Raw genomic sequence first — 57671 nt, forward strand, 5'->3', positions numbered from 1 at the left:
AGTTATGATAGGTACAAGAAGTACAGTCAATGCAAAAGAAACTGAATCAACTTCTAAGCAAACAAAATAAAGTAAAACTTTAATACCTTGCCAATTCGGCAAGGTATTATTTACACACAAAAAAGAGCTGCTTTCGCACAGCTCTTTTTCTTTATTTTAATGATCTAATTCAATGAGTAAATCTCCCGTTTGAATTGCATCCCCATCATTTACATATACTTTTTTCACTTTACCACTAAATGGCGCTTGAACCATCGTTTCCATTTTCATAGCTTCTGTAATTGCCATGGAATCACCTTTTTTCACTTCATCGCCTTCTTTTACAACTACTTTAATAACAGTTCCCGGCATCGTTGCGCTAATATGATTTGGATTTTCACGATTCCCCTTCACACGCTGTGCAACAGTTGATTTCACGTTTTCATCTTTCACTACGATTTCACGCGGTTGTCCATTAAACTCCAGGTAAAGCACACGATTTCCATCTGGCTGTGGCTCCCCAATGGAAACTAGTTTAACCATCAATGTTTTACCTTGCTCGATTTCCACATCAATTTCTTCACCAAGTCTCATACCATAGAAGAATGTCGGTGTATCAAGCACAGATACATTTCCATAAATCCCAGCAACTTTTTCGTAGTCCATAAATACTTTTGGATACAATGCATATGCGACTACATCAAAAATTGTTACTTCGCGTCCAAGTTTGTGGAATAACTCTTCTTTTAAAGCATCGAAATCTACTGGTTCTAATAATTCACCCGGTCTTACTGTTAATGGCTCTTTCCCTTTTAAAATAATTTTTTGTAATTCTTTCGGGAAACCACCATATGGTTGTCCTAAATCTCCAGAGAACATTTCAACAACAGATCCTGGGAAGTCCATAGCATGTCCACGTTCTAAAATATCTTGTTCTGTTAGGTGATTTTGAACCATAAATAATGCCATATCACCGACAACTTTAGATGATGGTGTTACTTTTACAATATCGCCAAACATATCATTAACACGGCGATACATCACTTTAACTTCATCAAAGCGATCTCCTAAACCAACCGCTTTTGCTTGTTGTTGAAGATTACTATACTGTCCACCCGGCATTTCATGCATATATACCTCTGTGTGAGGAGCATTCATACCACTTTCAAATGGAGCATAGTATTTTCGTACATCTTCCCAATAATGAGATAGTTTTTCTAATGAGTCTATATTAACATCTGGTTGTCTTTCGTTTCCACCTAACGCATAGTATAGTGTATTCGCACTTGGTTGTGACGTTTGACCAGCCATTGAACTCACCGCTACATCGACAATATCAACACCTGCTTCAATTGCCTTCGTATACGTTAAAACACCATTTCCGCTCGTATCGTGTGTGTGCAGGTGAATTGGAATCGACACCGTCTCTTTTAGTGCTGAAACTAAATCATATGCTGCGTTTGGCTTTAATAAGCCCGCCATATCTTTAATTCCTAAAATATGAGCTCCTGATGCTTCCAACTCTTTTGCTAAGTTTTTATAATAATTTAAATCGTATTTACTACGTAACGGGTCATGAATATCTCCTGTGTAACACATTGTCGCTTCTGCAATCTTACCAGTATCTCGTACAGCATCAATTGCAACTCTCATGCCTTCTACCCAGTTTAAGCTATCAAAAATACGGAACACATCAATTCCAGCTTGCGCGGAACATTCCACAAATTTTTGAATTAAATTATCTGGATAGTTTTTGTAACCTACTGCGTTTGAAGAGCGAAGTAACATTTGGAATAAAACGTTTGGCATTTTTTCACGAAGATCTAGTAATCGTTCCCATGGATCTTCTTTCAAGAAACGATACGCAACATCAAACGTTGCACCGCCCCACATTTCTGCTGAGAATAAGTTTGGTAACATTCTCGCTGTCGGCTCTGCAATGTGATGTAAATCTTTTGTACGAACACGAGTTGCAAGTAATGACTGATGTGCATCACGGAATGTTGTATCCGTTAAAAGTACACGCTTTTGATCTTGTACCCACTTTACTAATCCATCCGCTCCACGCTCATCCAAAATTTGTTTCGTTCCATTTTGCATTGGCTCTGAGTGTATCACATTTGGTATACGAGCATCTGGGAAAATTGGTTTCTCTTTTTTCCCTACTCCAGGGAAGCCATTTACTGTTACTGTACCAATATAATTTAACATTTTTGTTCCGCGGTCTTTACGTTTCGGGAACAAGAATAATTCAGGTGACGCGTCAATAAATGAAGTGTCATATTCTCCTGATAAGAAGTTTTTATGTTTTACTACATTCTCTAGGAATGGAATATTTGTTTTAATACCACGAATACGGAATTCTTTTAAGTTACGTTCCATTTTTGCAGCGGCTTGTTCAAAAGTAAGTGCCCAAGTAGTAACTTTTACAAGTAAAGAATCGTAGTACGGTGTAATAACTGCACCTTGGAAACTATTACCTGTATCAAGACGAACACCAAAACCACCGCCTGATCGGTACGCCATAATCTTCCCTGTATCAGGCATAAAGTTATTAAGTGGGTCTTCTGTCGTTACACGAGATTGGATTGCAAATCCATGCACAACCACTTCCTCTTGCTTAGGAACACCTACCATTTTGCTATGTAATGCATGTCCATCAGCTATTAAAATTTGCGATTGAACGATATCCACTCCTGTAATCATCTCTGTAATCGTATGTTCAACTTGAACACGTGGGTTTACTTCAATGAAGTAAAACTCATCACCTTTTACAAGGAATTCTACCGTTCCAGCATTTAAATATTTTACATTTTTCGTTAACTTTACTGCAGCATCACAAATACGCTGACGCAAATCATCTGAAAGCGACACGCTCGGTGCAATTTCAACTACTTTTTGATGGCGTCGTTGTACAGAGCAATCACGCTCATACAAATGAACAACATTACCTTCTTCATCTGCTAAAATTTGTACTTCTATATGTTTAGGTTTTTCAACGAATTTTTCAACGTACACTTCATCATTACCAAAGGCTGCTTTTGCTTCTGATTTCGCGCGATTATACGATTCTCTTAACTCTTCACTAGCACGTACAATACGCATACCGCGACCGCCGCCACCAAGGGATGCTTTAATAATAATCGGGTAATCATACTTTTCAGCAAATTCTTCAACTTCTTCTATTGAATTTACTGGACCATCACTACCAGGAATAATTGGAATTTGTGCTAGCTGCGCTTGTGTTCTTGCTTTAACTTTATCTCCAAACATGTCTAAATGCTTACTTTTTGGACCGATAAAGTTAATCCCTTCTTCTTCACAACGTTTTGCAAATTGAATATTTTCTGACAAGAAACCATATCCAGGGTGGATTGCATCTACATGATTACTTTTCGCAATCTCAATAATGCCTTCAATATCTAGATAAGCATCAATTGGCTTTTTCCCTTCCCCAACTAAATAGGACTCATCGGCTTTATAGCGATGATAAGAACCGCTATCCTCTTTAGAATAGATCGCAACTGTGTTTAATCCAAGTTCTGAACATGCTCGGAACACACGAATTGCTATCTCTCCACGGTTAGCTACCAATACTTTTTGAATACGTTGCAGCTTTGTCATGATTTTCCCCCTCTATTTTCCTACCACTCTAGAGATAAAATACATACACACTCTAAAGAGCGTGAAGTTCTTCACTTTCTACATTATATTATACTTAGAAAGCTTCACTTTATTTTTATCCATCATACCTTATTTTTCAACAAATGATAAGTTTTCTGATCGATTTGTTTCACAAAAATAGTATAGCATACCTCTTCCTTTTCTAACAACAATATTGTATATCACATTTACTTAAATGTAATATACTTTTCGTTTTAAAACAATCAATATTGTATCACATTTAAAATCTAACAAAATAAAAAACACATTGAACTCTAGAGCTCAATGTGTTTTTTATTTTACAACAACAAGATGCGGTCCACCTTGTTCTATTTCGTTAGTCAATTTGTTTTGTTGTTTCTCTTGTCGTTTTACATAACTGGCAATATTTAACAGTATACCCATTGCAAGCAGATTAGCTAACAAAGAACTCCCACCATAACTAACAAATGGTAATGGTACCCCTGTAAGCGGTATTAACCCAGACATACCACCGACATTAACAAAAGTTTGAACTCCAAACAAACTTGCAATTCCAATTGCTATTAAACTTCCAAATGGATCTTTACACTTTTGTGCAATTCTAAATGCCCGAATAATAATAAGTAATAAACAGATTAAAATGACAGCTACACCTATAAAACCAAGCTCTTCAGATATAATTGCCATAATAAAATCTGTTTGCGGTTCTGGTAAGTATCCATATTTTTGCACACTGTTCCCTAACCCTCGACCATTTAGCCCTCCTGAAGCAATTCCAATAAAAGAATTTATTAATTGGAATCCATCATTCTGAGGATCATTAAATGGATCAAGAAAAACGGAAAAACGTGCCTTTTGATACTTGCTTAATGCATAATTCCCGAGAAAATATAGTGCCGGAATCCACACTATGGCAGTTAAAACGATTCGTTTTATCCATAAATTAATCCGTACCCCCGAGCAAAGAAACATAATTCCAACCGTTCCCGCAATTAATAAATCGGTACCTAAGTCATTTTGCTTTAAAATTAAAAACATTGCCAATCCAACAAAACCAAGCGTAAGTCCCGATCCTTTAAAAACAGGAGTATCTGTCTCTTGTCTTCTCGCAAAAAAACGAGCTAATATAATAATAATCGCTATTTTAACAAATTCAGCGGGCTGTATACCTAATATCCACCCTTTTGCACCGTTTACTTCCTTACCGAAAAACAAGGCTGCTGCTAATAAACCAATACTACCTATTCCCATTGCTATTAAAACTATTCGCTTCCTCCAAAGTTTATAAGGAATAGCAATGATAATCGCTAACATTATCGCTCCAACAGCTAGAATTAATACTTGCCTATTAAAAAAGAAATCCGCTGGTTTCCCATGCTTCGAAATCGCAACAATGGAACTAGAACTATATACCATTATTACTCCCAGCACACATAAGATAACAAGAGGAAGTAATAAGGAATAATCCATCGATTTCCATACTTTTTTCATTTCATTTCCTCTTTCTGTTTCAATTTAATTATTGTTGTATTCCATATGTATATAGGTTCTTCCTTCTTTATTATACAAATAAAAAGCCCAAACTATTTCAGTTTGAGCCCCCTTATTTGAACCCGTTATTGTTGTTTGTTTGTAAATGCTTCATGAAGTGCAGACAACTCACGTTCGAGCTCTCCTAACATTGCTTTCCCTTGTTCTTCTGCAATAAGACCAAGGCGAACCGCAAAATCGACCTCGCGGGATAGTCCAAACATTTGTGTGTCTAAAACTTCTTCATATAATGGACATTGCGGCATTGTAAGATTGTCCATTTGTACCTTAATAAGTCTTAAAATCTTCTCTGCATCCGCTTGTAGAAGGGCTAGTGCCTTTTCCTGATGATTTGATACTGTCTCAGACGCCAAATTGATTCCCTCCGTTTCCGTCCTACTCTCTCATATCTATTAATATTAGCGATAGTTTTAATAAATTGCAATAGAAACATTTTTTGTGACAACAGTGTCTAATACTATTATACTGAAAAGTGGGAGTATAACACAAATGGGGGAACAACAATGAGCGAAATTTTATTTATTAATGGAAAAGTTCGTTTTCCAATCACTATCGATCCAACTGTATGGATTTTCGATGATCGAAAAATAGATTTGACAACCTACTTTGATGAAACTAGAGAAGAATCATCCGAATTAGAAACATACTTAAAACATACTTCAGAGCATTGGGATCGCGAAATCCGTGATGGTGCTGCCTTCCCGCCAATACAACAAAGTGTAAAGAAATATAAAAAAGAACAGCTTATTAACGGGACATTTGGCATACCACTTCATCCATTTCTAAAAAATGCTGAAATTTTAGAAGATGCTACTCATGTCGAAATTGAAACCACAGACAATACAATTACACTTCCGTTAGAAACAGCCCATAAAGCTATTCTCGGTTTTTCAAAAGAAGGTAAACCATTACGAGAAGACGGGCCTGTTCATCTATATTTCCATGATGGATCTAATAGACAAAATCCGATTCGTAACATCCGTAAATTTACAATCATTTAAATTGTATAATTAAAAGGCAAAAAAGGAGTGAGCTTAAGCTCACTCCTTTTTATAATAAATCCGCTGCTAGTTGTGCTAAATTAGAACGCTCTCCTTTAACAAACTTTACATGACCACTAATACGTTGTTCTTTAAACTTCTCTACAACATATGTTAAGCCGTTATTATATTCATCTAAATACGGGTGATCAATTTGCTGAGGATCCCCCATTAATACAATCTTACTTTTTTCGCCTACCCTTGTTAGTATCGTCTTTACTTCATGCTTCGTTAAATTTTGTGCCTCGTCAATTATAATGAACTGGTCTGGAATACTTCTCCCGCGTATATAGGTAAGCGCTTCTACTTCAATCGAACCCATTCCAGCTAAAATAGCATCTAGCTCCCCAGGCTTTTTCGTATTGAATAAATACTCTAGATTATCAAAAATCGGCTGCATCCACGGTCTTAATTTTTCCTCTTTCTCTCCTGGTAAATAGCCTATATCTTTCCCTACCGGTACAATTGGTCTCGCGACAAGTAGTTTTTTATATAACCCTAAATCTTCCGTTTGCATTAGTCCCGAAGCTAATGCAAGTAACGTTTTTCCTGTACCGGCTTTCCCTGTTAACGTTACAAGTGGAATATCTTCCCGAAGTAGCAATTCTAATCCCATAATTTGCTGCACGTTTCGTGGGCGTATCCCCCACACTTGTTCATTGTGAAAAATAAGTTTTTTTACCTTCTTACCTAAATGATCCACAATCCCAAGTGCAGAACTAGAACCCCCTAGTGCATCTTTCATTACAACAAACTGATTTGGATAAAAAGGATGATTTGCGATTTCAGATAAAGGTAGTTCACCTTTTTCATAAAAATAATCTAACTGTTCTTTTGATATATACCCTTCTAAAAATCCTGAATATATATTTTCCACTTCGATTACTCGGTCACTTAAATAATCTTCGGCCTGCAATCCGATTGCATCAGCTTTTACCCTTACGAGTACATCTTTACTTACTAAAATAACTGATTTCCCGTCCTCTTTTTCTTGTTCTTCTAAAGAGAGGTTTTTCGCTACCGCTAAAATTCGATTATCATTTGTTTTTTCTACAAAAATATCTTGCAGTTGAACAAATGAGCGATGATTTAATTCAATACGAAATGTACCGCCGTTTTCTAACGGAATACTTTCATGCAGCTTTCCTATTTCACGAAATTTGTCGATTAACTTAGATACATAGCGAGCATTTCGTCCTACTTCATCCATATAACGTTTTTTCGAATCAACCTCTTCTAATACAACTGCTGGAATCACTACTTCATTTGTTGCAAATGAAAAAATAGATAAAGGATCCTGCAAAAGTACATTCGTATCTAACACATAAATTTTATCCAACCTGTTACCCCCTGACTCCACTTTTAAATTTGTAGAACAAGGGTTTCATCCATAAAATATGGACGAACCATTGTTATAATTATATGTACCGTAAAAACGAGGTAGAATCGAAATTCATAGAAATTAAACCTTTTCTTTATTTTTTATTCATTTCTATTCAATATATTACTTTTTATTATAATTTTTCACATTAAATCACAATACTCACTTGTAAAAGTTTATGAACGATGTTCCTATTCATCTTCTTTATAATTCTTTCATTCCTACTAATACTTGGTTATCAAGCTTTTTAGCTGCTCGAAGATCATATGTTTTTTCATATGTTGGTTCAGTAGCAAGTTTCGCACCATAAAACATAACATCACGAACTTCTTGTACATTCACTTCTACTACCGTTAATTTTAGAGGAATCCCTTCCATTCTATCTGTTAAAATTTCACTTTCACCACTTATGGAAAATACGGATTCATTCGCCATTATAGTCAATACAACCCCTGCACTATGCCGTATATTCCCCACAATACGTGAGCGTTGATCTACCGCAAATCGAATACTAGTTTCACTCACTGCATATACCCAAGAAATAGCACTTACGTTAGGAATTTGTTTTTCGAAATCTGTTGTTGCTATCATAACGATACACTCTTTACGCAAAGATTGTACTAAATCACCTGTCAATGTAGGCTCAACTACATTCGCCATATTTCCACCTCCAAATATTATTTATATGTCCTTATCATAACCTATTTTTCGAATTGCGAAAATATTATTTTTTCCCGCTATTATTCAAAAACATTATGCTTCCATGATATACTTATACTGATAGAATTCGTATTGAGGTGACGAAATGAGAGTCAGATGTATGATTTGTGATAAAAAAGATATGTTAGATGACGAAAATCCTATGGCAAAAAAACTGCGTAATCGCCCTATTCATACATATATGTGCATGGAATGTACGGAACGCATTGCAGAGCGTACTATGGAACGCCATGCAAGTGGTAATTTCCGATTATATCGTGATAAAAAAGTAGAAGACGATTGGTAAACCGTAAATAAGTCCTTAATCATATAGATAAGGACTTATTTGTATTTTTCTGGTTCACGATTCATCTGATCCAAAAAACAATCAATTGCTTCTACTGGAAATCTTGCACACCTTATTTCTCCATCAATTTCATATGTAATTAAATACATTTCCTCGTTCTTTTCCACTTCTACATTTCGTAATTTATGCTCTTCATATATCATATTTCGAAATAATACATACGTTTCTTGTGCAGCGCTATCATCTGGACGCGCTTCCGCAACAGTTTTAATTGTTAACCAATTATATAGTGCATCTTGTACCGAGCGCATGAAACTCCCCCTTTTTATCCTGCTTTTTGTTGTTTCGCTTGACGTAAACGTAATCTATAAATTCCAAGTACAATCGCCGCTACAACGAGTCCCTCTCCAACTGGTAAAAAAACTGCAAAGAAAGTTAATACCGTGCATCCAATTGCTAAAGATATGTATATTACTATATTTTTTAGCACTGATAGCTTCCTTGCAAATCCTAAATTATATACAAGTGCACTCAATATAATAATTGTTCCATAAAGTAACCACATCCCTAGTTCTGGATTTTCATCAACTTTGCACAATTTCGCGAAAAATGACATTCTTTCTAACACTATCTTTCCTCCCTTCTCATAAAAACAAATTTTCTTTATGTACTTAATACAAGAGTAACTCGCAAAAAAAATACTGTCCACAAAAAAGAATAAATATTCTAAAAATAAACAAAAATAAAAAACAACTACCTTTTATAAAGGTAGTTGTTTTTTATTTTTACGCTTCTACAGATTTCTTTTTCTTAGCAGCTCTTTCGCGCTCACTCTTATCAAGAATCTTTTTACGTAGACGAATTGATTCTGGAGTTACTTCACAGAACTCATCATCGTTTAAGTACTCTAATGACTCTTCTAAAGTCATTAAGCGTGGTTTTTTCATTGTTGAAGTTTGATCTTTCGTTGCAGAACGAATGTTCGTTTGTTGTTTCATTTTTACAACGTTAACTGTTAAATCATTCTCACGTGTATGTTCTCCAACGATCATACCAGCATATACTTCTGTACCTGGTTCAACGAAGATTACACCACGGTCTTCAACTTGCATAATACCGTATTGTGATGCTTTTCCTGCTTCAAGTGAAACTAGAACACCTTGACGACGTCCACCCACTTGTCCAGCATGTACTGGTTGGTAGCAATCAAATGTGTGGTTTAAAATACCATAACCACGAGTTAATGTTAGGAATTCTGTTGTGTAACCAATTAACCCACGTGCTGGAACCATGAAAGTAAGGCGAACTTGACCGTTTCCGTTATTCACCATATCTAACATTTCACCTTTACGTGCGCCCATTGATTCCATAATAGAACCAGTGTATTCTTCAGGAACATCGATTTGTACGCGCTCTACAGGCTCACTTCTTACGCCATCGACATCTTTAATAATTACTTCAGGCTTAGATACTTGTAGTTCATAACCTTCACGACGCATGTTTTCAATTAAGATAGATAAATGTAACTCTCCGCGTCCAGATACGATCCATGCATCAGGAGAATCTGTATTATCTACACGTAAACTTACATCTGTCTCTAATTGTGAACGAAGACGCTCTTCAATTTTACGAGAAGTAATGAATTTACCTTCACGACCTGCAAATGGGCTGTTATTTACAAGGAATGTCATTTGTAATGTTGGCTCATCAATACGTAATAATGGTAGAGCCTCTTCATGCTCAACCGGACATACCGTTTCACCTACGTTAATGTCTTCCATACCTGAAACAGCTACTAAATCTCCAGCTTTTGCTTCTTCAATTTCTTGACGTTTTAATCCAATGTAACCAAATAATTTAGTTACACGGAATTGTTTTACACTTCCGTCAACTTTCATTAATGCAACTTGTTGTCCTACTTTCATTGTACCGCGGAATACGCGTCCAACCCCAATACGACCAACATAGTCATTGTAATCAAGAAGTGCTACTTGGAATTGAAGTGGCTCTTCGCTGTTATCAATTGGTGCTGGAATATGTTCAATGATTGTGTCAAACAATGATTTCATATTCTCTTCTTGATTTGCTGGATTTGAATCTAAGCTTGCTGTTCCGTTCATTGCTGATGCAAATACAACTGGAAACTCTAATTGATCTTCGTTTGCACCAAGTTCGATGAATAAGTCAACTACTTCATCAACTACTTCATCAGGGCGAGCGAAGTCACGGTCAATTTTGTTTACAACAACGATTGGAGTTAAGTTTTGCTCAAGAGCTTTCTTTAAAACAAATCGTGTTTGTGGCATACAACCTTCATATGCATCAACTACAAGTAGAACACCATCAACCATTTTCATGATACGTTCTACTTCTCCACCGAAGTCAGCGTGACCAGGTGTATCTAAAATGTTAATTCTTTTATCTTCATAGTGAATCGCAGTATTCTTCGCTAAAATTGTAATACCACGTTCTCTTTCTAGATCATTTGAGTCCATTGCGCGTTCTTCAATATGTTCATTCGCACGGAACGTCCCCGCTTGACGTAATAACTGGTCAACAAGTGTTGTTTTACCATGGTCAACGTGGGCAATAATTGCTATATTTCGTAAATCTTGTCGTTTTTTCAACATGTCCAACTCCTAATGTCTTTTTAATCCTTCTCTATTATAAGAGCGAAGGGGATACAATGGCAATCAAAATAAAATCAAGAATGAAAATATAGTTGTATTCTTACTTTTGTGAAAGTAAAATAAGATTGGAGGGTGAAGAAATGGAACACATTCAATATCGCTTTTTATTAACAGCAATTATCGGTGTTATCTTCTTAATTGGTATCGGAATTATGATTGCTGAAAATAGTCCCATCGGCATTATTATTTGCATTATCGGCACATTTGTTACAGTTGGATACGGTTTTGTAACAAAAAGAAAAATGCGTAAATCGCAATAACATTAAAAAGTAAGAAGCTTCTTTATGCCTCTTACTTTTTTTCATTATTGCGATACAAATGGTAATAATTCTTCGTATACTCCTGGTTTTGCAACTAACACACTGCTTTTCTCTACAATAGAAAGAGGCGTTCCCAAGAACGTTGTCACTTTACCGCCAACTTCCTCTACAATAATCTGTCCCCCGCCAAAGTCCCATGGCGATAAGCGCGGTGTTACATATGCATCTAATCTTCCCATGGCAACATATACCATTTCTAACGCTGCACAACCATATGACCTCGTACCTCTCGCCTTCTTAACGAGCATCATCATTTTTTCCATATTAAGCAATGGATTATCAGTAAGCCATATCGCATTCAAAGCTATAACTCCATGCTCTACCGTTCCTTTTTCCAACATGGGAATAGCTAAATCATTGCAAAAAGCCCCTTCTCCCTTTACCGCATGATATAGTTCGTCATGAACTGGATCATAAATAAGACCAATCTTTCCGATACCGTTCTCATAAATCCCGATTGAGATTGCGAAATTTCTTTTTTGATGAACAAAGTTCATCGTGCCATCAATTGGATCAATTAACCAAACAACCCCATTAGAAGAGGTAATCTCATCTCCATAGCCTTCTTCTCCTAAAATATTATGAGCCGGGAATGTTTCTTTAATTTTCCCAATTAAAAACTGCTCCGTTTCTCGGTCCATATTTGTTACTAGATCAGCTGCATTTGACTTTGTTTCTATAATAAGTGTTTTTTTCAGTGACGCCATTAATTGTTCTCCGGCTTCTCGAATCCACTGTTTCGCGTGTGTATCGATGTCTTTCCATACTTCTTGCATGTTTAAACACTCCGATCTATACTGTTCACAGAAAAAACGAACCCTTTATAAGGTTCGCACCAACTAATTATTTATACATATACTATTATTACGCTTCTAAACGGATCATTTCAAGTCTTAACACTTCTAATTTTTGTACGCACTCTTCTTTTTTCTGTTTGTCGTTATCCATCATCGCATCATATAAAGTTGCTAATTCATAATCTAGCTCCAAACGTAGCACCGGAATTCTCTTTTCAGCATCTGTTCTCTTTAACGCATTAATCACCTGTCTCATTTTTTTGCCTCCTCCCAATATTCGTCTGCCCTCGGACTAGAATTGATTCAATTTTCTGATTTTTTGTTTTATACTATACTATGTTGGATAAATCATCTATGCAACAAAATTATATTTTTTTATTTAAATTTTTTTGTGATGTTTTTTTTATGAATAGTACAAGCTATGCTAAAATTAAAACAAAATAGGAGTTGGAGGAACAATCATGACACTACAAACATTCACATCAACTGATTTTGAAGTCTTTACTGTTGATGGTCTTGAAGAACGAATGAGCGCAATTAAAACGAATATTCATCCTAAGCTAGAAGCTTTAGGGGAACAATTTGCAGAATATTTATCACAACAAACTGATGAAAACTTTTTCTACCATGTAGCAAAACATGCACGCCGCAAAGTCAATCCACCAAACGATACTTGGGTTGCTTTTTCAACAAATAAACGTGGATATAAAATGTTACCACACTTTCAAATTGGTTTATGGGGTACTCACGCCTTCATATACTTTGGTTTAATCTATGAGTGTCCACAAAAAGTGGAGACGGCTCACGCCTTCTTAGAACATTTAAATGATTTAAAAACAAATATTCCAAATGACTTCGTTTGGTCCATTGACCATACTAAACCAGGTGTAAAACTACATAAAACGCTTGAAACGGAAGACTTACAAAAGATGATTGAACGTTTAGCTACTGTGAAAAAAGCAGAGTTATTAGTCGGTATTCATATATCACCAGAGGAGTTTTCAGCAATGACCAACGAACAATTCCTTGCTAAGATTGAATCTACGATGCAACCACTCCTTCCTTTATATGCACTTTGTAATCGATAGTAGAAAACGGACAATTTATATTGTCCGTTTTTAGTTGTTATCACATTATAGCACTTTGTATTTTAATTTTCAAAATATTTTTACATTTTTACAATCTTTTTTTCCGCTACTTCTTTTGCTCTTTGAATCGTACGATATATAGAATATCCACTTACTTCTTGAAATTCTTTATCAATTTTTTTCTCCGCTGCCTTCGATGGCACAATCTCTTTAAAACGACGATATAATTCCATCAAATCTTCTCTCAAAACTCCTTTTTCATATACCTTTTCAATCGCTTCATAAAACTTTACAACTGCTACCATTTCTTCATTTGACCAATTGTAATCAAGTGGATATTGATATTCCATTTTTGCACCTCATTCAGTATTCTTTCTTTTTCCATTATGCTACCTTTAAGACAACCTTTTATTCTTCACTATAGCCACTCTGCATTATACACCATTTATCCATTTCAATGGAATTGTCTTCCTCTTTGCAGTATTTAAAATATAACTATTAAACATACTCACCTTGAAAATGCGATTTTTCTATACATCTATAATTATTGGTGATATAATGCTTTTGTTTTATAGAGAATAAAGTGAGACTACCATCCCAAAAAAGGCTTTTGCGAATGGCAGAAAAACAAGTCAAGTTCTAAAAGTTTGTCATCTTAATTTCCTTTTAGAATGAGATGAAATCATATAAAACAAACTCTAATAAATATTACGAAGAAGAAGGGGTGTATAGATTGTCCCAATACGAAACACCATTGTTTACCGCTTTAGTTGAGCACAGTAAGCGAAATCCAGTTCAATTCCATATTCCTGGTCATAAAAAAGGACAGGGCATGGATCCTACATTTCGCGAATTTATTGGGCATAATGCATTAGCAATTGATTTAATTAATATTGCGCCACTCGATGATTTACATCATCCAAAAGGTATGATTAAAGAAGCACAGGATTTAGCAGCCGCTGCTTTCGGTGCAGATCATACGTTCTTTTCTATTCAAGGTACAAGTGGTGCAATTATGACAATGGTGATGAGCGTGTGCGGTCCTGGGGATAAAATCCTCGTGCCACGGAATGTGCATAAATCAGTAATGTCAGCTATTATTTTCTCAGGTGCAAAACCAATTTTCATGCATCCTGAGATTGATCCGAAGCTCGGTATTTCACATGGGATCACAATTCAATCTGTCAAAAAGGCTCTTGAAGAGCACTCAGATGCGAAAGGCTTACTTGTTATAAATCCAACATATTTTGGGTTTGCTGCAGATTTAGAGCAGATTGTAGAATTAGCTCATTCTTACGATATTCCTGTACTTGTTGATGAGGCTCACGGTGTTCATATCCATTTTCATGATGAACTACCAATATCAGCTATGCAAGCAGGTGCAGATATGGCAGCAACAAGTGTTCACAAATTAGGTGGGTCTTTAACCCAAAGCTCTATTCTTAATGTAAAAGAAGGTCTTGTGAACGTAAAGCATGTCCAATCCATTATTAGCATGCTTACGACTACATCAACTTCTTACATTTTGTTAGCATCCCTTGATGTTGCTAGAAAACGTCTTGCTACAGAAGGAACAGCTCTCCTAGAACAAACAATACAATTAGCTGAGCATGTTCGTGATGCTATTAATGCTATTGAGCATCTTTATTGTCCCGGAAAAGAAATGCTAGGAACAGATGCTACTTTTAACTATGATCCTACAAAGATAATTGTATCTGTAAAAGATTTAGGTATTACAGGCCATCAGGCTGAAGTATGGCTTAGAGAACATTACAACATTGAAGTAGAACTCTCTGATTTATATAACATACTTTGTCTTATCACATTTGGAGATACAGAAAGTGAAACAGATACACTTATTACAGCATTACAAGATTTAGCAGCAACATATAGAAATAGAGCAGACAAAGGTGTTCAAGTACAAGTAGAAATACCAGAAATACCTGTGCTAGCACTTTCTCCTAGAGATGCTTTTTATTCAGAAACAGAAGTCATTCCATTTGAAAACGCAGCAGGTCGTATTATAGCTGATTTTGTTATGGTTTATCCGCCAGGGATTCCAATCTTTACTCCGGGGGAAATTATTACACAAGATAACTTAGAGTATATTCTTAAAAATTTAGAAGCTGGGTTACCTGTACAAGGTCCTGAAGATATGACATTACAAACATTACGTGTTATTAAAGAGTACAAGCCTATCAGTTGATAGGCTTTTCTTTCACCTTTTTTCTCTTTTTTTCATACGATACTAAAGAATTTGACATTCCCACCCTAATGGGGCAAGCTGACTAACATCAGTGGGATTCTTGCTACCTAAGGCGAAGTCCATTTCTGGTATCGCTGACGTGCAAGATTGCGGTGTGCCATCACCACTCTCACAACAAATCGTATAGGTTCGTGAGCTACTGTACTATACCATACCGTACAGATTCGTGTTCAGGTGTTTTAGCGTCTTGTTCTTGACGACACATATCATTTTACCGATAGCTTGAATTCGGCTATCGAACTCCCTATGCTATCTTTTTTCAAAGAACACATTGGCGTTTTAAAGACTTGTACTTGTCTGTAGTTAAAGTCTACCAAAATATAAAGTGAAACTTTAATCAGTGGGGTTTTGTTCATCCCCACTGATTATTAGCCTTCACCAATCGGGCGTTTACGGGCAGCAGGGCTCCAGCCGAATTTTGAGGTGGAATTCTTACTGCCCGCAAATAGCGGGATAAATGTTTTTCTATGAAAAAGCGATACTTTCATCCTATGTCTAAAGTCCAATATAGGCTTTCCCGTATCGCGAAATCTGTAACGTATAGGTGGGGATACCATTATGATTGTGATAGGCCGTTCTATTGTACACCCTTATATCACAAATGAATATGAGCCATTTGCAGCTGAAAAACAACAGATTTTATCCATAATGGCGGGAAATCAAGAAGTTTATTCCTTCCGAACAGCCGATGAACTCAGCTTTGATCTTAATTTACGAGTTAATATTATTACTTCCGCGCTAGAACTTTTTCAAAGTGGATTTCAGTTTCGTACGTTTCAACAATCTTTTTGCAACCCTCAGTTTTGGGAAAGAACATCACTTGGCGGATTTCAACTACTCCCAAACATAGCCCCTTCCATTGCCATCCAAGATATTATTAAAAACGGAAAACTATATGGAACTGAATGTGCCACCGCAATGATTATCATTTTTTACAAAGCATTACTATCATTATATGAGGAAAAAACTTTCAACCGTCTATTCGCAAACCTCTTACTTTATACATGGGACTACGATCGCGACTTAAAGCTCATAACAAAAACGAGTGGCGATATCGTTCCAGGTGACCTCGTTTACTTTAAAAATCCACAAGTTAATCCAGCTACGATTGAGTGGCAAGGAGAAAATACAATCTATCTAGGAAACTTCTTTTTTTACGGACATGGCGTAGGCGTAAAAACGAAAGAGGAAATTATTTATTCATTAAATGAACGAAGGATTCCTTATGCTTTTATTTCAGCTTATTTAACCGATTTTATCACTCGTATTGATAGCCGTATGATGAGTCAATATGCCCCTCCTAACACGCCACAAACATCAATAGGATTTATTCCTATTAGAGATGATGCAATTGTTGCAACAGTCGGACATACAACTACAATCTATTAAAAAAACGCCTACATGTGTAGGCGTTTTTTCTTAATTATTAAGCTTTTGTATGTTCTTTATGGTCACATTCGCAATGAGATCCACATTTCCCATAAAGTACTGTTGATTTTTCATCTTCAAAATGTGCGATTGTTCCTTCACAAACTTGGCATACGATTGTTCCCATCTTCATTTCCCCCTGAGTTTAAAGAATAATCTACTTATATATGATTAAGCTTTCGCATTGTCTCTACTAGCACAGTCACAATTGGAACCACATTTCCCATAAAGTACTGTCGTTTTCTCATCTTCAAAATGTCCGATTGTTCCTTCACAAACTTGGCATACGATTGTTCCCATTTTTCATTTCCCCCTAAGTTTATGGTCCTAAAAACTTTTAGCTGTCAATTTCCTATCAATTATTGGGCTTTTGTATGTTCTGTGTGATCACATCCGCAAGATCCACATTTCCCGTAAAGTACCGTTACTTTCTCATCCTCGAAGTGTGCAATTGTACCTTCACAATCTTGACATACGATTGTTCCCATTTTTCATTTCCCCCTAAGTTTATAATCCCAAAAACTTTTGTAACCGCTTAACTTTCTGTCTTTATTTTAATATGTTATACTTTTTACGTCAATAGGTTTTTAGTATAACACATTAAATATTTTAAAATTAAATTAGTATGCGATATTAACACAAAAAAACAGTCATATCTCATACGTACGACTGTTTCTTGTTAATTATTCTTCATACTCCGCATGCAAAGAAGTAGACGGAACAAGAAAGTTAAAAAACTGAGCTAACTCCTCCGCCTCCTCTTCCGATCCTAACTTAAAAGTTTCCTGTATATATGGAACATTTTCTACATCATCTCTCCCAAGCAAAGTAGATCTCCCTGTTTGCATACAAACAATAAGTGGCTTTCCAAAAAACATATTTGTATAAATAACTCCAAAATCATAACGTGTATCATGCGTCATAAATCCTAAAAATCGTACCTTCACACTTTCATGCTCATCATACAATTTTTCAAACATGAGTTTCCACCTTTCTAAATAACACTTCCTACTCATTAATATATTAAACAAAAAAAGTAATACTCCTTTTAATTGTCAAAAAATTCAGTAGGATGTAAAATGATATTATTCTACTAAGTTAAGGGGGAATTTGTATGCAACACGCCTTTATCACACTTGTACCTAAATCCAATCAACAATCTGTTTCAATAGAAGATGTTAAACACCTTTTTCATAACTATAAAACCGTTACTTCCAAGACTGGTGATCAAATTAATTATGCTTATACAAATACAGCTTTTCCTTATGAAATATTAGATACATCAGCAACAACATTAAAACTCCAATCGAGTCACGATCGATATGATTCTATTTATGTTGGGATTGGAATAGAAAAGGAACAATCTTTTATTCAGGTTTCTTTGCCCACTACAGCAACATTTGGTGATAAAGGAAAAGCAAATGAATTTAGCCGTTTTCTAGCGAAGAAATTAGAAGGAGAGTTACAACTATTTAATGGAAGAACAATGTATTTCTATAAACGTTAATTTAAAAAATAGAGAATATGATTAAAAAAAGTATGCAATTTGAACACGTAAGGAATAATGCCTGCTTTCTTACGTGTAATACAAAACATGCAATCACATATGCCAAATAAAGAAATACGAAAAAGAGAATTACTTTATAATGAAACTTATCACCATTCGATAATGTTAATACAATGGAAAAACCACTCCATAATAGAAAATGATAAAATATAACATGTAATATTCTCATGGAACCTTCTCCTTTGACATGCTCTATTTTATTAATATATGGGATTAAGTTTGAATCAATTACATATTATATAACGGCATATATGCTAACGGTTCATTTAAAGTATTATATATTCATTCGACAAGTACATATAAAGACCTTGCAAGTCATTTTATGAAAATAAAAATAACCCATCTCTTTAAATAAGAGATGGGTTATTTACATTACTTAAATTATTTTACAATGTGAATTGGCATTCCAAGAGCAACTTCAGCTGCTTCCATTGTGATTTCACCTAATGTTGGGTGAGCATGGATTGTTTGAGCGATATCTTCAGCTGTCATTCCAGCTTCGATAGCTAAACCAATCTCAGAGATAATATCAGAAGCACCTGCACCTGCAACTTGTGCACCTACAAGAAGACCATCTTCTTTACGCGTTACAAGTTGTAAGAAACCGTCAGTGCTGTTTAATGATAACGCACGACCGTTTGCAGCGAATGGGAACTTAGATACAGCTACTGTCATTCCTGCTTCTTCAGCTTGTTTCTTAGTGTAACCAACAGATGCTAATTCTGGATCAGTGAAGCATACTGCAGGAATTCCGATGTAATCGATTGCTGATGCATGGCCACTAATTACTTCAACAGCTACTTTACCTTCGTAAGAAGCTTTGTGAGCTAATGGTGGTCCAGGAACGATATCACCGATTGCATAGATGTTTGAAATATTTGTACGGCATTGCTCATCAATTTCGATAATGCCACGGTCAGTCATTTTAATTCCAACTTGCTCAAGACCGATTTCTTGAGTGTTTGGACGACGACCTACAGTTACTAATACGTAATCTGCTTCTACAGTTTGGATTTCACCGTTAACTTCAAAGCTAACTTTTACGCCAGTTTCTGTTTCTTCAACGCCTTTAGCCATAGCTTTTGTATGGATATTTACGTTACCTTTTTTCTGTAGAGCACGTTTAACAACAGAGCTCATAGCTTTTTCGAAACCAGCTAAGATTTCGTCGCCAGCTTCTACTACAGTAACTTCTGTACCGAAGTTAGCATATGCAGTACCTAATTCCATACCGATGTAACCGCCGCCGATTACAACAAGTTTTTTAGGAATTTCAGGTAAGCTTAAAGCGCCTGTAGAGTTGATAACACGTTTAGAGTATTTGAATCCTGGAATTTCGATTGGTGTAGAACCAGTTGCAAGAACAGCATTTTTAAACGTATAAGTTTGTGCTGCATCTTCAGTCATTACGCGTAATGTGTTAGCATCTACGAAGTAAGCTTCACCGCGAATGATTTCAACTTTGTTACCTTTAAGAAGGCCTTCAACACCGCCAGTTAATTTCTTAACTACGCCGTTTTTCCATTCTTGAACTTTTGTAAAGTCAACTTTTACGTTCTCTGCAGTGATACCCATGTCATCAGAATGCATTGCATTCTCATAACGATGACCTGCATTGATTAACGCTTTTGAAGGAATACATCCAACGTTTAAGCATACGCCACCAAGGTTAGATTTTTCAATAATCGCTACCTTTTGACCTAATTGTGCTGCACGAATTGCCGCAACGTATCCACCAGGACCTGCACCAACAACGACTGTATCTAATTCAATTGGGAAATCTCCTACTACCATTGTTATTACGCCTCCATTACTAATAATTGTGGGTCATTCAATAGACGTTTAATTTGGTTTAATGCTTTTTGAGCAGTTGCGCCGTCAATTAAACGATGGTCAAAGCTTAGAGATAATGCTAATACTGGAGCTGCAACGATTTCACCGTTTTTCACAACTGGTTTCTCAGCGATACGGCCGATACCAAGGATTGCTACTTCTGGGTGATTGATAACTGGAGTGAACCATTGTCCACCTGCAGAACCAATGTTTGTAATTGTGCAAGAAGCACCTTTCATTTCAGTTGGAGCTAAACGACCATCACGTGCTTTACCAGCAAGTTCATTGATCTCGTTAGAGATAGTAAAGATAGATTTACGATCTGTATCTTTAACAACTGGTACTAATAGACCTTTGTCTGTATCAGCTGCGATACCGATGTTGAAGTAATGTTTATGAACGATTTCTTGAGAAGCATCGTCTAAAGCAGTATTCAACATTGGGAATTCACGTAATGCAGATGTTAAAGCTTTTACAACGTACGGAAGGTAAGTTAATTTAATACCTTTGTCAGCTGCAACAGCTTTGAACTTCTTACGGTGAGCAACAAGTTCTGTTACATCTACTTCATCCATTAATGTTACGTGAGGAGCTGTATGCTTAGAGTTAACCATTGCTTTCGCAATCGCTTTACGGATACCACTCATTTTCTCACGAGTTTCTGGATATTCACCAGCTGGGATTGGTTGTGCTTTTGGTGCTTCTTCTTTCGCTGCTGCTGCTGGAGTAGCTTCTACTGCTGCTGGAGCCTCAGTTGCTGCTACAGTTTGTCCACCATTTGCAAATGCATCGATGTCAGTTTTCACAACACGGCCGTTCTTACCAGAACCAGCTACTTTATGAATATCTACACCTTTTTCACGAGCATATTTACGAACAGATGGCATAGCGATTACGCGCTCATTTACTACTTCTGCAGTTGCTGCTGGAGTAGTTTCCGCTGCTGGAGCTTCTACTGCTGCTTCTTCAGCTTTTGGAGCTTCATCATGATCGTCACCTTTAAATTTAAGGTTTTCGTATCCAGGAGCATCAAATTTAATTAATGTATCTCCTACAATTGCAACTGTTCCTTCTTCTACAAGTACTTCAAGTACTTTACCTTTAACAGGAGAAGGGATTTCTACTACTGCTTTATCATTTTGTACTTCAAGAAGTACATCGTCTTCATTTACTTCATCGCCTGGTTTAATAAACCATTTTACGATTTCACCTTCGTGGATACCTTCACCGATATCTGGTAGTTTAAATTCAAATGCCACGGAATTCAGCCCCCTGATTCATTTCATTATTATGGAATATGTACAAAAGAAACCAGCATGTGCTGATTTCTTTTGCACATGAAAAACTAAAAATTAGAAGTTCATTACTTTGTTAACAGCTTCAACAATATCTTTATGGTTTGGTAACCATACGCTCTCAGCTTGAGAGAATGGGAATACTGTATCAGCAGCTGCAACACGTACAACTGGAGCTTCTAAGTTTAAGATTGCACGGTCGTTAATTTCCGCTACAACGTTAGCTGCAATACCAGCTTGTTTTTGAGCTTCTTGAACTACAACTACGCGGCCTGTTTTTTCAACAGAAGCGATGATTGTTTCGATATCTAATGGTTGAACTGTACGTAAGTCAACAACCTCTAAAGAGATACCTTCTTTTTCAAGTTCTTCAGCAGCTTTTAATGCAGCATGAACCATAGCACCATAAGCGATAACAGATACATCTGTACCTTCACGTTTGATGTCAGCTTTGCCTAAATCAATTGTGTAATCACCTTCTGGTACATCTTGACGGAATGAACGGTACAATTTCATATGCTCTAAGTAGATAACTGGATCGTTGTCACGAATCGCAGAGATTAAAAGACCTTTTGCATCGTATGGAGTAGATGGAATAACAACTTTTAGACCAGGTTGTTGTGCCACTAATCCTTCTAAGCTATCAGCATGTAGTTCAGGAGTATGAACACCACCACCGAATGGAGAACGAATTGTTACTGGAGCAGTCCAACGTCCACCAGAACGGTAACGCATACGAGCTAATTGACCAGAAACTGAATCCATTACTTCAAAAATGAAACCGAAGAATTGGATTTCTGGAACTGGACGGAAGCCTTCAAGTGCAAGTCCAACTGCAAGTCCACCAATACCAGACTCTGCAAGTGGAGTATCCATTACACGATCTTCACCGAATTCAGCTTGTAAACCTTCAGTAGCACGGAATACTCCGCCGTTTACACCAACGTCTTCACCAAACACAAGTACGTTAGGATCATTTTTCATTTCAACGCGTAAAGCATCAGTGATTGCTTGAATCATTGTCATTTGAGCCATGGCTTACTTCGACTCCTTTTCTTTGTAAATTTCATATTGTTCAGCTAAGTTGTAAGGCATTTTTTCGTACATGATTTCCATTAAATCAGTAACTTTTTGTTTTGGAGCTTGGTCAGCCTTAGCAATTGCTTGTTTGATATCTTCTTTTGCTTCTTCGATAACTTTCTCTTCAACTTCTTGAGACCATAGGCCTTTGTTTTCTAAGAATGCACGGAAGCGTACGATTGGATCTTTTTGTTCCCATTCGTTTTCGATATCTTTTGTACGGTAACGAGTTGGGTCATCACCAGCCATTGTATGTGGACCATAACGGAATGTTAAAGTCTCGATTAAAGTAGGACCTTCGCCATTTACTGCGCGCTCACGAGCGAAAGCAGTTGCTGCGTATACAGCTAATGGATCCATACCGTCTACTTGAATTCCGTAAATACCTGCTGCTACTGCTTTTTGTGCTACAGTTTTAGCTGCAGATTGCTTTTCTACTGGAGTAGAGATTGCATAACGGTTGTTTTGTACAACGAAGATTGCTGGAGCTTTGAATGCACCCGCAAAGTTCATACCTTCGTAGAAGTCACCTTGTGAAGCACCACCGTCACCAGTGTAAGTAATTGCAACAGATTTTTTACCACGTAATTTCATACCTAACGCAACACCAGCAGTTTGGATGATTTGCGCACCGATAATGATTTGTGGAGCAAGTGCATTTACATTCTCAGGCATTTGGTTACCCATGAAATGTCCACGAGAGAATAAGAATGCTTGGTATAATGGTAGACCGTGCCACACTAATTGTGGAACGTCACGATATCCTGGTAAGATGAAATCTTCTGCTTCAAGTGCGAAATGACTTGCTAATTGAGAAGCCTCTTGTCCAGCAGTTGGTGCGTAGAAACCTAAACGTCCTTGACGGTTTAAAGAAATAGAACGTTGATCTAGTACGCGAGTATACACCATACGGCGCATTAATTCTTTTAATTGATCATCAGATAATTCAGGCATAGCTGCTTCATTCACAACTTCGCCTTTTTCATTTAAAATTTGTAATGTTTCAAATTGAGCTGCGATAGCTTTCATTTGCTCATCAACATTAAATAGGGTCTTTTTTGTTTTAGTACCCATTCCGTTCACCTCTTCCTCTCTTGAACCATATTCTGAAACGCTTTCACTATCTATTAGCTAGACTGAAAGCGCAACAATGTAAACCAACAAATTTGTTTGTCGGTTGAGAATAATTTTGTGTACCTAACAATCTGTACTAATGTTTTTTCAAAAACATATTAATACAATCTTGATCACGTTTTTTAGTTTACAACTATTCTAATTACGATGTCAATTACTTTGAATACGTTTTTTTATAAATAATATGCCGGTTTCCTCTACACAAACGTGTTTTTATTTTTCACATCTGTATTAGTAAGCAATAACCTGCTGTTATATTATTCCCTTTTTAACTTATTTTTTCTCTTAGAATAATATGTAAACGATTTAATTCTCCTTAGTTTTTCTCTCTTCTCAAGAAAATTATACAAACACTTCTTCCTTTTATAGGTAAATACCTATACATTTCTGATCATTCCTCCATACATTATAGTAACCGCAGTATTAGCGGGAAATGATAAAGGAGGTCATCTCATGTACGGATACTCATATTGCTATCCAACAACTTGTTCATATCCTTCCTACGGTTATGGCGGTTCTTGTGGCGGATCTGGAAGCGGCTTCGCCTTAATCGTTGTGTTGTTTATCCTTTTAATTATCGTTGGTGCTGCTTGCATTCGCTAATTAATGTAAAATGAAACAACTATGGAAAGAAACAGACGGCTTTGCCGTCTTTTCTTTTTATTACATAACTTATCTGTAGAAGATTTGTTTCCAAGTAGCTCTTCCTTACTTGCCGATGACTTTTTTTATCTCCTTTGGTAGACTAAAGGAGAAAGGAGAGATTACATATGCTTACAATGAATGAGGTAATTCGTGAAGGAAATCCTATTTTGCGCGACGTCGCAGAAGAGGTCTCCTTACCTGCTAGCGAGGAAGATACAAATACTCTTAAAGAAATGATTGAATTTGTAATAAATAGCCAGGACCCTGAAATGGCTGAAAAATATAATTTACGCCCCGGAATCGGATTAGCGGCTCCGCAAATCGGTATTTCAAAGAAAATGATTGCGGTTCATGTAACTGATACGAACGATACGTTATATAGCTACGCATTATTTAACCCAAAAATCATTAGTCATTCTGTTGAACGTACATATTTACAAAATGGTGAAGGCTGTCTATCTGTAGACCGTGAAGTACCTGGTTATGTCCCTCGTTACACGAGAATTACAGTAAAGGCAACAACGATTAACGGTGAAGACGTAAAACTGCGATTAAAAGGTTTACCAGCAATTGTATTCCAACATGAAATCGACCATTTAAACGGTGTTATGTTCTATGACCATATTAATAAAGACAATCCATTTGTGGCTCCCGATGATTCAAAACCTCTCGAGCGATAATAGTAAAAAGGCGGAAGTTAACCTTCCGCCTTTTTATTATATGAAATGGGTTCCACACTTACTTATAACAAGCCAGCCCACTTTAATCCGTGATAAATACCGTCTTCATTAACATCTTTTGTCACATAATTAGCAAGTTTTTTCAAATCCTCATGACCATTCCCCATCACAATGCCCGTTCCTACTGCTTCAATCATTTCTAAATCATTTAATCCGTCCCCAAATGCATATACTTGTTCACGATTAAATCCTATTTTCTCAATAAACTTCTCAATCCCTTTTGCCTTAGAACCACCATTAGGGATAATATCCATTGAATATGCATGCCAGCGTATAAAATGAAAATCTGGATAATGATGAATAAACTTTTCTTCTTCGTTTACTTCACAAAAAAGAAGCGTTTGATAAATATCGCGTTTCTCATAAAAATCAGGTTCATATGCCGGATGATCGAATTGTAAGCTTCCAAAACCTTCTTTTACATAATCATGATATTCCACTGACGCTCTCATTTCTTGATGGTCAAGATATACAAGTGGATATCCTTCTTGTTTTGCAAACTGAGTAAACTTATGTAGAGCATCAGGATGTAATGGATTATTAAATAATACCTCATCCTCAAATACAACATACTGCCCGTTAAAACTAACATAATTATGTATATTGAGTTCCTCACGAATATCTTCAAACATAAATGGCGCACGCCCTGTCGCAATCGCTACATGCACACCTTTTTCTTGTAAATCTCTTACTGCATCTCTTGTAGATTGCGGAATTTTCTTATCATGATCTAATAATGTTCCATCAATATCAAAAAAGACAATTTTATCATTCATTTGTCAAAATCCTTTCTGGCACTCTATATTCCTATTTTGATTATCACTTTTCAAATTTCAAAAAAAAGTATAACATATTAAACATCTGTGAAGAAAGCGTTCACTTTCTGACCTTATTTATGAAATGTGCATATACTATTAGTGAAAAAATGTGGATACTTGTTCGGATGAATTTTCTTTTCTATTCTTCCTCATACTATATCTATAACTAACGGCTACTAATCGTTACTACAAGATAACTTACACTATACTAAAAAGAACAAGATTCACTATTCACTTCTAATCTTCTTTCTTGTATGGGAGACAGAGTTATCATTAGTAATATGCATGTTTTAAATAAGGAAAGGAAGGAGTAATCATGCTGAAGAAGCTGAAGAAAAAGCTCAAGCGTTATTTAAACGATTTAGTCCGTAAGAAGACAATCGCTTAAATTGTGCCCATTTCGGGCTTTTTCTTCATTCTCATTCGAAAAAACATGAAAATCGTGACTGTTTGCTTTATAATAAGTAACAGATAATGCAAAACATAGACAAGGAGAGGTTTTCCAAATGATTTTTAAAGTATTTTATCAAGAAAAATTAACTGAGGTCCCAGTACGTGAAAATACAAAAGTTTTATATTTAGAGGCTACGTCTCAAAAGGATGTTCGTAAAAAATTAAATAAGTTCGCATATAATATCGAGTTCGTTCAGTCTGTTACTGGTGCTCATCTTGAATATGAAAAACAAAACGCTGATTTAATATTAGCGGAGATCGTATAGTCATATGAAATTCCTAAAAAATGATCAAGCTGCCGTTTTTGCCCTCGGTGGTCTTGGTGAAATCGGTAAAAATACATATGCTGTTCAATTTCAAGATGAAATTATTATAATTGATGCTGGAATTAAATTTCCAGAAGACGAACTCCTCGGGATCGATTATGTAATACCAGATTACACTTATTTTGTGCGAAACGAAGATAAAATTAAAGGGTTATTCATTACACATGGTCACGAAGATCATATCGGTGGAATTCCTTATCTATTACGTCAAGTAAACATTCCAATTTACGGTGGAAAATTAGCAATTGCCCTAATAAAAAACAAATTAGAAGAGCACGGATTACTTCGTAAAGCAAAACTTTATGAAATTCAAGAAGATGATGTTATTAAATTTAAAAAGACATCTGTTTCCTTCTTCCGTACAACTCACAGTATTCCGGATTCATACGGAGTTGTTGTGAAAACACCTCAAGGACAAGTCGTTCATACAGGTGATTTCAAATTTGATTTCACACCAGTAGGTGAGCCAGCAGATTTAACAAAAATGGCCGAAATCGGAAAAGACGGTGTACTTTGTCTCTTATCTGATAGTACAAACAGTGAAGTGCCAAACTTTACGATGTCTGAGCGCCGCGTTGGTGATAGTATTCAAGATATATTCCGCAAAGTAGACGGTCGTATTATATTCGCAACCTTTGCATCGAATATCCATCGCTTACAACAAGTTGTTGAGGCTGCTGTTGAAAACAATCGTAAAGTAGCTGTATTCGGTCGAAGTATGGAAGCGGCTATTGAAATCGGACAAAACCTTGGTTATATCCGGTGTCCAAAGGATACATTCATAGACACAGCTCAGCTAAACCGCCTACCAGCTAATAAAGTTGTTATGTTATGTACAGGTAGTCAAGGGGAGCCGATGGCAGCACTTTCACGTATTGCCAATGGTACACATCGTCAAATTCAAATTATCCCTGGCGATACAGTTGTTTTCTCTTCTTCACCAATCCCAGGCAATACAATTAGTGTAAGTCGTACAATTAACATGTTGTACCGCGCTGGTGCTGATGTAATCCATGGTAAACTCTCAAATATTCATACGAGTGGACACGGTGGACAAGAAGAACAAAAGTTAATGCTACGTCTTATTAAGCCGAAATATTTCATGCCAATTCATGGTGAATATCGTATGCAACGTATGCATATGAAATTAGCGAATGATTGTGGTATTCCAGAAGAAAATTGTTTCATTATGGATAATGGAGATGTTCTTGCTTTACGTTCTGATGAAGCAAGCGTAGCTGGGAAAATCCCATCTGGCTCTGTCTATATCGATGGAAATGGTATTGGAGATATCGGTAATATCGTATTACGTGATCGTCGCATTCTTTCTGAAGAAGGACTTGTTATTGTAGTTGTAAGCATTGATATGAAAGAATTTAAAGTTGCAGCAGGACCTGATATCATCTCGCGTGGTTTCGTTTATATGCGTGAAAGCAGCGATTTAATCAACGATGCTCAAACATTAATTACAACACATTTAGAAAAAGTAATGGAGCGAAAAACAACACAATGGTCTGAAATTAAAAATGAGATTACAGACACATTAGCACCATTCCTATACGAAAAAACGAAACGTCGTCCAATGATTTTACCAATCATTATGGAAATATAAGAAAAAGGACAATGCCTCCTCGGCATTGTCCTTTTCTCTTATCTTAAAAAATGCTTAAAACGATCTACTTCATCGTCATGACCAATTACAATTAATATATCTCCCGCCTGAACGTTTTCTGTAGCTCGAGGAGATACGATAACTTCTTTTCCACGTTTAATTGCTACAATGTTCAAACCAAACTTCGCACGAATATCTAATTCAATTAAAGAGTGCCCATCAATTTTTTTATTTGCGATAATCTCTACAATACTATGCTCATCTGAAAGCTCTAGGTAATCTAACACATTACTTGATGCGATATTATTAGCAATCCTTTTTCCCATATCTCGTTCTGGATGCACAATATGATCTGCCCCTATTTTACTTAACACTTTTTCATGATAGTCATTTTGAGCTTTTACAGTAATATTTTTCACACCTAATTCTTTCAAAATTAACGTTGTTAAAATACTTGAATTCAAATTATCTCCAATAGCAACGACTACATGATCAAAATTACGAATACCAAGACTTTTTAATACCATCTCATCTGTTGAATCTGCAATTACAGCATGCGAAGCTATATTTGCAAACTCATTAATTTTATCCTCATCTGAGTCAATTGCCATTACTTCCATACCTAATTGAGCTAATTCACGGCAAATACTTCCACCAAAACGGCCAAGCCCAATAACAGCAAATTCTTTCTCTTTTTCGCCCACAGGAATTCCTCCAATAACATCAAATACTATGTACTTTTATTGTAACATACTTTAAATTCGCTACAAAAACCTGTATATACTTCTTATTTTTGTTTTTGCATATAAAAATACTGTTGTAAATAAAACGCGATACCGAAAATTAACATACCAAATACAAATATATTTCCAAATGAACTAAATGTTTCAAAAACGAACAATAGCGTTTCTTGTCCGAAAAAAGCAAATAAAAGTTGTGTAAATGCGAATAACAGTGCCAATATGTAATGATGTTGATGAAATAAATAATGTGTTGCGCCTAAAAAAGCTACAAGCGAAACAATGAAGATCCACCAAGTTTCTAAAAACAATTGCCAATTAGTAAATTGATATCCATTTACTAATATCGCAATAATTCCTATAACTGCCATCGTCGGCACACTCCATAATAATGCACGCCCTCTAAAGAAGTGCGCACCTTTTGCATCTCCTTTTTCATTTGCGATGTATGTTAGCACGACAGTACTTATATACAAAACAGAGAGGATTGTTAAAACAATGATAAGCCAAAAATGTAATTGATAATATTCATGTTCTATATTCGTCACAATTGCAGCTAACATACATGGAATAAACATCCCTGTCCAACCATCTATTTTTCTTTCGTTCCAAAACACCGTATTACCAATCCGAATTCCTAATAGCATAAAAATAATGATACCTAGTACAAATAACGTAGTCTTATTCCCTACTAAACTCGTTGAGAAAGCAATTAATCCAATAAATAAAAAAAGAACAAATCCATTCATAATTTCTAGTACAGGTGACAAATATCTTTTCACCCATTTGTATGTTTCTTCATATTCACTATTATTTGCTAAACGATAGGCGTAAAAACTTATCCCAAAATAAACCGCCGCAATAATAACATATGCATATAAGACGAAACATAAAATCGCACTGCTAATTTGCACGTAATTCCCCACCCTTTTTTCTATGTATCACATTGATTTTACACACTTTTCATACTAAAAGTAAACATATATAGGGTAGTTAAATAATTATCTTCCCTATTAGCAATAATTAATAATGAGCAGTGGCTAAAAACCCCCTGCTCATTATTAAGACGTCAAATTTAACTTTACTCATTTGTATGAAGATGTCTAACACTAACGAATACGAAAGATGTTTTCGTCTCTGAACTAAGAAGTCCCCACTCTAAACTATTGCACAATTAGCGAGTAAGTTCACTTTCTATTTCCCTTCCACTTCACATATTGATTTAAAAATACAATTGCTTTCTCAATAACCTCTTCGTCTGGTTTTAATTTCGCATGATGTAAACCATATTCTGAATTTACTCCAAGCCAAAACATAAATCCAGGTATCTCTCGAAGCATATAACCAAAGTCTTCACCTGTCATTGCCTCCGTACACGTAATTACGTCCATAGTCGTTTGTTCACGTGTAAATTGCATAAACTCTCTCGTTAGCTCCTCATGGTTATACACTTGATGATACATCGCTCCGTAGTCAATAACAGCTTCACATTGAAAAGAAGCTTCTATTCCCGCAACAATTGCCTCAATTCGGCTTTTAACACGTTTCATTGATTCCACTGATAGCGTTCGAATTGTTCCTTCTAAACGAGACTTTTCTGCGATAATGTTTTGAACTGTACCACCTGTAATTTTCCCAATTGTAATTACCGCACTGTCAAGAGGGTTCACATTACGACTAATAACTGATTGAAGTTGTGTAACGAGATGACTCGCTGCAACAATCATATCATTTGCTGTATGCGGATATGCAGCATGTCCACCTTTTCCTTTTAAATCAACGTATAGCTCTGATGTATTCGCAAATAATAAACCTTCTTTTGTCGCAATTGTTCCCACAGAGTATTCAGGCGCAATATGAAGTCCAAGAATCATATTAGGCTTCCATTCTTTTAACTCCTCGCTTTCTAACATAGGAAGTGCACCACCTGGACCTTCTTCAGCTGGTTGGAATATAAACACAAGATCATCATCTATTCTTTCGCTTACAGCCGCTGTTAGAAGTCCTAAACCGATTGTTGCATGCAAATCATGTCCACATGCATGCATCATTCCTTCATGGACAGAAGAGAATTCATATCCAGTTTCCTCTGTAATTGGTAGACCGTCTATATCTGCACGATAACCTATTATTTTTTCTGGATTTTTTCCATTTACTTTAACAATTACACCTGTTTTCCATGTTTTCACTTCCAAATATTCATTAGGAAGCGTTCCTATATAATCTAAAATATACTGTTGTGTTTTCCACTCTTTAAATCCGATCTCCGGAATTTTATGTAAATCTCTACGAACTTGGACAAATTTGCTTACTGTCATTTTTGCACCTCTATCTATAAAAAGCGTAAGAGCACATTCATGCTCTTACGCTTTTTATTTTTTATTTCTCTGGGTTTAATTGACGAAGCTCTTGTTTAATTTCAGTTTTTGCTTTTGTCTTCTCATCAATTTCTTTAATTACACGTGCCGGAGTTCCCGCAACAACTGTATATGGAGGCACATCTTCTGTTACAACAGCTCCTGCTGCTACAACTGCACCTTTACCTACTGTAACGCCTTCTAGAACAACTACATTTGCACCAATTACAACATCATCTTCAACGATAACTGGTTTTGCAGAAGGTGGCTCAATAACACCGGCAAGTACAGCACCTGCACCTACGTGACAGTTCTTACCAACTGTTGCACGTCCACCAAGCACTGCGTTCATGTCGATCATAGTACCTTCACCAATTACAGCACCGATGTTAATTGTTGCATTCATCATGATAACAGCGTTGTCACCAATTTCTACATGGTCACGAATAATCGCGCCTGGCTCAATACGAGCTTTAATACCTTTTAAATCAAGCATTGGAATTGCAGAATTACGACGGTCATTCTCAACTACATAGTCAACAATGTGCTTGTTATTTTCATCAAGAATTGTCTTAATTTCAGACCATTCTCCGAATAATACACCAGATTTTTTATTTACAAATGCTTGTACTGTTTCAGGGAATGTTACCTCTTTTAAATCCCCTTTTATGTATACCTTTACAGGAGTTTTCTTTTCACTGTTTTGAATAAACGAAATAATTTCGTTAGCGTCCATCATTTTCATTCTTGTTGCCTCCTAAATCCATTTATAATGTTACTCTACCAAACGATAGAGCGAGTAGCAAGACAATAATCTTATTTTTCCATTTGAATTTCTTCTATAATTTCTAAAAATGCTTGTACTTGCTTCAACTGCCTTGCCGAGTCACTCGTCAATAACCATGTTTCTCTCGTTAATTGAACAGGTGTTTTATACATATTTTCCTGCACTTCTTTTAAAACAGTCGAAGGTAAAAGAGCATAACCTATTCCATTTAAAACAAGCTGTTTGCACGTTTCAATTTGGTCAACTACAATCGTTCGCTTAGGTGGATTTGAAAATAATCCATACCACCAATTTTGTATTTGTCCATAGTAGGTCGAATCACTTTTAAATTGAATAAATGGTCTATTTGTCTCTTTTAACATCGAAATATCTTTTATTTCTTTATCAACTAAATATAATTCATCTTCAAATAATTGTTGTTTCTGCCCTTTGTATTCTTGTGATCCTCTCAGTATAGCAACATGAACGTCTCCTTCATAAAATTGCTTTTGCACTTCACTACTCCAGCCAGTAAACAGAGATATCTTCACAGAAGGATACTTATGCACAAATTTTTTCAAAACAGGTGGAAGCCAATATTGCCCAATGACTGATGCAACAGCTATTTTTAACGTACCGTATGTTTCGGTTCTAAAAAGAGCCAGTTCACTTTTAATACCCTCTTCCCGTTGTAACATTTCTTTTGCATAATTTGCAACTTTTTCCCCTTCAGGTGTAATTGTTAATCCTTTTTGTGAACGAATAAAAAATTTCATTCCCCATTGTTTCTCCATAGATTGTAATCGTTGACTAAGCGCAGGTTGGGAAACAAATAAACGTTCCGCCGCTTTTCTCATATTTGATTCCTGAGCTAACACAACCATCATTTGAAAATCATCAATTTGCAACTTTCTCCCTCTTTCCTTAGCTTCCATACACCTAATTTTAATAAGTATTTCATCCTTAATTTAATTGCATACTTTTATACATTAGAACGGTTTGTTAGTTCAAACTTTTCTTATGCTTTATGTCTTTTTAAATATAATACATACACAACTGATATGCACGAAAAAAAGTGACTTCGCCTTTTCTGTGAAGTCACTTTCCCTACGTTATCGATTATGCTGTCTCACTTTTTTATTCAACAATTTTAAAATAGCCCGCCGTGTTAAAATACCCTCGAAGTAACCTTCTTCATTGACAGCGCAAATAAAAGGATGATCAATTGTCATTTCTAAAGCTTTTGCAAAAGAATCTTCTAACGTAAGAACTGGAATCTCTTCCTTCATCACTTGTTCCACTTTCATATTCTCAAGTCTTTCAAACTCAATGCGCTCTAATCCTAAAATACCATCTAAAATCATAGCAGTACTAATTAACCCATGTAATTTATACATAGGGTCTAAAACAGGAATCGCCGAATATCCAGATTTCACAAGAACGAGTAAAGCATGTTCTAGACCATTCCCTATTTGTACATGTGCTACTTTATCTGATGAAATCATTAAATCCTTCACAAGAATTTGTTGAAACTCGTCTTTCGGAATACTAATCATGTTACATCCCCCATTTTCCCTTTTTCCTGCTAATATTCTCCGATCCTATTCACATTTTATGATAGCGTTTTCATATTATTATTTTGTCCTGACATTCTTCTAATAAAAATAAAAATACATAACTATTTTAGCATATAACATAAAAAAAAGACTACCATTCCGGTAGTGCTTAATACCCTTTATTTTTTAATCGGTAAAACAATCTTGTGATTTTTTTATATTGCGTCACATCTGTCTGTTTTAAACCATTCTCAATGTCTGTAAGCTCCACCGCTAAAATTTCGCTCGCGTAATTTTGCTGAAACAGAATATCCAACAATAAATTTTCTTCTTCTCTTGTTAAAACAAATTCCTTTTCCATATGCTCCTCTCCTTGCACTCGCATCATCACTCTCATTATATAAATTTTTCAGTCTATTTAACAGATGTAATATTCAGTTTTCGTTAGAAACACTTAACGACTGCGAATATATAGACATCATTTCACATTATTTTGTATATCTGTTTGCGTAACTAAATGCCGCATAAGCATCTGGTTTAATTTTTGCTGTTAATCCCATTGCTTGAATTTTCATCGTCATATCTAAAATAAATTCTTTTGTTAAACCATCATTCCCGATATCTAAATGAATTTCCATTATGAATCCTGCTCCATCTTGAGCGTATGGGTGCAATAAATCCCATATCGCTTGTATATGATTGGGAGTAAATAGATAGGCGATTTCTTGACTAAACTGTGTTTCTAAATATATTTTCTCTCGCAACGTTGCTGGCTTATTTTTCACTGATTTATGATGCAAACATCCCCATGCTCCTTTTCCAACACGATGAATATGTATCGCTGTAATAAACCTCGTATCCTTTTGATGCGCTTGTGAGTCTGTCCCAATAGATAATCGATATAAATTTCGCGGATCCTTTTCAATGAAACTACAAATACGGTTAAATACCATATCAAAATTCAAATGTCTCTCTGAAACATTATAAAATGTATGCTCACCGTCCACATAGTCACGTCCTTTCAATTAGACAGACTTTTCGTATTCTCATTGTATGGGACAAAAACAAAAATTATAACTTACTACCCTTTATTCGTTTCAATATTTTGAATTACATAATTACAAAACCTACATGTATATATTACATTTTGATTAGACTGGGCGGTTAATACGTGATTAATTTCAGCATGACTGTGACAATTAGGACAAATAACAATCGGTAAGCGTTCCATCCTTTGCACCTCCTATTAATATTTACTATCATTGTAGGAAAAATAAAAAATTCCTATACATATACATTTGTAAAAACTCTTTTATTTAATCGCGACTTAAATTACAACTTCTACTACCTATATAGCCCATTAATTAATATAACTAAAAAAGGTACCGCCATTTGGCAGTACCTTTTTTATATGTATCAAGAAATGATATCGTAAATTTCAATTGCAACCATATCGATGTTATCGAATTGATACACTTGAGGTTTTTCACCTTGTTGATACACTTCTAACTCATACATTTCACTTTTATCGAAAAATTTCACGCTACATTTGCGCTCACCGTTCACTTCAAAATAGCGTTGTGCTACTTCACCGCTTTCAGCTTGTTCTTGTAGACTAACAAGTCGAGTTAAAATTCCTTGGAGTAGAGACATGAAATCTCTCCTTTCTCTGATCTTCCTACCAATAGGTTTTACAGCTATACTCATTCTATCCGTCATAACAGAAAAAACGTTCCACAATCTAGGATAAAGGTTCTTGGCCAGAAACTCAACTAAAATTTGTCGAAATAAGAAGTAAAAAGATGAAAGATCATCTTTTTACTTCTTTATTGCGCTTTTTATACTGGCAGAATATAATAAACAACAGAAAAAGGGAGGAATTACAATGAAAAAAATTGAGGTTTATACACAACCTGATTGTCCGCCTTGTACCATTGTAAAAGAATTTTTAAAACATAATAACGTTGTATATGAAGAATTTGACATAAAAAAAGACGCTGCTGCACGCAATCGTCTTTTATATGACTATGAATCCTATTCAACTCCAACAGTTGTAATTGACGAAGAAGTTGTGGCAGGTTTTCAAATTGAAAAATTACAACAGCTACTCGGTATAGAATAGGAATAGGCGACACCTATTCCTATTCTCATAATTGTTGTAACCTTTTTATTTCAGTCAATAGTTCCTGACTTTCATGATACCCTGCTAATTTCCATTTTCCATTATCCTTTTGCAATGTCACAATTTGATATTGTCCACTCTTTGTCCGCTCATAGACATATAAATTTTTATGTTCTTCATCATAAGACATTTTTGTTTCTGAATTAAAAGAAAACGGAGCTTCTTTTGCTGGAAGTAAATATTCACCACTTTGTTTTTCATTTCTACTGTTTTCATCTGTAAAAACTTGAAGGAAATTATTTGTAAAATATGGTGATAACGTCTCTATCATCTTATTCATAGGTATTTGCTTCCCGCGGATTGAAAATTGCGTCTCATAACCTTTTTGTATCGTTGTAAACACTTCTTTCCGATCCACTTTCACTTCTTCTTTTCCTAAAACAGTTGTGACACTATAGCCAACTAGAAAGGCAACACATATAAATAGAACAAACCATATTCCATATTTCTTCATTTTTTCACCTTCCTTTTAAAAGAGCTTGTCTTTGTAGTATTCATTGTAACAATGATTATGCAAAGAAAGGGATGATTTCGTTCGTAAAATCTTTACAACGATAGACAGCATTTTCATCATCATGTTCACTATTACCAATTTATGATAAAAACAAACAAAAAAATACACGAATCTCTTCGTGCATTAAAATAAAACATCTTCTTCATATAAATATTCGTACGATAAATCTATAAATAAAAAGTTTTCATCATCAATCGGGAATGAAAATGTTCGTACCATTTCACCAGTTTCGATATCAGCATATAAATCTGAAAGTCTTGCCTTATTCTCAAAACGCATTTTCATTATATTTTCTAGAAAATACGGGCGCCAGCTCCAGTTCTTCATATAATACTCTGGCATAATGATCCATCCACCATCTTTTTTCATAATATTACCCGATTGTTGAAAACCATCTTCATTACAAATAAATATCCGAAAACTATATTGTGATATGCTTTGGCTAAATTGTAATAACCAATCATTTATATCTTCATTCTTTTTTTGTTTTGACAGAACATCACCAATTCGATCACGTAACATCTCTGTTAAATTATAAATTTTTTGCAACTTCTTCTTCTCATGCAGAATAAATTGATGACATTCATTACCAAGTCGCTCTTTTAAAACATTCGTTTCAATAAAATCAGGTAAACATTCTTTCAAATAATTACCTTGATAATATCTACCACCGTTTTTCCAAGCATATTGTAGTTGATAAAAAGCATCAATTTCTTCATATAACAATGTCGCACCAATTCTTCTAGCAAGTAAAGATAAGGAATATAAAATATCTTGATAAGATTGTAAAAGTGCAGTTTGCCTTAAATTTATTAAATCTACTTTTAAAATATCCGGTGCTAACACGCTAATACGCTCTAAATTACTTGTACCCGTTCCGACTTTATTAATCGAAATTTGAATACCATATGTACGATAATACATGAGTAAATGATTAAATTGTTCTATATCTTCTTTACATTCATGTTCTGTTATTTCCAGAACAATGCGTTGTAAGTTCAAACCTTGTTCTTCATACATCAGCAAAAGTTGAAGTAAACTTTCATCTTCATCATTCATTAATACATTAGCATTCCGATGTATAAATAATAATAATTTTTGATCCGTTTCTAAATACCTATTTAACGCTTTTTCTACGATGATGTTATCCGCTTCAAGTTGGAACTCACTCGGAATAGAATCATCATGGAAGAAAGATGCTAAACTTTGTATGCCCTCTTCTGTTTGAATACGTCCTACAACTTCATATCCAATTACTGTATGCTCATCAGCACTAAAAATAGCTTGATAATAAGGAAGGACTTTATCCAAGTTACTCATTACATCTAATGCATCTATCAACGTGCTTCCCTCCCTTTACTTTTCAAAAATTATAACACGATATTTACGGAAAAATAATAAAAAATCCCTTCAGTTTTCCTGAAGGGATTAGAGGGGTAAAATGCTAAGGGGAATTAGCAATTCTACTATGAAGAAAAAAGAGGTCTTAAATATAACGTATATATCCCCTCTTGTAAACACATTTCTTTTAAGTGTCACAATTTCGTCATATTTTACCACAAAGAAATGAATAAATCATTCGTTTTTTCATCCCTTTTAAAATGGATATTGGTGCAAATGCTGGCCACCATCCATTGTCATACAAGTTCCATTTATGTATGCAGCTTCATCTGAACATAAATAATAAGCTAGACCCGCAATTTCTTCTGGTGTACCCATTCTACCAAGTGGAACACTTTGCAATGTACGCTTAGCCATCTCTTCTGAAATCCATAATTTATCGGCACCACCTGTACGTTCAATTGGTCCTGGTGCGATAGCGTTAACTCGTATTCCATATTTACGTCCCCACTCAACAGCAAGAGTTTTTGTCATCGCTAATACACCAGCTTTAGCTGCTGCCGAATGGATAACCCCTGGGCCTGCATCCCATGCATATGTTGCCACCATGTTAATAATATTTCCTTTTACACCTTTTTCAATCCAATATTTCCCAATAGCCTGACTACAATAAAATGTACCATTTAATACAATATTAATTACCGAATTCCAGCCATTCACAGATAAGTCCTCTGCTGGACAAATAAAGTTTCCAGCTGCATTATTTATTAAAATATCAATTCGTCCAAACTTCTCATCAATATGTTCAATCATTTTTTGAATATCATCAGTATTTCGTACATCCATTTGTACAGATAATACTTGCCCTGGAAACTGTTCAATTTCTAACTTTGCTTCTTCTAGCTTTTCTTTTGTACGCCCTGTAATAACAACACGTGCCCCTTCTTTCGCAAAACGTATCGCCATCCCTTTTCCCATTCCACTTGATCCACCTGTTATAATAACTACCTTCTCTTTCACATACATCCCCTCCAAAAAATGAATACACATTCATTTTATCACTTTATTTGATAGAAATCTTTATATTTTTCAATTTTTCTGATATTTTAACGTAAAGAGGTTTCTTTTCGTTCATTTTTTTCGTAATCTATACTACTTTTTTAGTATTTAAAATATATTTTAAAAAAACTGAAGGGAGGTTCGAATAACCTGTATATGAAGAAAATTACAAGAAGAAATTTTTTAAAATCTGGAATGCGCACTTGTCTATATTCATTTATAACCGCAAGTATCGGCTATTATTATGCTAAATATATAGAGCCCTATTTGCTTTCTTTTACGCAACACACACTTAAATCACCGCTCATACCAAAAGGTTTTCATGGTATGAAGATCCTTCAATTTAGCGATTTACATCTAGGATACTATTTCTCTCTCCAACATTTATCTCAAATCGTTTCCAAGATTAATGCTGAAAAGCCAGATATTGTCCTTTTTACTGGTGATCTCATTGATGATTACCAAACATATACCGAGGCTTCTTTTGTTGCATCCATTTTAAAGAATATACAGGCACCCTTCGGTAAATTTTCTATTTATGGTAACCACGACCATGGCGGATATGGAACTGAATACTATGATCACATCATGCGCGAATCTGGATTTGAACTTTTGCAAAATAGCGAAAAGCGAATTCGTTTACTGGATAATAGTGAAATTTCTATTTTCGGACTCGATGATATGCTACTGGGTAAACCAAAAATAGCGGAAACTTTACAACATGCAAAACAAAATATTTATACAATTGTTCTCGTTCACGAACCAGATATCGCGCCACAAATCGCTACATATCCAATCAATCTTCAACTTTCTGGTCATAGCCATGGGGGACAAGTACAAATTCCTTTTTTAGGTGCTATTATTACCCCGTCGCTTGCAAAAGAATATATTGAAGGTTTCTATAACATTCAAGGTTTGACTCTCTATGTCAATCGAGGTATTGGAAGAACACGTGTCCCATTCCGCTTTATGTCAAAACCTGAAATTACACTCTTCATCCTACAACATTCGTAACAATCCGCCTATTTCCTTACATATCCTTCCTTGTACTCGCTCATCCACGCTTGGTCCACCATATGATAAAAATGAGTCCAGTAAAGGAGGTTTGTTCATGTATTCATATTATCAACCGATCCCAGTTCGTTCAGCACCTTTTGGCCCAGCAGGCGACTCACGCTTCTTTCCATTTTTCGGTGTTCCATTTCTAGCTGGAATTGCTGGCGGACTGCTAGGCGGAGCATTAGCTTTCGGGCCTAGACCGTTTTATCCGCCTTATCCACCGCCTTTCCCACCACCAGCACCTTTTCCTTGTTACGGAGGGCCTTGTCAACAACCATACTATTATTAATTTAAACCAACCATTCTTCTAATGTTTTTCTCTCAACGAACCGACTCATCACACGCCTATAATAAAAACTATTCTCTCTACTCATCCTTCCATTTTGAGAATATATGAGTAGAGAAAAAAAGTAAAAACCTCTTAAATTCAATAAGAGGTTTTTACTTTTTTCACACTATTCAGCGTCTGTATTTTGATACGCCATCTTAAATAAATTCACTTGGCTATCAATTTCTTCTATACTACTATTAATTATATAATAATAGTCACCATCTTTATTTTGTTCACGTGTTTTCACATTATCAGCTAAAACCAGCTGTAAAATTGCCTTTATTCTCGCTTTCATTTCAATATCTAAAATTGGGAAGGATATTTCTACTCGTTTTTCCATATTCCGCGTCATCAAATCAGCTGAAGATAAATATATTTTTTCATCTCCATTATGATGGAAATAATAAATACGACTATGTTCTAAATATCTTCCAACAACACTAACTACACGAATATTTTCACTTACATTCGGAATCCCAGGTCTTAAACAACATGTCCCTCTAACGATGAGCTCTACCCTTACCCCAGCTTGTGATGCTTCATACATTTTTTTTATTAACGGTTTATCTGTTAACGAATTCATTTTAGCGATAATATATCCATTTCCATATTGTCTATGATAACGGATTTCCTCATCTATTAACTCCATAAACTGCTCTCTTATATCAAACGGGGCAACAGATAAATGATGAAAATGCGGTTTTTTTGTATAACCACTCAAATAATTAAAGAAATTTGTTGCATCTACACCAAAGTCTTTTCGCGATGTAATATATCCAAAATCGGTATACAACTTCGCTGTTGCATCATTATAATTTCCAGTTCCAAGATGTACAAACCTTTCAATTTTTCCGTTTCTTCTTCTTACAACTAACGTAATTTTACTATGCGTTTTCAAGTGACTTACTCCGTAAATAACGTGACATCCGGCCTGTTCCAATTCTTTAGCCCAATGAACATTATTCTCTTCATCAAACCTTGCCTTTAACTCAACCAATACCGTCACTTGTTTTCCTTTTTCAGCTGCTACCTTCAGCGCCTGAATTATTGGAGAATCTCCACTTACACGATATAATGTTTGTTTGATCGCAAGTACATTCGAGTCATCTGCCGCATCACGGACAAAATCAACGACTGGCTGAAACGACTCAAAGGGATGGTGTAATAAAATATCATGTTCTATCGCTTTTTCAAATACATCTTCCTCATCACCTAAATCTTGAGGAGGTTGAGGAATAAGAGCCGGATATACTAGATGTTCATATAAAGGCGCTAATTTTTTATATAAGGAGAATAAACATGTTAAATCTAACGGTCCATCCATCATGTACACATCTTCATCTTTTACTTCTAACACATCATACAATAACGCTAACACTCTTTCATCAATGTGTTCTTTACCAACTTCTAAACGAACGGCAGCTCCCCACTTACGCTTTTTCAATTCTTTTTCAATTACTTTTAATAAATCGCGTGCACCTTCTTCATGGATCGTTAAATCCGCATTACGTGTAATACGGAAACGAGTAACAGGTGATACGTTATATCCTGTGAATAGTTTATGAGTAAAACCACTAATTACATCTTCTAATAAAATAAATTTATGTTTTTGCCCTTCACTCGGTAAAAATATGAAACGCTCCAGTAATGAAGGCACTTGTACAATTCCTAACTTCGTACGATTTTCTTCCTCAGCCTGTTGCTCATCATATAAAATAGTAGCTAAATTCAAACTTTTATTTAATAACATTGGAAATGGACGATACGCATCAATAGATACAGGGGTTAAAACCGGAAATATTTGTTCATCAAAATACTCCTCGATAAATTCCCTTTGCTCTTTCGTCAAATCATGGAATGTTAAACGCTCAATCCCCTCTAGTTCAAGCGCTGGCAATACATAATTTTTAAACGTTTCATACTGCACAGTCATTAACTCGTGAGATTTTATCGCAATCTTATTTAACTGTTTCTTTGGTGTTAAACCTGCTTTATTTTCTGGCTGATTAAATCCCGCACTTACTTGATCTTTCAAACCTGCTACGCGCACCATAAAAAATTCATCTAAATTCGAACTAAAAATACTAATAAACTTTAGTCTTTCTAATAGTGGATTATTTTCATCTTGCGCTTCTTGTAGTACACGTTCATTAAATGCTAGCCAGCTTAATTCACGATTATTATAATACGCTGTATCATTTAAATTTACTAAATTCCCCTTTAGCAATTCCATTCTCTTCACACTTCCCTTTGAAACTTTTTCACTATAATTTAGTTACTTTCATTTTATCAAATTACAATATTCCAAAGTGTTAATTTTCTGTAAAGACATCCGTACAACTTAACGTTTTGATTCAAATGATAAGTGAATATTTGTTTTCAATACTCTTTCTAGCTGCTTTTTTTGTTTTTCAGCTTGTACTTTTTCTGCTAATGCCGATTGCTCACATAAAATTCTAAACGTTAATCCTTCTTTATTTTCTGTTATGGATATCGTATCAACAAGCGATCTTTGTCTTACATTTAAAGCAGCTGAAAATTGTAAAACAGCGCCTAATAGGCGGATTTTTTTTTGTTCGCTTTTATCAAACCAACCTTCAAATGGAGATAAATGTTGTTTAAATAGCATTTTTGATTTATAAGATGCAATAAGCGCTAACCTCACTCGATCTTTATGCATCATGCCGTCAATTGTTTTATTTGCCAATAAATAAAACGTGTGTAAACGACTCGCTTCTTCGTCTATATATTTTCCAATATTAAATACTTTCGCTGCTTGATGGAATGCTTCCCAGTCTTTTATTGAAACAGAAATCAGTCCCATTTCTTCGAGTTGTTTACAAATCAATCTTCCATGTTTAATAAGTTGAATGACAAATTCCATATCCATTTCATATTCGTGTGATAACAAATGTAAGCTTTCTTCAACTACATTCGGATAATATGAAATCCCTAAATCTTTCGTCAACTCTTCATAGAAAACACCTTCTCTTAATCCTTTTTTGCTTAATACAAATGCCGTTGCTTCTATAATATTTACAAGCTTATGAAATACTTCAACCGCTGGAATAATTGTATCAGCTCGATCTTTTGCCAATCCTTCCATTTTCTGAAGTTCGATAAACGATTGTTTTTCCAATGCACCTTTTACATTTTCAATATCTTCTTCTTTCATTTTGTATAAATGTACTCCCGCTATAGGATAGTTTGTTAAATTTTGGTGGATTTTCGCTAAGTTTCTCGCACTACCACCAATTGCAATAAGAGGCAATTTCTTATCAATTAACCATGGTAACGTTCGAAATTGACACTCTAAATACTCTCGAATTTCCTCTAATTCATCTTTAGTAGGAATATCACCTTTAATAAATAGATGTTTTAAAGAAAGCGCACCAAAAGGAAAACTATGGTACTCTAAAATCTCTCTATTTTTAATATATGTAACTTCCGTACTTCCGCCACCAATATCTACTGTTATTCCTTCCGAAAACGAAGTAGAATTCATAACTGCTAAATAGCCGTAACGTGCTTCCTCATATTCTGATAATACTCTAAGAGTAAAGTCTGTTTGTCCTTCAACAAGTTTTTTAATCTCCTCTTGATTCTCAGCCTGTCTAATTGTTGCCGTTGCAACACAAAGTACATGATGCAACTGATGGAATTTTGTACTTTCTTGAAATTGAAATAATGTTTGTAACAATACTTCTTTACCTTCTTCATTCAAAACACCATCGATTAAATAATTTCTTAACCGAGCAACCACTTTCGTATTTTCAATTTCTTTATAAAAACCTCCATTTTGCTTTTCATAAATAACTAAACGCATTGTATTAGATCCAATATCTATAATGGCATATTGTAATTTTAATATTTCTTTCAAACTTCTCACTCTTTCATTATCAAATTTCTGAAACATATTCTATCACTATTATACAAAATAGTTGTTTTTTGTAACAATATTGCTTTAATATTGAAAATATATACAATTACTTTTTGCATATAATAAAAACCCATTTTATTTATGCTATAATAAGGAAAAATTGAAAGGAGATTCAATATGAAACCTTCACAACCCCAATCTCAATTACATAATCAACATTCTATTAATAGACTAGCTCAATCTATTTTCGTTGTGAATCGTCATGCTAAAGCTGCAACTAACCCTAAGTACTTATATTGGTTAAAAAAGACTGCTTTAGAACGCTTAATTACTGAAAAAAAGGCTATCAAAGAAGGATTACATTTTTCTAGAAATCCACGTTTTAGTCAACAACAATCCGATGTTCTTATACGTTTAGGTGATTATTTTTTCCATATCCCTCCTACGAAAGATGATTTTCGCACCCTACCGCATCTTGGTCACCTTGAATCCTCCTATCGAAATCCGAAAACAACCTTATCTTTAACAATAGCCAAAAAAACACTTCAAGATTATATTGGTCCTGAAGCATTAAAACAAGAAAAAAAATTAAGCGAAGCAGTTCCATGGTATAGCCGTACCTATACAAAAAAATAAAACAGTTTGGCCCATATTAGGCCAAACTGTTTTATTTTTTATCTTCCTTAATTTTAATATTCGCTTGTTTATAGAATGCAACTTTTTCTGTATTATATGATTTCGTATATTCATTAAACTTATCTTTTTCTGTCTCAATATCTTTATATGCTTGGTTTACTAACTTTACTTTCTCGCTAATATCTTTTAATTTTGTACCTTTATCTTGTAGCATTGTATATAATTCTTTTTCTTGCTTTAAAGATTTATTATAGCTATCGTACATCTTTTGGAATGAATCATGTCGTTTCTCATAAGTACTCTTTACTTTATCAGCCTGTTCTTTTAATTTATTATCTTCAATTTTCTTCACATGCTTATCAGCTGACTTCACTTCTTCTTGCGCTTTATTTAACGCCTCTTTTTCTTTAATAAGAACTTTTTCTCGCTCAGCTGTATTTTTCACCGCTTGATCAAGCTTATCCTTAACAGCCTGATTATTATCTTTTCCTTCTTGGACAATTTGATTATATAATACTTGCCCCTCTTTCTCTAATGACTCTAATTTTTTCGCATCTTCAAACATTGTTTTTTCTTGCTTGGCAGCATTTTCAAATGCAACATATAGCTCCTCTTCTGGTTTTGGGCCGAAACAACCAGCTAGTAAAGTCATTGATAATGCAGTTACAATTGCTAATTTATTATATTTCAACATCTTTTCCTCCTATTAATAAACGACCATCGTGCCAAAAATCCCATGAAAAACATGTAACTTCTTTATCTATTTCACGCTCGCATCTTTTTTACGAAGATCATCAATAATTATTTATACTGCTTGTACAATTTTCGCACTTGAAATTATGTAATGTCTTAAAACATAAAGGTATTTACCTTAATCTTACCTACTGCAAGAAACACTATAATGTTTCACCTGATAAAAGATGATCGTTGACCTCTCACGTCTATCATTCCCTTTCTCACTTTCTATCAAATAACCTCTTTGTCCATTTTACATAGTGCAAAGGGGACCTCGCAACTCTTACAAAGATTCTTTTAATTTCTTAAAAAGGAAAAGTGTAGAGCATGTTTTCCTCTACACTTTTAAACTGAAAACATTGTGCAAAATGCATTGACACATCCACACACAATTATATGCTGATTTCATATATTTTTAAAGACTTTTGTTACAAAAAAAAGTTTTCTTGTAACAAAAGACAAAAAAATGTTACAAAAAATCTTTATATCATACTTCTTTAAATCAAAGTTTCATTCATGACTTTGCAAGTTTCTATAATTATACAATTGATTTTGTGCCTTTCTAAACAAATCTTCAAAAGTTTTCCCTTCTATAGGATAACTTGCAGCCCCAAATAATAGTGTGACACTTAATAAATCATTCGCTATTTCATTTTGAATATTTTTGATTAATCTACTTGTTATTGTTGACTTTTCATAGCCATTATCAACAGCTACGATAACATATTTATTTTCATCCCACCTCGTAACTACATCGCCTTTTCGAACTGTCTTTACAATTGTACGTTCTACTCTTTGGACTAGCTCATCTAACTTTTTTTCTTGCACTGTGTCTTTTAATACATCCCATTCTTTTACGGAAAGAATATACACTGTAATATTACGAGAATCTCTTTCTGATAAAGCAGCTACTTTTCCAAAAAAATCAACGACAAAATCGTTATTCGTCATTCCTCCTACTTCAATATTTACACGCGTATTCGTTCTTTTATCGTACCAATGTCCAAAATAATAGCTTAGTATCATTTGCAATATATAAATAATAAAGACGGTTAAAAATGATCTCGAATCTAGCTTAGCAATTACATCCTGAAGTGCAATCCATTCTGTAACCGCAACTGTGTTCCCAAGTAATAATCCACTAATTTTCCCTTTATGTTTCATACTCTCCCCCTTTTATACCAATATATGTTTCTATAACAATAATGTTTTTCTATAAAATAAAAAATGTACATATTTAATGTACATTTCTACTTAAGCTTGTATACCTTTTCTATTTTATTTCATATATATATTATATATCGTTTTTAGGAAGGAGTGACCTATATGCCTCAAAAAGAAAATCTATTAGATATTATGCGCTTACTAGCTGGCTTTTTGTTATCATTAAAATTACTATTTAACTCTTTCGGAATAAACTTCATTACAAACGATCAAATTGACGCTATAGTAAATGTTATTTCATTTCTATTCATTCTATATTTTGGATACAAAAATAACTATATTGGAAAAAAGGGAGTGGAACAAAAGAAATTACTCAAGAAGCACAATCTTCATTAAAGAAGGAACCTTTCGCACAGGTTCCTTCTTATCATTTTCTGACAACCACTTCATTTGTTTGTAGCGGTCCATATGATACACCTTTATATTGAAATGTATATGTAGCCTGAAATAATGAATTGGGAGGAGCTTTATCTTTATTTGCTTTTATTTGACAAATTAATTCTACCTTTTCATTCGGTGATAAATTATCGATTCGCCACCTTACAAGCTGAAATAAAAACTCACTTATTCCCTTATCTGCTTTTAAAGAGTTTGGGATATACGCGAAATAATCACGAATCATATGACTTACAACTACTCGCGAAATCATTTCAACGCCTTTATTTTCAACTTCAAGTCGAATAATTAGTATGTCATTAACATCATAGATCATCTCATACGAAAATTTTTCTTTATACATACTACGGATTTGCAATGTGACTGCTACATCGGATGCTTCCGTGTCCTTTTTAGAACCATCAATCCACAAAACCGGCTGTAACGGTATAGAATACCTTCCTTGATCCGAAATTCGTTTCCATATTTTCATAATATATTCACCTCATTCCAGATATATCATCTATACAACTGTATTCTGCCTCTCGATGCAATAAACTACACTTAGAAAAAATATTTAGCTTGTTACAAACCATATCAAATTTTTCTTTTCCTTTTATCCTATTCGACAATATAAAGAAAAAACCATTTTTAATAGGTTGACACAGGTTATACTTTATTAAATATTTTTTTACAATTTCCTTCCTTGACTACATAACAAAATAAATTCTTACTCTCTTTTGGTCAATATAATAAAGTGAAACTTTAATCAGTGGGGGGTTTGTCCATCCCCCACTGATTATTAGCTTTTACCAATCGGGCTTTAACGGGCAGTTAAAGCTCGATAAAATAATTTGGCGGTAGAAAACATTTGCCTTTTAGTCAAATTTGACTATAATATAATTTATGATTTCCATCCTTTATATCATGTCAGTGCAATTTTTTATTAAATGAAGAGGAACGATACAAACTGTACATAAAGTTTTTTTATGCATTGCACTAAAAAACTTAAGTTAGTTTAATTTTTATTAAAGGAGGGCTACTTTTGGAAGCACAACTATCAAAAAACGATTCAAGTAAAACAAAATTTGTTGTTGCTGGTTTACTACTTGGTATTCTAATGGCAGCAATGGATAACACAATCGTCGCAACTGCGATGGCAACGATTGTCGGAGACTTAGGAGGGTTCGACAAATTCGTTTGGGTCACATCCGCCTACATGGTAGCAACAATGGCCGGAATGCCTATTTTCGGTAAGCTGTCTGATATGTACGGACGGAAACGCTTTTTTATTGGCGGATTAATTCTCTTCTTATTTGGTTCTGCACTTTGCGGGACAGCATCAAGTATTGAACAACTAAGTATTTATAGAGCCATTCAAGGAATTGGTGGCGGCGCTCTTATGCCTATCGCATTTACAATTATGTATGATATATTCCCGCCTGAAAAACGAGGAAAAATGACCGGACTATTTGGTGCTGTTTTCGGGACATCTAGTGTTTTCGGACCTTTATTAGGTGCCTACATTACAGATTATATAAGTTGGCACTGGGTCTTCTATATTAATATTCCGTTAGGACTTATTTCCTTCTTCTTCATTACTAAATACTATAGCGAGTCTCTAGAATATCGAAAACAAAAAATTGACTGGGCTGGTGCTATTACGCTTGTCATTAGTATCGTTTGCTTAATGTTTGCTTTAGAACTTGGTGGTAAAGAATATGCATGGGACTCTAATGTGATTATTGGTTTATTTTCAACTGTTGTTATTCTGCTTATTATTTTCTTCTTCGTAGAAAGAAACGCAACCGAGCCTATTATTTCTTTCCATTTATTTAAAAAACCTTTATTTGCAGCTAGCCAAGGTGTTGCCTTTTTCTATGGCGCAGCTTTTATCATCTGTACAGTTTATATTCCAATCTTCGTTCAAGGTGTTCTCGGTGGTTCAGCCTCAAATGCTGGATTAATTTTGACACCTATGATGGTAGGATCTGTAATCGGAAGTCAAACTGGTGGACAATTAGCTTCACGAACAAGTTATCGTAACATCATGACAGTATCTGGAGTTTTCTTCGTTCTTGGTATTTATTTACTAAGTACTTTAACTATGGAAACACCTCGTACACTCGTAACAATGTTTATGGTGCTTGCTGGACTTGGAGTTGGATTCTCCTTCTCAGTTTTAAGTATGGCATCTATCCACAAACTAGAAATGAGAGATCGCGGTTCTGCTACATCCACGAACTCATTCTTCCGTTCACTTGGAATGACCCTTGGCGTCACGATTTTCGGTACGATTCAAAATCATGTTTTCACTGATAAATTAAAAGCAGTCTTCCCTCCTGAACTAGAAAAAATGGCTCCTAAAGGTGGAGACACAAGCTTTTTATTATCACCAAATGCTACTGAAAAGCTACCTCCTGAAGTACTGAGCGGAATTAAAGAGGCTCTTGCAACATCTATTGCTAATACATTTTTCTGGGCACTTATCCCAGCTACGCTAAGTATAATTTGTATTTTACTTATGGGAAATGAACGTCTTTTAACAGGACCAAAAACAAAGCAAAAACAAAAACAAAAACAAGTAAGCTAATATAGAAAAACGAAACGGTATATCCCTTTATGAAAGAGGATATACCGTTTATAATATATATAAAGTTTCTATATACAGGAGTTGAGACAGCATGAGCATGAAGTTAGTCATTCTCGGCTTGTTACTCGAAGGAGATAAACATCCCTATGAAGTGCAGCACATAATGAAAGAAAGACAAATGGATTGTTATATTAAATATGCCAAGGGATCGCTATACTACGCCTTCGAGCAATTAGAAAAACAAGGTGCGATTAGCATTACCAATATTGTTAGAGATACGAATAGACCAGATAAAACAATCTTCCATATAACAGAGGAAGGAAAAGCCCTTTTCCACACCTTATTATTAAAACAATTTGAAGCGAAAAACCAAATATATAAACCTATTTATTCAGCGCTCTCTTTCGCTCACTTTAGCGACGAACAAGCTCTAGTTCCTATTTTGAAAAAAAAGAGAGATGATACAATGCTCTATTTACATACAATGCAAACGATATACGATCATAATAAACAACTAGTTCCTCGTGCTCAACTATATATTCTACAAAGCGTCATTGAGCATATTAATGTTGAATTACGCTGGCTAAACACGCTCTTACAAGATGCAACTGCAGGTCGTCTTTCAGAAATAGGTGTAGATAATGATTAAGTTTTTCTAAAAGAGGTGCCTCCTCTTTTAGAAAAACTTAACACTATAATTATTCCTCGCAACTCAAAACACCCTCATTTTAATAATAAATAAACATTAAAAAAACTTAATTTTCCGAATAAAAAGAAATAAAAAACTTTAGAATTTTCTTATTTTAAAACAGTGGACAAAATTCCGAAAATTGTGTTAGAATTTGTTTCAATATCATATCGCTTGTTAAATTCCTTTCAAAAGGAAAATAGGTACACGAATATTTCACTTCGTGTTTAAAAGGGAAGTTTGGTGCAACACCAACACGGTCCCGCCACTGTAAATGCTGAGATTTCTTTTTTGTGCCACTGTGAAAACGGGAAGGTGAAAGAAATTATATGAAGCATAAGTCAGGATACCTGCCTATTTTAACAACACTGATAGACTCACGGATGATGATGAGGTGTTAAGAACAAAAAGGAAGGCTTATTTTTCTATGCCTTTATGCTTTTTGTTATAGGTATTTCCGAGTAAACGGAAATGCTTACTTTCAATTAGGGAGGAATTTAAAATGGCAATTCAAACAAGTAACTTAGGTTATCCACGTATCGGACTACAACGAGAGTGGAAAAAAACATTGGAAGCTTTTTGGTCCAATAAAATTGATGAAGAACAATTTTTAACGACAATGAAAGAAATTCGCCTTCAACACGTCAAAGTACAGCAAGAAAAGGGAATTGAATTAATTCCAGTTGGCGATTTTACATATTATGACCACGTTCTGGATACGGCCTACATGTTAGGATTCATCCCGTCACGTTTTTCAGAGTTTACCTCTTACCTTGATGTATATTTTGCAATGGCACGCGGCTCTAAAGATCACGTTGCTTCTGAAATGACAAAATGGTTTAACACAAACTATCATTACATTGTTCCTGAATATGAAGAAGGATTACAAATCTCTTTAAAAGACAATCGTCCTCTTCGTTTATATGAAGAAGCGAAAAAAGAGTTAGGCGTTGATGGAAAACCAGTTATTTTAGGCCCTTATACATTCCTAAAACTGGCAAAAGGTTATAACGAAGAGCAATTTGCCACTATTTTAAAAGAGCTAGTTGCACCTTATGTACAATTATTCTCTGAATTACACGCAGCTGGAGCACAAATTATTCAAGTTGACGAACCAATCTTCGCATCTTTAACAAAAGATGAAATTAATCAAGCGAAAGAACTTTACGAAGCTATTCATAAAGAGGTTCCAAATGCGAATCTTCTTCTACAAACATATTTTGATAGTGTAGAAGAGAACTATGAAGAAATTATTGCATTCCCTGTTTCTGGTATTGGATTAGACTTTGTTCATGGCAAAGAAGGTAATGTAAATGCTATTTCAAAATATGGATTCCCAGCTGATAAAATTTTAGCTATCGGTTGTATAGATGGCCGTAACATTTGGAGAGCTGATCTTGATGATGTACTTTCTTTATTTACAACATTACAAAATCAAATCACAGCAAAAGGTTTAATTGTTCAACCTTCTTGTAGCTTATTGCATACTCCAATTGATAAAACGGAAGAAACGCACTTAACAAGTGAATTATTTGATGCACTTGCATTTGCTAATCAAAAATTAGAAGAACTAGTCCTTATCCATTCTGCTCTTACTAAAGGTGTAGAAAGCATCAGTAGCGATTTAACAACATATCGTAATGCACATCATGCAATCCGCTCATCAGCTGCACGTAATCGTGAAGATGTAAAAGTGGCACGTACATCACTTAAAGAAGATGATTTCTCACGTCCTCTTCCATTTGAAAAACGATATGAACTACAGCAAGTAGCTTTACAATTACCGTTGTTACCAACAACAACTATTGGTAGCTTCCCGCAAACATCTGAAGTTCGTCAAACACGTAAACAGTGGCGTAACGGCGATATTACAAATGAACAATATAATCAATTCATTGAAAAAGAAACTGCAAAGTGGATTCGTTACCAAGAAGATATTGGTCTTGATGTACTAGTACATGGTGAATTCGAAAGAACTGACATGGTGGAATATTTTGGAGAAAGACTTGCTGGTTTCTCCTTTACTAAAAACGGATGGGTACAATCATACGGTTCTCGTTGCGTAAAACCACCTGTTATTTATGGTGATGTTGCCTTTATAAGTGGAATGACTATTAAAGAAACTGTATATGCACAAAGCTTAACAGAGAAAGTAGTAAAAGGTATGCTAACTGGACCTGTCACTATTTTAAATTGGTCATTCGTTCGAAATGATATTTCAAGAAAAGAAGTATCATATCAAATTGCATTAGCACTTCGTCATGAAATTGAATTACTTGAATCTTCCGGAATTAGAGTAATCCAAGTCGATGAACCTGCACTTCGTGAAGGTATGCCGTTAAAAGAAAAAGATTGGGATGCATACATTACATGGGCAGTTCAATCATTCCTTTTAGCAACATCTTCTGTAGAAAATGAAACACAAATTCATACTCATATGTGTTATAGTAACTTCGAAGATATTGTAGATGCAATTCGAGCGTTAGACGCAGATGTTATTTCTATCGAAACATCAAGAAGTCATGGAGAATTTATTAATACATTAAAGCATACAACATATGAAAAAGGAATTGGTCTAGGGGTATATGATATTCATAGCCCACGTGTCCCAAGTAAAGATGAAATGTTCACAATCGTAGAACAATCTTTACAAGTATGTGACCCTAAATATTTCTGGATTAATCCAGACTGTGGTTTAAAAACACGAAGAACTGAGGAAGTTATACCTGCTTTAGAGCACATGGTTCAGGCAGCAAAAGACGCTCGTTCTCTCCTAAAAACAAACGCATAATAAAAAAACGTGTTATCCTTTTGAAGGATAACACGTTTTTTTATTCTACACTCTCAAAATAGAAGTCGTATTGTACTTTATACAATTCATCGTCTGATGGCTCTTCAAGAGGAGTTGCCTGCAAGACTATCATATATTCCCCGTTCGGAATAGGAATATGATATTTATTAGAAAGAATACTTGTTATATATACTTCTTCATTCTTCACTGTGAAAGGAACTGATATCGTTCTAACCACTTCTTCTTTCTCAATATGATTTCCACAAGTAACTTCCACTTCACAAGTATAGTCAGAGATTGCTTCAAAAATAATAGCTCCATCCACCTCAGCATAGCCTCTTTCAAAATCTTCAGGAGTCCAATCTACATAAGGCTGCTGACCATCATAGTTCATTATCATTAATTGCGAATATGAAATTGTTAATTCCATAACTATCCCTCTCCTCCACTATGAAATGTATGCCAATTACTATTTCACTTCAAATTTCACACGCGTACCATCTGGATATTTGTCTAGCTTATTCCCTACCCAAGAACCTGCACCGCGGTTATCTGCTGGACTTATATATTCAATATGAGCTCCTTTTCCGCCTTCCTTACACATCGCCATCGGCCATTCATCACGATCATAACCTTTCTTCGTCGGATATGGTGCTAACGATAATTTCCTTCTATCCGCTGCACCATTACGATCAATTGTACACATTTCCGAATGTCCTTCTTTTATAGCATCCGTTATATGTTTCCCGGTCTCTGGATATCGTTCTTTCGGGAACTCTAGAATTTGATCATACGTAGTTGTTTTTTTAGTACTTGTCTCCTCTGGCACAAGTACTTCATATACCGCTACCAAAAGAGAAAGAATTGCAATAATTGAAATGATAATACCTTTAAATTGCTTCATGTGTACCTCCGTGTTCCTACCAATTTCTTTTCCTCAGTTATTATAACAAACTTCTTCTATGTATGTTTTCAGACATTATTTTAGCTCTTCCTCTCCATTCCGCCAAAAACATTCATTTTTCTTCATCTTTTCACTAATGCTGTAGAAAACTAATAACCTTCCGACATTCTTTTTCAAAGGAAGTCCACATAAAAGGTTGAAATGATATATACGATACTTTTTGGGGAGGAACTATCATGGAAGCTATTTATAAAACGAAAGATGTTACAAATAAAACAGGTATCCCAAAACATATAGTCCGAAAATATAGCCAACTCTTAGAGGAACACGGTTATATCATTTCAAAAACAGCTGATGCTCGTATTTATAAATTGGATGATTTAAAACTATTGAAATCTATACATGAAAGAGCTGCTACATTACAAGAAGACATTTCAGAAACAATACCTATTATTTTAAAAGAAAAAGATGCCCCACCTGTACCTGTTATTCAAGATAAACAAGAAGTGCAACCAAAAGAAGATGGGCGTAACTTTGAGGAGTTCATGCTAAAACTTGAAATGCTTGCTCAATTAAATGAAGCAATTATTCATCAAAACTCTACTCTCATTACACAAAATCGTTTAAAAGACGAGAAATTAGATGAACTAATGCAACAAGTTTATGTAAAAGAAGGCTCTCAAGAAAAAATGTTACAAGATCTAGTTGTTCACGCCGCTCAAACAGATGCACTCCAAAAAGAAAAAATGGACTTATTAATGAATCATATGTATAAGCGAGAATCCAAACAAGAAGAAAAAATGAATAAACTTGTCAATCAAATTTACAATAAAGATAGCAACCGTGATACACAACTTATGCAAGTTATTCGCGAAATTCAAGAAACAAAAAGATTAGTCGCCGCCTCAAAAGAGCAAGGCTTCTTTCAATCATTTAAAAGTTTATTCGTTCGAACAAAACAAGAAAAAATAAATGAATGAAATTTTGTATCTTTTTCTAATGCACGATAAAATAAAAAGTTACCTTCTATCGGTAACTTTTATTCCTTATATCGTACAGCTGGCAATATAATAATAGCTTCAGTTCCTTTTCCGCTTTCACTTTTATATTCCAATGTGCCATTATGCGCTTGTAAAATACTAAATGTTACCATAAGGCCTAATCCTGTTCCTTTTTCTTTTAAAGAATAATACGGTTGTCCAAGCCTTACTAACTGTTCTTTTGTCATTCCAACACCACTATCTTTAACTCTTATTATTATCAATTCATCTTTTTGAATAGCTGTTACTTTTAAATACCCTTTGTTTCCTTGAATTGCTTCAATACCGTTTTTAACAACATTCATAATAGCTTGCTTCAATTTCGTCTTATCGCCGATAGTATAAAGGCTCTCAGAAATCTCAACTTGCAAATAAACGCCCTGCATCGCTGCAAATGATGACATAAGAGTTGTCATTTCAATTAATTGTGCTGATAAACAAATATGTTCTTTTTTTTCAATTTGAGGCCTTGCTAAATTTAAATAATCTGAAATAATCTGTTCAGCACGATCCAGTTCAGCTAATACGAGACGCATATAATCTTTGTTTTTTACGTCTTCCGTACTCTCTAGCAATTGAATAAACCCTCGTACAACAGTGAGAGGGTTTCGAACTTCATGTGCAACACTTGCAGCTAACTCACTTACAATATTAAGTTTTTCTGATTTTTGCATTTCTGTACGCAATAATGCATTTTCGTTTAAATACTCAGTCAAATACACTTGAAATACCATTGTCATAACCATAATAAGTGATGCAAATATATACCCACTATATAGATTAGATATGTACGGTGTAAAACCTGTTTCTAAAAGGACATTCAACATCCCGACTACTAATGAAACAAGAACATAAAATGATGCAATCATAAAAGCTAATATTAGCTTCTTATCTCTTGAAAAAAGAGACCATTTCTTTGACAAAAATAATGGAATTATCGAAAGAAATATAACTTCTACCATAGGCAACCAACTAAGCCCCTTAAAAATCCATTCATATGCAACATAAATAATGGCAGGGATGAGCCCAACAATCCCACCATATAAAAAACCACTAACAATTGGGACTGGATGAAAATTGTATCCGCAAACGGTACCAAAACAAATAGAGTATGTCATGGAGAGAACGAGTGTAACGCTAGATAAAAACATAATAAAGTAGCGATTAGGCTTCGGAAGCATTCCTTGATAACGATTTAAACGAATCGCTTCATATAAAAATAGTGGTAAAATAATGATGGCAATTTGGATCATTAAATCACGAATCAGCTCCATAGCCTCTCATCCCCTATATGTATTTTGATATGATTATATCATTTTATAAGTCTATTTGTTTCAAAATTTTGATTTTTCTTAACATCTTTGTTAATTATTTGTTAACAACTAATAATAAATGTTACAAATTTCCGAAATGATTGTAAACCCTGTACCAAATTTCCTTCGTGCAGTATACAATGAATACGGATTACAAAGAAAATAAAAAACACTTCACTAGACGGACAACTATCGCAAAATACAGCATATAATCCATACTATCTATGTTTACAAATAAGTGATCATTACTTTAGTAGGAGGAAGATAAATATGGCGGGTACTACGCTTGTTTTAAAAGAAGAAAATTTGGTTGTGCTAGAAAACGTTGAAAAATCAGTATACGAAGAATTGCAACATAAAGCAGGGGACGAAGACTGTACATGTGCTGTAAATGAATCCGTTGTCCATCTTGGCAAAGTATCTTCCGTACTTTGGAACGAAGATGAAATAGATTGGGAATACGGTTATTAAAAAGTCGCTTGCAGCGGCTTTTTTTGTGTTTATGCTTAAGTGAAACTTTAATTAACTCACACAGCTTATACTCTTATAGACATTTGAATCCTCACATAATTTCTTACTTCCACTGAATTTTAAGATACGATTCTTATCTTTCACAAATAGCGGGGGAAATTTTATAAACAAAGCGTAATAGTTGAAAATATGATAAAATGAACTTAATTTTCAAACGGAAGAAAGGGAGATACAATGGAACAATTCATTAATCCTAGAGTGAAGGACATCCAAATTTCTGGAATCCGTCAGTTCTCTAATATGATTCAAAACTATGATAATCTTATCTCTTTAACAATTGGGCAACCCGATTTCCCTACACCTTCTCTAGTAAAAGAAGCAGCTAAACGGGCCATTACAGAAAATTATACAAGCTATACACA

General features: G+C 34.9%; 65 protein-coding genes and 1 riboswitch (2 of these 66 running past the window's edge). Of the genes, 23 read left to right on the forward strand and 42 right to left on the reverse strand.

Annotated elements, in window-relative coordinates; genetic code table 11:
• Positions 1-70 carry the end of a heme A synthase gene (ctaA, locus tag QCI77_RS20095; RefSeq protein ID WP_113769773.1) on the forward strand. Its footprint begins 866 nt before the window's first position, so 70 of the gene's 936 nt are visible here — the last part of the coding sequence; the start codon falls outside the window, past its left edge; the stop codon is at positions 68-70.
• A gap of 86 nt (positions 71-156) precedes the next feature.
• On the opposite strand, the gene pyc is transcribed toward ctaA, so the two are convergent.
• From pyc to QCI77_RS20110, 3 genes are all read right to left on the reverse strand, one after another.
• Complete coding sequence (pyc, locus tag QCI77_RS20100; RefSeq protein WP_113769774.1) at positions 157-3603, reverse strand: pyruvate carboxylase; 3447 nt, start codon at positions 3601-3603, stop codon at positions 157-159.
• Positions 3604-3936: 333 nt separating this feature from the next.
• Positions 3937-5115 carry an FtsW/RodA/SpoVE family cell cycle protein gene (locus tag QCI77_RS20105; RefSeq protein ID WP_113769775.1) on the reverse strand — a complete coding sequence of 393 codons (1179 nt, stop codon included), beginning with the start codon at positions 5113-5115 and terminating at the stop codon, positions 3937-3939.
• Between the two features lie 125 nt (positions 5116-5240).
• Positions 5241-5528, reverse strand: a complete 288-nt coding sequence (locus tag QCI77_RS20110) for an Fpa/YlaN family protein (protein WP_000135698.1) — start codon at positions 5526-5528, stop codon at positions 5241-5243.
• A gap of 150 nt (positions 5529-5678) precedes the next feature.
• On the opposite strand from QCI77_RS20110, the gene QCI77_RS20115 reads away from it, so the two are divergent.
• Positions 5679-6176: a molybdopterin-binding protein gene (locus QCI77_RS20115; protein WP_002014789.1), complete on the forward strand. Its 498-nt coding sequence runs from the start codon at positions 5679-5681 to the stop codon at positions 6174-6176.
• Positions 6177-6225: 49 nt separating this feature from the next.
• Here the strand turns inward: QCI77_RS20115 and QCI77_RS20120 are convergent, their stop codons facing one another.
• Together QCI77_RS20120 and QCI77_RS20125 are read right to left on the reverse strand one after the other, a co-directional pair.
• The gene (locus tag QCI77_RS20120; RefSeq protein WP_002088317.1) at positions 6226-7554 is read right to left on the reverse strand and encodes a PhoH family protein; all 1329 of its coding nucleotides are present in this window, start codon (positions 7552-7554) and stop codon (positions 6226-6228) included.
• Positions 7555-7800: 246 nt separating this feature from the next.
• Entirely contained in the window at positions 7801-8256 is a 456-nt protein-coding gene (locus QCI77_RS20125; RefSeq protein WP_002014791.1) for a PNPOx family protein, read from the reverse strand.
• Between the two features lie 145 nt (positions 8257-8401).
• On the opposite strand from QCI77_RS20125, the gene QCI77_RS20130 reads away from it, so the two are divergent.
• On the forward strand, positions 8402-8602 hold the full coding sequence (locus QCI77_RS20130) for a YlaI family protein (RefSeq protein ID WP_002094429.1): 201 nt from the start codon (positions 8402-8404) through the stop codon (positions 8600-8602).
• Positions 8603-8637: 35 nt separating this feature from the next.
• On the opposite strand, the gene QCI77_RS20135 is transcribed toward QCI77_RS20130, so the two are convergent.
• The 3 genes from QCI77_RS20135 to typA form a co-directional block, all read right to left on the reverse strand.
• A complete protein-coding gene (locus QCI77_RS20135; RefSeq protein WP_002033723.1) occupies positions 8638-8913 on the reverse strand; it encodes a hypothetical protein in 276 nt (91 codons plus the stop codon).
• 14 nt (positions 8914-8927) lie between these two features.
• Positions 8928-9230, reverse strand: a complete 303-nt coding sequence (locus QCI77_RS20140) for a YlaH-like family protein (protein ID WP_000893662.1) — start codon at positions 9228-9230, stop codon at positions 8928-8930.
• Positions 9231-9387: 157 nt separating this feature from the next.
• The gene (gene typA, locus QCI77_RS20145; RefSeq protein WP_002014867.1) at positions 9388-11232 is read right to left on the reverse strand and encodes a translational GTPase TypA; all 1845 of its coding nucleotides are present in this window, start codon (positions 11230-11232) and stop codon (positions 9388-9390) included.
• 140 nt (positions 11233-11372) lie between these two features.
• Between typA and QCI77_RS20150 the strand changes: the two genes are divergently transcribed.
• Positions 11373-11552: a DUF5325 family protein gene (locus tag QCI77_RS20150; RefSeq protein WP_000400127.1), complete on the forward strand. Its 180-nt coding sequence runs from the start codon at positions 11373-11375 to the stop codon at positions 11550-11552.
• A gap of 44 nt (positions 11553-11596) precedes the next feature.
• Here QCI77_RS20150 and QCI77_RS20155 read toward each other — a convergent pair whose 3' ends face one another.
• Both QCI77_RS20155 and QCI77_RS20160 read right to left on the reverse strand, forming a co-directional pair.
• A complete protein-coding gene (locus QCI77_RS20155; RefSeq protein ID WP_088292573.1) occupies positions 11597-12388 on the reverse strand; it encodes an inositol monophosphatase family protein in 792 nt (263 codons plus the stop codon).
• A gap of 88 nt (positions 12389-12476) precedes the next feature.
• Positions 12477-12665, reverse strand: coding sequence for a hypothetical protein (locus QCI77_RS20160; protein ID WP_002121995.1), 189 nt, complete (start codon positions 12663-12665; stop codon positions 12477-12479).
• A 205-nt stretch (positions 12666-12870) separates the two neighbouring features.
• Here QCI77_RS20160 and QCI77_RS20165 point away from each other — a divergent pair, with 205 nt between their 5' ends.
• The gene (locus QCI77_RS20165) at positions 12871-13497 is read left to right on the forward strand and encodes a YktB family protein (protein ID WP_002014864.1); all 627 of its coding nucleotides are present in this window, start codon (positions 12871-12873) and stop codon (positions 13495-13497) included.
• Positions 13498-13577: 80 nt separating this feature from the next.
• Here the strand turns inward: QCI77_RS20165 and QCI77_RS20170 are convergent, their stop codons facing one another.
• Complete coding sequence (locus QCI77_RS20170) at positions 13578-13847, reverse strand: UPF0223 family protein (protein WP_002014862.1); 270 nt, start codon at positions 13845-13847, stop codon at positions 13578-13580.
• 383 nt (positions 13848-14230) lie between these two features.
• On the opposite strand from QCI77_RS20170, the gene speA reads away from it, so the two are divergent.
• Entirely contained in the window at positions 14231-15703 is a 1473-nt protein-coding gene (speA, locus tag QCI77_RS20175; protein ID WP_353825404.1) for an arginine decarboxylase, read from the forward strand.
• A 618-nt stretch (positions 15704-16321) separates the two neighbouring features.
• On the forward strand, positions 16322-17152 hold the full coding sequence (locus QCI77_RS20180; RefSeq protein ID WP_353825405.1) for a protein-glutamine gamma-glutamyltransferase: 831 nt from the start codon (positions 16322-16324) through the stop codon (positions 17150-17152).
• A 37-nt stretch (positions 17153-17189) separates the two neighbouring features.
• Here QCI77_RS20180 and QCI77_RS20185 read toward each other — a convergent pair whose 3' ends face one another.
• The 4 genes from QCI77_RS20185 to QCI77_RS20200 all read right to left on the reverse strand — a co-directional run bounded on the left by QCI77_RS20185 (position 17190) and on the right by QCI77_RS20200 (position 18171).
• Complete coding sequence (locus tag QCI77_RS20185) at positions 17190-17318, reverse strand: GapA-binding peptide SR1P (RefSeq protein WP_000536785.1); 129 nt, start codon at positions 17316-17318, stop codon at positions 17190-17192.
• A gap of 44 nt (positions 17319-17362) precedes the next feature.
• Positions 17363-17491, reverse strand: a complete 129-nt coding sequence (locus QCI77_RS20190) for a GapA-binding peptide SR1P (protein ID WP_002033839.1) — start codon at positions 17489-17491, stop codon at positions 17363-17365.
• Positions 17492-17550: 59 nt separating this feature from the next.
• Complete coding sequence (locus tag QCI77_RS20195) at positions 17551-17679, reverse strand: GapA-binding peptide SR1P (protein WP_000536778.1); 129 nt, start codon at positions 17677-17679, stop codon at positions 17551-17553.
• A 195-nt stretch (positions 17680-17874) separates the two neighbouring features.
• Positions 17875-18171: a DUF3055 domain-containing protein gene (locus QCI77_RS20200; RefSeq protein ID WP_002138119.1), complete on the reverse strand. Its 297-nt coding sequence runs from the start codon at positions 18169-18171 to the stop codon at positions 17875-17877.
• 134 nt (positions 18172-18305) lie between these two features.
• Between QCI77_RS20200 and QCI77_RS20205 the strand changes: the two genes are divergently transcribed.
• Complete coding sequence (locus QCI77_RS20205; protein WP_002014853.1) at positions 18306-18698, forward strand: DUF1885 family protein; 393 nt, start codon at positions 18306-18308, stop codon at positions 18696-18698.
• Position 18699: 1 nt separating this feature from the next.
• Here QCI77_RS20205 and QCI77_RS20210 read toward each other — a convergent pair whose 3' ends face one another.
• From QCI77_RS20210 to pdhA, 5 genes are all read right to left on the reverse strand, one after another.
• Entirely contained in the window at positions 18700-18927 is a 228-nt protein-coding gene (locus QCI77_RS20210; protein ID WP_002088334.1) for a hypothetical protein, read from the reverse strand.
• Positions 18928-19139: 212 nt separating this feature from the next.
• The gene (gene lpdA, locus QCI77_RS20215) at positions 19140-20552 is read right to left on the reverse strand and encodes a dihydrolipoyl dehydrogenase (protein ID WP_002014851.1); all 1413 of its coding nucleotides are present in this window, start codon (positions 20550-20552) and stop codon (positions 19140-19142) included.
• A gap of 5 nt (positions 20553-20557) precedes the next feature.
• Complete coding sequence (gene pdhC, locus QCI77_RS20220) at positions 20558-21850, reverse strand: pyruvate dehydrogenase complex dihydrolipoyllysine-residue acetyltransferase (RefSeq protein WP_002033838.1); 1293 nt, start codon at positions 21848-21850, stop codon at positions 20558-20560.
• Positions 21851-21943: 93 nt separating this feature from the next.
• A complete protein-coding gene (gene pdhB, locus QCI77_RS20225; protein WP_002033837.1) occupies positions 21944-22921 on the reverse strand; it encodes a pyruvate dehydrogenase complex E1 component subunit beta in 978 nt (325 codons plus the stop codon).
• Positions 22922-22924: 3 nt separating this feature from the next.
• Positions 22925-24040 carry a pyruvate dehydrogenase E1 component subunit alpha gene (pdhA, locus tag QCI77_RS20230; RefSeq protein ID WP_000536893.1) on the reverse strand — a complete coding sequence of 372 codons (1116 nt, stop codon included), beginning with the start codon at positions 24038-24040 and terminating at the stop codon, positions 22925-22927.
• A gap of 513 nt (positions 24041-24553) precedes the next feature.
• Between pdhA and QCI77_RS20235 the strand changes: the two genes are divergently transcribed.
• On the forward strand, positions 24554-24703 hold the full coding sequence (locus tag QCI77_RS20235; protein WP_002014847.1) for a YjcZ family sporulation protein: 150 nt from the start codon (positions 24554-24556) through the stop codon (positions 24701-24703).
• 167 nt (positions 24704-24870) lie between these two features.
• Positions 24871-25425, forward strand: a complete 555-nt coding sequence (def, locus tag QCI77_RS20240) for a peptide deformylase (protein WP_002014846.1) — start codon at positions 24871-24873, stop codon at positions 25423-25425.
• 62 nt (positions 25426-25487) lie between these two features.
• Here the strand turns inward: def and QCI77_RS20245 are convergent, their stop codons facing one another.
• The gene (locus QCI77_RS20245; protein ID WP_002033835.1) at positions 25488-26261 is read right to left on the reverse strand and encodes a Cof-type HAD-IIB family hydrolase; all 774 of its coding nucleotides are present in this window, start codon (positions 26259-26261) and stop codon (positions 25488-25490) included.
• Between the two features lie 548 nt (positions 26262-26809).
• Between QCI77_RS20245 and QCI77_RS20250 the strand changes: the two genes are divergently transcribed.
• Positions 26810-27022 carry a DNA-dependent RNA polymerase subunit epsilon gene (locus QCI77_RS20250; RefSeq protein WP_000576436.1) on the forward strand — a complete coding sequence of 71 codons (213 nt, stop codon included), beginning with the start codon at positions 26810-26812 and terminating at the stop codon, positions 27020-27022.
• A 4-nt stretch (positions 27023-27026) separates the two neighbouring features.
• Positions 27027-28694 (forward strand): ribonuclease J1, encoded by a 1668-nt coding sequence (gene rnjA / locus QCI77_RS20255; protein WP_002033834.1) that lies wholly within the window; start codon positions 27027-27029, stop codon positions 28692-28694.
• 38 nt (positions 28695-28732) lie between these two features.
• On the opposite strand, the gene QCI77_RS20260 is transcribed toward rnjA, so the two are convergent.
• From QCI77_RS20260 to QCI77_RS20305, 10 genes are all read right to left on the reverse strand, one after another.
• The gene (locus tag QCI77_RS20260) at positions 28733-29398 is read right to left on the reverse strand and encodes a potassium channel family protein (RefSeq protein ID WP_000504033.1); all 666 of its coding nucleotides are present in this window, start codon (positions 29396-29398) and stop codon (positions 28733-28735) included.
• 83 nt (positions 29399-29481) lie between these two features.
• Positions 29482-30348, reverse strand: a complete 867-nt coding sequence (locus tag QCI77_RS20265) for a hypothetical protein (protein WP_002014843.1) — start codon at positions 30346-30348, stop codon at positions 29482-29484.
• A gap of 273 nt (positions 30349-30621) precedes the next feature.
• Positions 30622-31752 (reverse strand): N-acetyldiaminopimelate deacetylase, encoded by a 1131-nt coding sequence (locus QCI77_RS20270; RefSeq protein ID WP_353825406.1) that lies wholly within the window; start codon positions 31750-31752, stop codon positions 30622-30624.
• Between the two features lie 61 nt (positions 31753-31813).
• The gene (dapD, locus tag QCI77_RS20275) at positions 31814-32536 is read right to left on the reverse strand and encodes a 2,3,4,5-tetrahydropyridine-2,6-dicarboxylate N-acetyltransferase (protein ID WP_002014841.1); all 723 of its coding nucleotides are present in this window, start codon (positions 32534-32536) and stop codon (positions 31814-31816) included.
• Positions 32537-32607: 71 nt separating this feature from the next.
• Complete coding sequence (locus QCI77_RS20280) at positions 32608-33492, reverse strand: transcriptional regulator CcpC (protein WP_002014840.1); 885 nt, start codon at positions 33490-33492, stop codon at positions 32608-32610.
• A gap of 177 nt (positions 33493-33669) precedes the next feature.
• Positions 33670-34113 carry a cyclic-di-AMP-binding protein CbpB gene (cbpB, locus tag QCI77_RS20285; RefSeq protein WP_002014839.1) on the reverse strand — a complete coding sequence of 148 codons (444 nt, stop codon included), beginning with the start codon at positions 34111-34113 and terminating at the stop codon, positions 33670-33672.
• Between the two features lie 169 nt (positions 34114-34282).
• Positions 34283-34474 (reverse strand): antirepressor AbbA, encoded by a 192-nt coding sequence (abbA, locus tag QCI77_RS20290; RefSeq protein WP_002145987.1) that lies wholly within the window; start codon positions 34472-34474, stop codon positions 34283-34285.
• A gap of 127 nt (positions 34475-34601) precedes the next feature.
• Complete coding sequence (locus QCI77_RS20295; protein ID WP_002033829.1) at positions 34602-35120, reverse strand: ribonuclease H-like YkuK family protein; 519 nt, start codon at positions 35118-35120, stop codon at positions 34602-34604.
• 74 nt (positions 35121-35194) lie between these two features.
• Complete coding sequence (locus QCI77_RS20300) at positions 35195-35344, reverse strand: hypothetical protein (RefSeq protein ID WP_113769782.1); 150 nt, start codon at positions 35342-35344, stop codon at positions 35195-35197.
• Positions 35345-35529: 185 nt separating this feature from the next.
• Positions 35530-35766, reverse strand: coding sequence for a YkuJ family protein (locus QCI77_RS20305; RefSeq protein ID WP_000055151.1), 237 nt, complete (start codon positions 35764-35766; stop codon positions 35530-35532).
• A gap of 232 nt (positions 35767-35998) precedes the next feature.
• Between QCI77_RS20305 and QCI77_RS20310 the strand changes: the two genes are divergently transcribed.
• Positions 35999-36235 (forward strand): glutaredoxin domain-containing protein, encoded by a 237-nt coding sequence (locus QCI77_RS20310; protein WP_002014835.1) that lies wholly within the window; start codon positions 35999-36001, stop codon positions 36233-36235.
• A 25-nt stretch (positions 36236-36260) separates the two neighbouring features.
• Here the strand turns inward: QCI77_RS20310 and QCI77_RS20315 are convergent, their stop codons facing one another.
• From QCI77_RS20315 to fadH, 3 genes are all read right to left on the reverse strand, one after another.
• Positions 36261-36749: a DUF3993 domain-containing protein gene (locus QCI77_RS20315; RefSeq protein WP_002014834.1), complete on the reverse strand. Its 489-nt coding sequence runs from the start codon at positions 36747-36749 to the stop codon at positions 36261-36263.
• Positions 36750-36932: 183 nt separating this feature from the next.
• The gene (locus QCI77_RS20320) at positions 36933-38150 is read right to left on the reverse strand and encodes an EAL domain-containing protein (RefSeq protein WP_002014833.1); all 1218 of its coding nucleotides are present in this window, start codon (positions 38148-38150) and stop codon (positions 36933-36935) included.
• 255 nt (positions 38151-38405) lie between these two features.
• The gene (gene fadH / locus QCI77_RS20325; protein WP_002165138.1) at positions 38406-39170 is read right to left on the reverse strand and encodes a 2,4-dienoyl-CoA reductase; all 765 of its coding nucleotides are present in this window, start codon (positions 39168-39170) and stop codon (positions 38406-38408) included.
• A gap of 195 nt (positions 39171-39365) precedes the next feature.
• On the opposite strand from fadH, the gene QCI77_RS20330 reads away from it, so the two are divergent.
• Positions 39366-40223 (forward strand): metallophosphoesterase, encoded by an 858-nt coding sequence (locus QCI77_RS20330; RefSeq protein WP_061689316.1) that lies wholly within the window; start codon positions 39366-39368, stop codon positions 40221-40223.
• A 97-nt stretch (positions 40224-40320) separates the two neighbouring features.
• Positions 40321-40557, forward strand: a complete 237-nt coding sequence (locus tag QCI77_RS20335) for a hypothetical protein (RefSeq protein WP_002033824.1) — start codon at positions 40321-40323, stop codon at positions 40555-40557.
• A 166-nt stretch (positions 40558-40723) separates the two neighbouring features.
• On the opposite strand, the gene QCI77_RS20340 is transcribed toward QCI77_RS20335, so the two are convergent.
• Together QCI77_RS20340 and QCI77_RS20345 are read right to left on the reverse strand one after the other, a co-directional pair.
• On the reverse strand, positions 40724-42832 hold the full coding sequence (locus QCI77_RS20340) for a polyphosphate kinase (RefSeq protein ID WP_002014829.1): 2109 nt from the start codon (positions 42830-42832) through the stop codon (positions 40724-40726).
• Between the two features lie 108 nt (positions 42833-42940).
• Entirely contained in the window at positions 42941-44515 is a 1575-nt protein-coding gene (locus QCI77_RS20345) for a Ppx/GppA family phosphatase (protein WP_044442827.1), read from the reverse strand.
• A gap of 141 nt (positions 44516-44656) precedes the next feature.
• Between QCI77_RS20345 and QCI77_RS20350 the strand changes: the two genes are divergently transcribed.
• A complete protein-coding gene (locus QCI77_RS20350) occupies positions 44657-45115 on the forward strand; it encodes a YkyB family protein (protein ID WP_002066920.1) in 459 nt (152 codons plus the stop codon).
• Positions 45116-45146: 31 nt separating this feature from the next.
• Here the strand turns inward: QCI77_RS20350 and QCI77_RS20355 are convergent, their stop codons facing one another.
• Both QCI77_RS20355 and QCI77_RS20360 read right to left on the reverse strand, forming a co-directional pair.
• Positions 45147-45809 carry a YkyA family protein gene (locus QCI77_RS20355; protein WP_215551767.1) on the reverse strand — a complete coding sequence of 221 codons (663 nt, stop codon included), beginning with the start codon at positions 45807-45809 and terminating at the stop codon, positions 45147-45149.
• A 551-nt stretch (positions 45810-46360) separates the two neighbouring features.
• Positions 46361-47014, reverse strand: coding sequence for a diguanylate cyclase domain-containing protein (locus QCI77_RS20360; RefSeq protein WP_002033822.1), 654 nt, complete (start codon positions 47012-47014; stop codon positions 46361-46363).
• A gap of 162 nt (positions 47015-47176) precedes the next feature.
• On the opposite strand from QCI77_RS20360, the gene QCI77_RS20365 reads away from it, so the two are divergent.
• Entirely contained in the window at positions 47177-47410 is a 234-nt protein-coding gene (locus QCI77_RS20365; protein WP_002014824.1) for a phage holin, read from the forward strand.
• A 31-nt stretch (positions 47411-47441) separates the two neighbouring features.
• Here the strand turns inward: QCI77_RS20365 and QCI77_RS20370 are convergent, their stop codons facing one another.
• Entirely contained in the window at positions 47442-47942 is a 501-nt protein-coding gene (locus QCI77_RS20370) for a hypothetical protein (RefSeq protein WP_002033821.1), read from the reverse strand.
• A gap of 552 nt (positions 47943-48494) precedes the next feature.
• Here QCI77_RS20370 and QCI77_RS20375 point away from each other — a divergent pair.
• The 3 genes from QCI77_RS20375 to metE all read left to right on the forward strand — a co-directional run bounded on the left by QCI77_RS20375 (position 48495) and on the right by metE (position 53521).
• Positions 48495-50042, forward strand: coding sequence for an MDR family MFS transporter (locus QCI77_RS20375; protein ID WP_016100693.1), 1548 nt, complete (start codon positions 48495-48497; stop codon positions 50040-50042).
• Between the two features lie 91 nt (positions 50043-50133).
• Positions 50134-50691 (forward strand): PadR family transcriptional regulator, encoded by a 558-nt coding sequence (locus QCI77_RS20380; RefSeq protein ID WP_002128898.1) that lies wholly within the window; start codon positions 50134-50136, stop codon positions 50689-50691.
• Positions 50692-50914: 223 nt separating this feature from the next.
• Positions 50915-51102, forward strand: a riboswitch (cobalamin riboswitch).
• A gap of 130 nt (positions 51103-51232) precedes the next feature.
• Positions 51233-53521 (forward strand): 5-methyltetrahydropteroyltriglutamate--homocysteine S-methyltransferase, encoded by a 2289-nt coding sequence (metE, locus tag QCI77_RS20385; protein WP_002014819.1) that lies wholly within the window; start codon positions 51233-51235, stop codon positions 53519-53521.
• A gap of 40 nt (positions 53522-53561) precedes the next feature.
• Here metE and comJ read toward each other — a convergent pair whose 3' ends face one another.
• Together comJ and nucA are read right to left on the reverse strand one after the other, a co-directional pair.
• Complete coding sequence (gene comJ / locus QCI77_RS20390) at positions 53562-53951, reverse strand: competence protein ComJ (RefSeq protein ID WP_002088359.1); 390 nt, start codon at positions 53949-53951, stop codon at positions 53562-53564.
• Between the two features lie 39 nt (positions 53952-53990).
• Entirely contained in the window at positions 53991-54425 is a 435-nt protein-coding gene (gene nucA, locus QCI77_RS20395) for a DNA-entry nuclease (protein ID WP_002014817.1), read from the reverse strand.
• Positions 54426-54661: 236 nt separating this feature from the next.
• Between nucA and QCI77_RS20400 the strand changes: the two genes are divergently transcribed.
• The gene (locus tag QCI77_RS20400; protein ID WP_078175406.1) at positions 54662-55405 is read left to right on the forward strand and encodes a DUF3967 domain-containing protein; all 744 of its coding nucleotides are present in this window, start codon (positions 54662-54664) and stop codon (positions 55403-55405) included.
• A gap of 59 nt (positions 55406-55464) precedes the next feature.
• Here QCI77_RS20400 and QCI77_RS20405 read toward each other — a convergent pair whose 3' ends face one another.
• Complete coding sequence (locus QCI77_RS20405) at positions 55465-56739, reverse strand: sensor histidine kinase (protein ID WP_002014814.1); 1275 nt, start codon at positions 56737-56739, stop codon at positions 55465-55467.
• 309 nt (positions 56740-57048) lie between these two features.
• On the opposite strand from QCI77_RS20405, the gene QCI77_RS20410 reads away from it, so the two are divergent.
• Both QCI77_RS20410 and QCI77_RS20415 read left to right on the forward strand, forming a co-directional pair.
• Positions 57049-57249 (forward strand): hypothetical protein, encoded by a 201-nt coding sequence (locus tag QCI77_RS20410; protein WP_000929276.1) that lies wholly within the window; start codon positions 57049-57051, stop codon positions 57247-57249.
• Positions 57250-57483: 234 nt separating this feature from the next.
• Positions 57484-57671 carry the 5' portion of an aminotransferase A gene (locus QCI77_RS20415; protein WP_002142986.1) on the forward strand. It continues 976 nt past the right edge of the window, so only the first 188 of its 1164 coding nucleotides appear in the window; its start codon is at positions 57484-57486; the stop codon falls past the right edge of the window.

Source organism: Bacillus cereus group sp. MG9, from assembly GCF_040459995.1.
Classification (GTDB): Bacteria; Bacillota; Bacilli; order Bacillales; family Bacillaceae_G; genus Bacillus_A; species Bacillus_A mycoides.

Bases quoted from the DNA above. Each gene is read 5' to 3' on its own strand.
- QCI77_RS20305 (WP_000055151.1), bottom strand. From the start codon at position 35,766: ATGTCTCTACTCCAAGGAATTTTAACTCGACTTGTTAGTCTACAAGAA.
- abbA (WP_002145987.1), bottom strand. From the start codon at position 34,474: ATGGAAAAGGAATTTGTTTTAACAAGAGAAGAAGAAAATTTATTGTTG.
- QCI77_RS20170 (WP_002014862.1), bottom strand. From the start codon at position 13,847: ATGGAATATCAATATCCACTTGATTACAATTGGTCAAATGAAGAAATG.
- QCI77_RS20345 (WP_044442827.1), bottom strand. From the start codon at position 44,515: ATGTTTCAGAAATTTGATAATGAAAGAGTGAGAAGTTTGAAAGAAATA.
- QCI77_RS20335 (WP_002033824.1), top strand. From the start codon at position 40,321: ATGTATTCATATTATCAACCGATCCCAGTTCGTTCAGCACCTTTTGGC.
- QCI77_RS20400 (WP_078175406.1), top strand. From the start codon at position 54,662: ATGGAAGCTATTTATAAAACGAAAGATGTTACAAATAAAACAGGTATC.
- QCI77_RS20190 (WP_002033839.1), bottom strand. From the start codon at position 17,491: ATGGGAACAATCGTATGCCAAGTTTGTGAAGGAACAATCGGACATTTT.
- QCI77_RS20205 (WP_002014853.1), top strand. From the start codon at position 18,306: ATGCAACACGCCTTTATCACACTTGTACCTAAATCCAATCAACAATCT.
- QCI77_RS20300 (WP_113769782.1), bottom strand. From the start codon at position 35,344: ATGGAACGCTTACCGATTGTTATTTGTCCTAATTGTCACAGTCATGCT.
- pdhA (WP_000536893.1), bottom strand. From the start codon at position 24,040: ATGGGTACTAAAACAAAAAAGACCCTATTTAATGTTGATGAGCAAATG.
- QCI77_RS20245 (WP_002033835.1), bottom strand. From the start codon at position 26,261: ATGAATGATAAAATTGTCTTTTTTGATATTGATGGAACATTATTAGAT.
- QCI77_RS20370 (WP_002033821.1), bottom strand. From the start codon at position 47,942: ATGAAAATATGGAAACGAATTTCGGATCAAGGAAGGTATTCTATACCG.
- pyc (WP_113769774.1), bottom strand. From the start codon at position 3,603: ATGACAAAGCTGCAACGTATTCAAAAAGTATTGGTAGCTAACCGTGGA.
- QCI77_RS20250 (WP_000576436.1), top strand. From the start codon at position 26,810: ATGATTTTTAAAGTATTTTATCAAGAAAAATTAACTGAGGTCCCAGTA.
- QCI77_RS20280 (WP_002014840.1), bottom strand. From the start codon at position 33,492: ATGGAAGCTAAGGAAAGAGGGAGAAAGTTGCAAATTGATGATTTTCAA.
- QCI77_RS20180 (WP_353825405.1), top strand. From the start codon at position 16,322: ATGATTGTGATAGGCCGTTCTATTGTACACCCTTATATCACAAATGAA.
- QCI77_RS20105 (WP_113769775.1), bottom strand. From the start codon at position 5,115: ATGAAAAAAGTATGGAAATCGATGGATTATTCCTTATTACTTCCTCTT.
- QCI77_RS20160 (WP_002121995.1), bottom strand. From the start codon at position 12,665: ATGAGACAGGTGATTAATGCGTTAAAGAGAACAGATGCTGAAAAGAGA.
- QCI77_RS20350 (WP_002066920.1), top strand. From the start codon at position 44,657: ATGAAACCTTCACAACCCCAATCTCAATTACATAATCAACATTCTATT.
- QCI77_RS20150 (WP_000400127.1), top strand. From the start codon at position 11,373: ATGGAACACATTCAATATCGCTTTTTATTAACAGCAATTATCGGTGTT.
- nucA (WP_002014817.1), bottom strand. From the start codon at position 54,425: ATGAAGCAATTTAAAGGTATTATCATTTCAATTATTGCAATTCTTTCT.
- QCI77_RS20165 (WP_002014864.1), top strand. From the start codon at position 12,871: ATGACACTACAAACATTCACATCAACTGATTTTGAAGTCTTTACTGTT.
- QCI77_RS20340 (WP_002014829.1), bottom strand. From the start codon at position 42,832: ATGGAATTGCTAAAGGGGAATTTAGTAAATTTAAATGATACAGCGTAT.
- QCI77_RS20355 (WP_215551767.1), bottom strand. From the start codon at position 45,809: ATGTTGAAATATAATAAATTAGCAATTGTAACTGCATTATCAATGACT.
- cbpB (WP_002014839.1), bottom strand. From the start codon at position 34,113: ATGATTAGTATTCCGAAAGACGAGTTTCAACAAATTCTTGTGAAGGAT.
- metE (WP_002014819.1), top strand. From the start codon at position 51,233: ATGGCAATTCAAACAAGTAACTTAGGTTATCCACGTATCGGACTACAA.
- QCI77_RS20185 (WP_000536785.1), bottom strand. From the start codon at position 17,318: ATGGGAACAATCGTATGCCAAGTTTGTGAAGGAACAATCGCACATTTT.
- comJ (WP_002088359.1), bottom strand. From the start codon at position 53,951: ATGGAATTAACAATTTCATATTCGCAATTAATGATAATGAACTATGAT.
- QCI77_RS20365 (WP_002014824.1), top strand. From the start codon at position 47,177: ATGCCTCAAAAAGAAAATCTATTAGATATTATGCGCTTACTAGCTGGC.
- typA (WP_002014867.1), bottom strand. From the start codon at position 11,232: ATGTTGAAAAAACGACAAGATTTACGAAATATAGCAATTATTGCCCAC.
- QCI77_RS20210 (WP_002088334.1), bottom strand. From the start codon at position 18,927: ATGAGAATATTACATGTTATATTTTATCATTTTCTATTATGGAGTGGT.
- lpdA (WP_002014851.1), bottom strand. From the start codon at position 20,552: ATGGTAGTAGGAGATTTCCCAATTGAATTAGATACAGTCGTTGTTGGT.
- QCI77_RS20360 (WP_002033822.1), bottom strand. From the start codon at position 47,014: ATGAAACATAAAGGGAAAATTAGTGGATTATTACTTGGGAACACAGTT.
- pdhB (WP_002033837.1), bottom strand. From the start codon at position 22,921: ATGGCTCAAATGACAATGATTCAAGCAATCACTGATGCTTTACGCGTT.
- QCI77_RS20130 (WP_002094429.1), top strand. From the start codon at position 8,402: ATGAGAGTCAGATGTATGATTTGTGATAAAAAAGATATGTTAGATGAC.
- QCI77_RS20315 (WP_002014834.1), bottom strand. From the start codon at position 36,749: ATGAAGAAATATGGAATATGGTTTGTTCTATTTATATGTGTTGCCTTT.
- QCI77_RS20115 (WP_002014789.1), top strand. From the start codon at position 5,679: ATGAGCGAAATTTTATTTATTAATGGAAAAGTTCGTTTTCCAATCACT.
- QCI77_RS20200 (WP_002138119.1), bottom strand. From the start codon at position 18,171: ATGTTTGAAAAATTGTATGATGAGCATGAAAGTGTGAAGGTACGATTT.
- QCI77_RS20135 (WP_002033723.1), bottom strand. From the start codon at position 8,913: ATGCGCTCGGTACAAGATGCACTATATAATTGGTTAACAATTAAAACT.
- QCI77_RS20195 (WP_000536778.1), bottom strand. From the start codon at position 17,679: ATGGGAACAATCGTATGTCAAGATTGTGAAGGTACAATTGCACACTTC.
- rnjA (WP_002033834.1), top strand. From the start codon at position 27,027: ATGAAATTCCTAAAAAATGATCAAGCTGCCGTTTTTGCCCTCGGTGGT.
- QCI77_RS20125 (WP_002014791.1), bottom strand. From the start codon at position 8,256: ATGGCGAATGTAGTTGAGCCTACATTGACAGGTGATTTAGTACAATCT.
- QCI77_RS20380 (WP_002128898.1), top strand. From the start codon at position 50,134: ATGAGCATGAAGTTAGTCATTCTCGGCTTGTTACTCGAAGGAGATAAA.
- QCI77_RS20405 (WP_002014814.1), bottom strand. From the start codon at position 56,739: ATGGAGCTGATTCGTGATTTAATGATCCAAATTGCCATCATTATTTTA.
- QCI77_RS20330 (WP_061689316.1), top strand. From the start codon at position 39,366: ATGAAGAAAATTACAAGAAGAAATTTTTTAAAATCTGGAATGCGCACT.
- def (WP_002014846.1), top strand. From the start codon at position 24,871: ATGCTTACAATGAATGAGGTAATTCGTGAAGGAAATCCTATTTTGCGC.
- QCI77_RS20270 (WP_353825406.1), bottom strand. From the start codon at position 31,752: ATGACAGTAAGCAAATTTGTCCAAGTTCGTAGAGATTTACATAAAATT.
- QCI77_RS20235 (WP_002014847.1), top strand. From the start codon at position 24,554: ATGTACGGATACTCATATTGCTATCCAACAACTTGTTCATATCCTTCC.
- QCI77_RS20310 (WP_002014835.1), top strand. From the start codon at position 35,999: ATGAAAAAAATTGAGGTTTATACACAACCTGATTGTCCGCCTTGTACC.
- QCI77_RS20410 (WP_000929276.1), top strand. From the start codon at position 57,049: ATGGCGGGTACTACGCTTGTTTTAAAAGAAGAAAATTTGGTTGTGCTA.
- dapD (WP_002014841.1), bottom strand. From the start codon at position 32,536: ATGAAAATGATGGACGCTAACGAAATTATTTCGTTTATTCAAAACAGT.
- QCI77_RS20155 (WP_088292573.1), bottom strand. From the start codon at position 12,388: ATGCAAGAAGTATGGAAAGACATCGATACACACGCGAAACAGTGGATT.